Below are 57,671 nucleotides of genomic sequence, written 5' to 3'. Positions count from 1 at the left end.
TGTACGGTAGTACGACTATCCATGAGCGTCATCGTCACCGTTATGAAGTGAACAACGTGATTCGTCCAAAACTAGAGAAAGCTGGCCTGAAAGTGTCTGGTTTGTCTGCGGACAAGAAGTTAGTTGAGATGATCGAAAACCCAGAACATCCTTGGTTTGTAGCCGCTCAATTCCACCCAGAGTTTACGTCGACGCCACGTGATGGCCATCCGTTATTCTCCGGCTTTGTGAAAGCCGCTGGTGAAAATTCTCGCGGTGAATTGAAGTAAAAAATATTGGCAGTAGCAAGATTTCTTGCTGCTGCCTTTTTAGTTTTAACCTTTGTATTTTGTATTTTGAACGAGAGGAAAGCTCAATGTCTAAGATCGTTAAAGTATTAGCTCGTGAAATCATCGATTCACGCGGTAACCCAACAGTAGAATCAGAAGTACACCTAGAAGGTGGTTTTGTTGGTATGGCTGCAGCTCCATCAGGTGCATCAACAGGTTCTCGTGAAGCACTAGAGCTACGTGATGGCGACAAAACTCGTTTCCTAGGTAAAGGTGTTCTTAAAGCAATCGAAGCTGTAAATGGCCCAATTGCAGAAGCGCTAATCGGCAAGAATGCAAAAGATCAAACTGCTATCGATGCAGTGATGATCGACCTTGACGGTACTGAAAACAAATCAAACTTCGGTGCAAACGCGATTCTGGCAGTTTCTCTAGCGAACGCAAAAGCAGCGGCAGCGTCAAAAGGCATGCCTTTGTTCGAGCACATTGCTGAACTAAACGGTACTGCTGGTCAGTTCTCTATGCCTCTACCAATGATGAACATCATCAACGGCGGTGAGCACGCAGACAACAACGTTGATATCCAAGAGTTCATGATCCAACCAGTTGGTGCTAAGACTCTTAAAGAAGGTCTACGTATTGGTGCTGAAGTATTCCACAACCTAGCTAAAGTTCTTAAGTCTAAAGGCTACAGCACTGCCGTTGGTGATGAAGGTGGTTTCGCTCCTAACCTTAAGTCTAACGCTGAAGCTCTAGAAGTTATCGCAGAAGCTGTTGCAGCTGCTGGTTACGAACTAGGTAAAGACGTTACTCTTGCTATGGACTGTGCTGCATCTGAGTTCTTCGACAAAGAAGCTGGCATCTACAACATGAAGGGCGAAGGTAAAACTTTCACTTCTGAAGAGTTCAACCACTACCTAGCTGAACTAGCGAACAACTTCCCAATCGTTTCTATCGAAGACGGTCTTGACGAGTCAGATTGGGATGGCTTCAAGCACCAAACTGAACTTCTAGGCGACAAGCTTCAAATCGTTGGTGACGATCTATTCGTTACAAACACTAAGATTCTTGCTGAAGGTATCGAGAAAGGCGTAGCTAACTCTATCCTTATCAAGTTCAACCAAATCGGTTCTCTAACTGAGACTCTAGCTGCTATCAAGATGGCTAAAGATGCAGGTTACACTGCAGTCATCTCTCACCGTTCTGGCGAAACTGAAGATGCAACTATCGCTGATCTAGCGGTAGGTACTGCTGCAGGTCAAATCAAAACGGGTTCTATGAGCCGTTCTGACCGTGTCGCTAAGTACAACCAACTTATCCGTATCGAAGAAGCACTAGGTGAGCGTGCTCCTTACAACGGTCTTAAAGAAGTAAAAGGTCAATAATTCACTCTGAATTATTAACTTAGCTTTGATGAACGCCTCGCTTTGCGAGGCGTTTTTTTATCCGGGAAATCTATAATTCTCGTAGCTGGTCGGAAAATATGAAGAATTGGTCGGTTAAAGCTGATTGGTGAAGACCGATCGGTTAAAACAGATCGGTTAAACGAATCGGTTAAACGAATCGGTATATTAAAAAAGCGCCCGAGGGAATCAGGGCGCTTTAAATCCGCTAAGGGCAACTTGTTGATTAGGTTATGTTGACTAGAGCATCTAGTTGATGCCCAACCTTTCTAAGGCTCGATGACCACGTCACATATCGGCTTTTTTACCATCTAGATTTTCCATGCAGTAATCGAGAACTTTACGTGCCATCGGAGCGGCGGTTTTTGCGCCATAGCCTCCGTGTTCAATGATGATTGTAACGACGAATTTAGGGTCTTTAAACGGTGCAAAGCCCGTATAGAGTGAGTGGTCGTGCAGGTGAACTGAAAGCTTCTCGGCATTATAGTTGCTGTTATTTAGGTTGAATACCTGAGAGGTACCGGTCTTACCACCACTGGAATATGGCGCATGTCGAAACGAGTATCGGCCAGTTCCTAATGGTCCCATATTTACAAGGTGCATGCCTTCCAATGCAATATCCCAGTCTTTCTTTGGTACCTTAGGCATTAGCTGTTTAGTTGTGTAATGTTCCATGACTAAGTTTTTAAACTGGGTTCCATGCTCGATAGTTGCTCTTAGAAAATGTGGCGGCTCAATCTTACCGTGGTTAATTAGAATACTGGTTGCTTTCGCGATCTGCATATTAGTCGCTGTCCAGTAACCCTGCCCAATCCCGACAGGGATGGTATCACCTTGATACCAAGGTTGATGGTGGCGAGCTTGTTTCCATGCGCGGGTTGGCATATTCGCGCTACTTTCCTCATTGATATCGAGCCCAGAGTCTTGACCAAAACCAAACTTGTCCATCCAAGTTGAGAGGCGGTCTATCCCCATATCGAATGCAATTTGATAGAAAAATGAGTCAACGGATCGTTCTAGCGCTGTATAGATATTTACTTCACCATAGCCCCATCGATCAGCATCACGCCAGACTTGCTTTGATCGGGAGTGAGGGAGATGCCAGCGGCCGTGGTCATCACGAGTCGTGGTTGGCGTCACGACTCCTTCATCTAAAGCGGCAACAGTGATAAAAGGTTTCACAGTGGAGCCGGGTGGGTAGATACCTAATGTGGCTCGGTTCAAAAGCGGATGCTTGGGATCATCAAGTAGCTTACGGTAGGCTTTGCTGGAAATCCCATCGACAAACGGGTTTGGGTCATAACTTGGGCTTGAGACCATCGCTAACACGCTGTCATCGTTAGGGTCTAGTACAACGATGCTACCGGGCTTTGGCTGTGCGTGAATCAAGTCGAACACATGTTGCTGTAAGTCGACATCGATATTGAGCACAATATCTTTTCCTGGAACGGGGGGTACGTATTGCAGGATGCGGATCACGCGACCATGGCTGTTCACTTCAACTTTTTCGTAGCCTTTGGTTCCATGCAATAGGCGCTCATAGTGTTTCTCTATACCTATTTTACCAATGTATTTGGTGCCGTCGTAGTTGTCGTCTTCGCCGTCTGCTTTAAGTTTCGTTTCTTCTCGATCGTTGATTCGGCCTACATAGCCTAAAACATGAGTCAAGACTTGACCGTAAGGATAATAGCGCTTTAGTCCTGCAGAGACTGACAATCCCGGGAATTCATATTCATGTACGGAGAACGCCGCGACTTGTTCATCGGTTAAGTCCGTTAAGAAGTCTTTGGCTTGAAAGCGGCGGCGCCAGCTATGACATAAGGTTAAAAATTGCTGCACCTGCTCATCAGTGAGTGAGATATATTTCTGCAATTCTTTCACTGTTTTTTCTGGATTAATGACTTTATCAGGGGTGACGTCGAGGTTGTATACTGTGATATTCCGTGCGAGCACTTTGCCAGTACGATCATAGATCAATCCGCGAGGCGGTGGCACCGGTAACACCTGAATGCTGTTGTCATTCGATTGCGTGGTATAGCTTTTGTAGTCGGTAATTTGTAGCTTGTACAAATTGGTGATCAAAGCAATGACGAGTAAGATTAGGACGGTGAATGCAATAAATGCACGCCGACGGAATAAATTGACCTCTTGCGCATGATCGCGAAGTCTATCTCGACCTAGGTTCATTGTTTGATCTCTATAACAGGTTTATTGAAAATAGCCGACGAAGTATACATTGAATTTGTATTTGAGTGAGCGAGGATTTTGGGATTCTTTGTTATTTATTCGTCACAATAAACGAGGGTGTCTGTATATCGTTGCCAAGGTTTGTCGGGTCAACGCTTTCCCTCGTTCGGTCTCACTCTGAGGGAAGAAACCGTTTTCTGGAATGAAACGTCCGCCTACGTTTTCTCTGCTAAGCGAATAGCATCTAAGCGGCGCTTTTCTAACTGTGGTTTTATATCGGAACCTGTGAAGCCATCGCGAATGATGGATTGCACGTCTACGTTTAATGCCACTTGATAGGCTTGCTCAAATCGATGGCGCTGAGGGTACGGCATCTCTTCTAGCCCTTTTCGGCCAGCGTGATCAGCTTGGCAGCATAGTAAAACCTGCTCTAGACGTTCAGGCTTTCGCCAAGCATCCACTTTATTTAGCACCTTTAACACGGTCGCTTCTCGCAGTTCATTGGCACGGTGGACGTTGGTATGTTGCTCGCAAACGAGTAACGCCAGCTGGCGATAATCTTTCGGTACTCGCAGGCGGTCACACACTTGCTCAATAATTGATAGGCCGCGGTGCTCATGCAGTTTGTGGCTTGGCCACTCTTCTTTTGGGGTTACCCCTTTACCAAGGTCATGCAGTTGGGCTGCAAAGCGAACGAGGGGCGAATTGGACAGAGCAGCAGCTTGCTCTGCTACCATCAACACGTGTAGACCGGTATCGATTTCAGGGTGCCACTTTTCTGGCTGCGGAATGCCAAATAAGCAATCTAGTTCGGGCAAAATACAGTTAAGAGCGCCACATTCGTGTAGCACTGATAGGAACATATGTGGGCTATGGGTTTGTAGTGATTTATGCCACTCCTGCCATACTCGTTCAGCGGTTAAGTGTGCTAGCTCGCCAGCATTGGAAATTCGCTTCATCAGCGCCATAGTTTCTGGGGCAACGGTAAAGCCTAAGTGATGCAACTTAGCCGCAAAACGTGCCACTCTCAGTACTCTTAGTGGGTCTTCCGTGAATGCTTCGGAGACGTGGCGCAGAATACGTTTATCCAGATCAGCTTGTCCGCCATAGGGATCAATTAGATGGCCGCTGCTGTCTTGTGCCATGGCGTTAATCGTGAGATCTCGGCGCATTAAATCTTGCTCTAGGGTGACATCTGGCGCGAAGTAGCACTCAAACCCAGTATAGCCGTGGCCGCTTTTTCTCTCAGTGCGAGCAAGTGCATGCTCTTGCTTGGTTTTAGGGTGTAAGAATACAGGGAAGTCTTTGCCCACGGCTTGATAGCCTTGCATCAGCATGTCTTCAGGGGTGGAGCCGACAACCAGCCAATCTTGGTCTGTGACCTCAATCTCGAGCAATTGATCTCGAACTGCTCCGCCGACTAAATAAATCTGCATGGGATCTTCCTAAAACTTGGCAATGAAAGAGAAAACAACGAGCCCAGTACCACTTTTATCAGTGTATGCTAAAGCTCATTAAAACGAGAAATGGCCACTGTTTTGTGGCCATTTATTTACTTAGATATATTGTGCATTTAGTCGTGGCGAGTTATGCCCACTCAGCATGCTTTTTTTTGCGACGTGGAATAAGGTGCGGCAATAATAAGCCAAAGATGAGTCCACCACCGGCTACGCCTCCTCCATACATAAACCACTTCTGCAAGAGGTCGTCTTTTTGGGTGTCTATACGGGCGCGAAGTTGGCGAATTTCAGCTTGAGATTTAGTCAGCTTGTCACTGATGTTACTGTACTTTTGCTCTAAATCTGATATCTGTTGGTTGCGAGCGTCGAGTGACTCGGCCAATCCAGCTTTCTCGCTATCTGCATTAGACTCAGCATTAGCCAGCTTCGCTTTAACATCTTTGAGTTCCTTCGCGAGCTTAGGCAGGCGATCAGCGATGCTTTCTTGATTAGTGATAAAGCGGCTTTCAACCCATCCAGTGCGCCCTCGCTGGTCAACGACTTCAGTATAGCCAGTGTCCTTGTCAGCCTTGAGTAGTTTGACCTTTTCACCCGCATCGACACTACCGATAATTCGGTATTGGTTACTTGGGCCCGAGTGCATGTAAGTAAATAATTTGTCTGCGATATATCTGTCTTGGGCCAGTGCCAGAGGGGCGGTTAGCATAGAGACTAAAAACACGCAAATCAGCTTGTTCACGGCAAATCCTTCAACTTTTCTTTAAATTTTACATTCAAGTTAGGCAACTTTCTGCGTTACATCGCTAGAAAATACTACTTGAGCGGCATGATACCTAAATAGTTTGATGGTATAGGTATTAGGTGGTGAGGAAATAGTAAGTAGTTTCTGAGGCTTGTGCAACAAAGAAGGGAGGTAAAACCTCCCTTTCTGTTCGTTTAAGTCAATAATGACAATGTGTTTACATTAGTTTGACTTAAGAAAATGTCGCTCGAATGGCGTAGAAGAAGATCACTGACAGTAGTGCACCTGCTGGCAGGGTGATGATCCAAGAAGCGACGATGTTACGTACGACACCTAGGTTTAGAGCAGCGATACCACGAGCAAAACCCACACCTAATACGGCGCCCACTAGAGTTTGAGTCGTTGAAATCGGTAAGCCAGTGCCTGAAGCGATGACAACCGTTGTTGCTGTTGCAAGCTGAGCGGCGAAGCCACGGCTTGGAGTCAACTCGGTAATACCAGTACCCACGGTCGCCATAACCTTATGGCCCATTGTCGCAAGGCCGACAACAATACCCACCCCGCCAAGAGGAAGAATCCACCAAGCGATAGCACTCTTACCAGCAACAGCACCTAATTGAGAGACGGTTGAAACGACGGCGGCTAGTGGGCCAATCGCGTTGGCTACGTCGTTGGAGCCATGAGCAAATGCCATTGCACAAGCGGTGATAACCATGAGTACGCTGAATATGCTTTCTACACCTGCGAAGTTATGATCTTCTTCACGGTTGGCAAATTTTTTGCCGATGTAAATATAGCCACCAATCATGACAAGCGCTGACACAAGCGTTGAACATGCCCATGCTTCACCGTTGCTCAAGTTAAGGCCGACGTGGGTCAATCCTTTCTTGATCGTTACTAAGGCAATAACCATAGTGGTGATGAACATGTATACAGGAACAAAGCGTTTCGCATTCATCAAGGGTTTTTCGGTATCGAATATTAGCCGCTGAGCACTGACAAAAATTAAATACGCGAAGAATCCGGCGATGATTGGGGTTACGATCCAGCTGCCGACGATACTTTTCATTGAATCCCAGTTCACCGCTTCAGGGCCAACAGAGACACAAGCGAAGCCAATGATTGCACCAATGATTGAGTGAGTCGTGGATACAGGCCAACCCATATAAGAAGCAAGCAATAGCCAAGTACCTGCGGCAAGCAGCGCGGCCATCATGCCGTACACCAAAATTTCTGGTTGGTGGGCAAATAGAGATGGTTCAATCACCCCTTTGCGAATTGTGTCAGTTACAGAACCACCAGCCAAGTAAGCACCAGCAAATTCAAAGATCATCGCAATAAAGATTGCTTGTTTTACGGTTAGTGCTTTTGAGCCTACAGAAGTGCCCATAGCGTTAGCTACATCATTTGCACCAATACCAATGGCCATTAAAAAGCCAAAAATTGCTGCTGTCGAAATCAGGACCGTGCCGTAATGCGCAAGGATATCCATCGTAATACCTAGTTATTTAGTAACGAATTCAGTAACACTGAGGCGCATCAGATCAGGACGACTTGTTTTGAGTAAGCGCCCTAGAAATTATTGAGATGCGGAATAGTGTACCGTGTTGGTGTTAAGAACGAGAGAGCATAACTTCCAGACGTGCACCAACGCGCTCCGCCTGATCCGCTATACCGCCGACCCATTCTAAGATTTTGTATAAGAACATGACATCAACCGGACTATAGTCAGATTCGATCTCCATCAACTGTTGGCGGAGTTGGATCTGCATAGCGTCGGTATCGTCTTCGATCATATCAAGCTGGTGGATCATCTCGGCAACAAGTGTAACCTCGCGGCCTTTAAATCCAGTTTCCAGTAACTCGTCAAGCTCGTTGATTACTTTTTGTGCTTGCTTTGCCGCATCGAGGCAACGCTTTACATAAGCAATGAAGTTCTCTTGAAGAGGTGCTGGAATCACCAATTGACGGCCATAAACACGGCCAGCAATATCTTTTGCTAGATTAGCAAGTTTATCTTGTTGAGTGAGAAGCTCTAACATGTCACTACGATCAACAGGCATAAATAGCCCGCGAGGTAGCTTCAAGCGAATTTCACGCTTTAGTACATCAGCTTCTTTCTCAAGATGAGAGATTTGAGCGCGGATTTCTCCGGCTTTTTCCCAGTCACCTTTTGAACTTACTTCAAAAAAGTTGACTAGATGTGAAGCACATTCGTTTACACAAACGATGTGGCGTTGCAAAGGCTTTATAGGGGACTTTGCAAATAACCCCATAATGGTATTCACTGGCATGGTCATTCAACCTAATAAATATAACCTTAAAAAAACATACACCATGTTATGGCGAAATGTTGAGCGATGGCTATAAAGGCGCGCATGTTAACCCATAAAATTCCACTTTAAAACAGTTTTAGAGCATCTTATGTGAGATATTTCTTTCTTGCTCCGTAAGAAAATTGGCAATATCCTGTGACTATCTGCTTTGAAAGGTATCACTATGGAAACTGAGATAGAACTGAAGTTTTTTGTATCCCCTGATTTTTCTACACATTTACAGCAAATCATTACTGGGCAAAAGGTCCTTCAGCACAGTCGAAAAACCCTAGAGAATACCTATTTCGACACGCCAGATCATTGGTTGCGACAACATGATATTGGTTTACGTATCCGCCGCTTTGACGATGTGTTTGTGCAAACGACGAAAACTTCTGGCCGAGTGGTCGCAGGTTTGCATCAGCGCCCAGAATACAACGCTGAACATACGAACAATGTGCCAGATCTTAGCCTTCACCCTGAAGATATTTGGCCGCCGGGGCAAGCACTGCCTAAGCTTCAAGCCTTGCTAGCTCCTTTGTTCTCCACTAATTTCGTCCGTGAGCAGTGGCTCATCGGCATGGATGATGGCAGCCAAATCGAACTGGCGTTTGATCAAGGTTGTGTGATAGCAGGGGAAAAGGACACCCCAATTTGCGAAGTGGAGTTGGAGCTGCGTTCTGGGCAAACGGATGCGTTATTTTCGCTCGCGAGGGTATTGTGTGAAGCGGGAGGCGCGCGCTTAGGTAACGTAAGTAAAGCGGCCCAAGGCTATCGTTTGGCGTTAGGGATGTCGAGCGGTGAAGCGAAAGAGCTGCCATTGGTCCAAACGCTAGATAGTGACAACATAGAAACCTGCTTTATTAAGTCGATAGAACATGGATTGAAGCATTGGCAATATCATGAGCAGTTGTATACCGAAGTTCAGCCAGCTGACGCTTTGATGCAATTACGCCATGGTGTGATTTTTATTCGTCAGCTATTGGTCACATTTGCAAGCGTGGTACCACGTAAAGCCAGTGCAGTATTGCGCCAAGAACTGAAGTGGTTGCAGCAAGAGCTTGAATGGTTGGGCAAGCGAGCTTGTATTGATGATTTATCAGCGGAAAAAGGCCATGCGCTCCGCAAACTGGATGCCCGTAAATATTTGCTTTCAGAACTGAAATCTCAATCTTGTGCTTTACCAAGCCAAGAGGATATGTTGACGTTGTTAACCTCTGCTCGATATACCCGTTTGTTGCTCGACTTGAGTCGTTGGGTTCTGATGCGGGGCTGGCGACCCTTTCTTGATGAAGCATCGAGTGCAGCGATTGCAAAACCGGTACGTGACTTTTCTGTTGTTCAGCTTGATCGAGCTTGGAATGAGTTATCAGAAAAGTTTGCTCCGGAATTATCGTTATCGAAGGTGGACTATATAGAGCAGCAGCGCTTGCTTAATCGTAACCTTTATACGGGGATCTCATTTGCGGATCTGTATGATCTTGAGGAGCGTAATCAATATCGATTGCCTTGGGGCGATTTATTGCAAGGTATTGAAGATTTGCTGGCACTAGATCCGCTGGAACGACTCGTTGCTCAACTAGAAGAGGAAGACGCCAGTCAGTTGAGTAAATGGTTGGCTCGCCAAGAAGCTTCTATCTTGCATGCGATGGAGCAAACCAGAAACATTTGCCTAGAAGCTCGGCCTTATTGGCAGGAGTAACATGTTTTAACGGGAGCCTTTGCTCCCGTTTTCAATTCTTGGCCTACGGTCCTCCTCATTTTCCTCCCCGTCCCTTGACCTTCTTCTCCCACTTTAATTTATGAAATGCGAGTTAGCTCAACATATTGCGTCGATTGTGATAATTAGATGTTTAGCTTTATCTCTGTGCGTCGATACACCTATAGACGAGGTTGGCTGGTTTGCATTGTGCGACTAATCGGAGTGTTTTCTACCGGAACCAGATCAATAAACGGAACTCAGTTTGTATTTATAGTGCTGTGTAAATACCAGCAAGTTTGACCTTATTTGTTGGGCATTGCAGTGCAAATCCTGCTAACGATAGAGCGATTAAAGTGGAGAATAACAATGACAGCTATGGTCTTTAAACCATGGGAGCGAGTGGTAACGGACGTTCGGCTTGTGTCCAAAATGATAATCTTAATGATATTTAGTACCGTACTTATCATAGCCAAGCAATTGTGGGACGCTAGCACCTTTTACCACGCCCTCTTCGGCGCCACAAAAAATGCAGAGGTTGCACAGAAACACTATGAAGCATACTTGGTTCATGCCGCTTGGCAGACCGTGATATTGATTGCCGTTTTCGCTGTGATTTTGTTAGCAGCCGCGCGCATCATGCTCAAGCAAATCCAATATTTGAGTGAAGCGATTAAGAGAATGGCGGCGAAAGATCTTTCTATGCCGATCCAAATGGAGTGCCGTGATGAATACGGTTATATTTCACGCGAATTAGAGAAAACCCGTTTGCACCTTCAAGATGTAATCAGAACTCAGGTGAGTTCTTCTAACGAGCTGTCGACATTAACGGAAAGCATGACCATCAGCATGTCGGAGACTAAGCAATCCGCTCAAGAAGAGTTTAGTGAAATAGATATGCTCGCGACGGCAATGAGCGAAATGAGTTCAACGGTTCAGACGGTAGCAGGTCATGCGCAAAATGCCTCATCACTGACTGAAAATGCGTCTCAGCAAGCGCAGACTGGGCAACAGTTTGTGCAAGGTACCGTCGCTAAAATTAGTGAGCTGTCGGATGACATTTCATCTTCGGCTCAGGCGGTTAATCAAGTAGAGCAAAGTGTTGAATCGATCGGTAGCGTGGTTGGCACCATCCAAGGTATTTCTGAGCAAACTAACCTACTTGCATTGAATGCAGCGATTGAAGCGGCGCGTGCAGGTGAAGCGGGGCGTGGCTTTGCTGTTGTTGCCGATGAGGTAAGGAACTTGGCGCAGCGCACTCAGCAAGCAACCGTTGAGATTCAAGAGATGATTAGCCTGCTACAAAATAGCGCAAAATCCGCCGTCTCTTTGATGGAAAAGAGTGTCGAAGAAGCGGCTGAAGGGGTGAGCTTGGTAACGAACGCCGGCAGCGAGCTTGATGGTATTGTTGAACAAGTGAACCAAATTAACGATATGAATTTCCAAATCGCAACGGCAGCTGGCCAGCAAAGTAGTGTTGCCGAGGAAATGAACCAAAACCTCACGAACGTGCGTGGCTTGGTAGAAGCCTCGGTGGTGGTGGTCGGCGAACTGCTCGATACGTCTCACATCATGCAGTCAAATGCCCAAGAGTTGGACGGTAAAATTACGTCTTTCCAAGTGTAATTAAGCTCGTCAACTTCTGTGCTAGCGCCCACTTTTTAGTGGGCGTTTTTTATGGCGATGATCTTTGCCGCGTTCTTGGTGTAACGGCTACCTCTGTTCTTGCCAATGATGGATAAAATTCTTACTCTGGGGAGCCCGTTAGGCTCCACGTTTGCGTTTGATAAGGAAAGACTATGCAGTTGCCGCCAGATTTACTCCCTACTTCTGAAGCCGTGAGAAATCAACTCACCGAACATTCCCCGCAGGCGCTAGTCGATTGGCCGGAAAAATTACGTGAGCAGCTGGGTTATGTTGCAACACTAAGTCATTTTGTCCAGCAAACCTTATTGCGCGACTCTGAGCTCCTAGAGCTGTTACCGCAGATGCTTACAGAAGGGTCTCGGGTTGAAAACTACCGAGAGCGGCTGAAGGAAAGCTTGCAACTGGTTACCGACGAACAACAGGGTTATCAGTTACTTCGCCGTTTCCGTAATCGGGAAATGGTCTATATTGCTTGGCGGGATTTTTGCCAAACTTGGTCTCCTGAACAAAGTATGCAGCATTTGTCTGAATTAGCAGAAGCCCTCATTGTAGAAACCTATCAGTGGCAATATCAGCTTTGCTGCCAAAGTTGGGGAACGCCGTGCAATCAAGACAACGTCCCTCAGCCTATGTTGATCATTGGTATGGGAAAACTCGGTGGTGGTGAGCTGAACTTTTCTTCTGATATCGATTTGATTTTCACTTACCCAGAAAATGGTTCAACTCAAGGTGCGCGCACGTCGATTGATAACGCGCAATTCTTTACTCGCTTGGGCCAGAGGATAATCAAAGCTCTTGCCCAGCCAACGGTGGATGGTTTTTGCTATCGAGTAGACATGCGCCTACGGCCATTTGGTGAAAGTGGTCCCTTAGTAATGAGTTACTCAGCGTTAGAGGATTATTACCAAGAGCAAGGGCGTGATTGGGAAAGGTACGCCATGATCAAAGCTCGTGTGATGGGGCGTGAAATGTATCCTCAATACCAAGAGTTGCGCCAGCTGCTGCGGCCATTTGTCTTTCGTCGTTATATTGATTTTAGTGCCATTGAATCACTGCGACGGATGAAGTCGATGATTCGTAGTGAAGTCCGCCGTTGTGGTTGGCAGCACAATATCAAGTTGGGGGCGGGTGGAATTCGCGAAATCGAATTTATTGCTCAGGTGTTTCAGCTAATACGCGGCGGTCGAGAGCCAAGTTTACGCTTGAGGGGGTTATTGGAAACCTTACTGTCGATAGAGTCGCTGGCTTTATTAGACAGCACGGAGACAAAGACACTTGCCCAAGCGTATGTCTTCTTACGCCGATTAGAAAACTTGCTGCAAGCATTAGATGACAAACAAACACAAACGTTGCCCGAAACCCATGACGAGCAAGTCAAATTGGCGACTGCTATGGGTTATCGAGATTGGCCCACGTTAATACAACAAGTGTCGCAGCATATGCTGAGCGTGCATCAGATTTTTGAGTTGTTGATAGGGGAAGAAGACGAGCAGCAAACTAGCGCGAATGAACAGTTTCATGAATTGTGGAACTTGTCGGACAACCCCGTCATGGTGCAGCAAATCTTAACCGAGGATATTGGCGTTAGCGAACCGGAATCATTGACGAAAACCATCGCCGAGTTCAATCAGGATCTGGCGAAAAAAACACTGGGCCCTCGTGGTCGAGAAGTGCTTAATCAGCTAATGCCAAAGTTGTTTTCCGCTGTCTTCGATCAGCCCGACGCTCAGTTTGGCTTATCGAGAGTTCTGCATTTGTTGAATAAAATTGTTACTCGCACCACTTATTTAGAGCTGCTTGATAGACACCCTGCAGCATTGGCGCAGCTAGTGCACCTTTGTACGGCCAGCCCAATGATTTCCCAGCAATTGGGTCGCTACCCCATTTTACTTGATGAGTTGATAGACCCGCAGCATCTTTCCAATCCGATGCAAGTGACCAGTTATAAGTCAGAGTTGAGTGATTATCTTGCCCGCATTCCAGCCGATGATATGGAACAGCAAATGGAAGCGCTGAGGCAATTTAAGCAAATATGCATGTTGCGTATTGCAGCAGGAGATATTGCTGGTGCACTACCCATCATGAAAGTGAGTGATCACTTAACCTATTTAGCAGAAGCTATAATTGGTGAAGTCGTGCAGCAAGCATGGGCGCAGCTGACCGAGAAGTATGGTGAACCCAGTCATTTATCTGCGCGGTCTGGGAAAGGGTTTGCGGTGGTGGGCTATGGCAAAGTCGGCGGTTGGGAGTTGGGTTACAACTCGGATCTTGATTTGGTGTTTATGCACGACTGCCCTGCGAATGTCGACACGGATGGTCGTAAACAAATTGACGGTAAGCAATTTTATTTGCGCCTCGCTCAGCGTATCGTGCATATTTTTTCCGCGCGCACTCCGTCAGGCACCTTGTATGAAGTTGATACTCGGCTGAGGCCGTCGGGCAGCGCTGGATTACTAGTGAGCTCGGCCGAAGCATTCGATGATTATCAGCGCGACGACGCGTGGACTTGGGAGCACCAAGCATTAATACGTGCCCGGGTCGTGCATGGTGACGATGAGTTAACACTATCTTTTAACAAAACGCGGCATGATATTTTAACCCAAGCGCGAGACGGCGATGAGCTGAAACGGCAAGTCACCGAGATGAGGGAGAAAATGTACCAACATCTGGCATCTCGCAAGGAAGGGCGTTTTCAGCTCAAGCAAGACAGCGGCGGCATTACTGATATCGAGTTTTTAGCGCAATACTTGGTGTTGAGATTTAGTCATCAGCATCAAAAATTGACTCGATGGTCGGATAACGTGCGGATTTTTGAAAGTATGGTGCAGCAAGGCGTTCTGTCGGCGGAAGAGGCCGACACAATCATTCAAGCTTACACTCGCATGCGAGATCAAATTCACCGCAGAAACTTGCTCAATCTTGATGCTGATGTCGCTATGGATAAATATACCGCCGAGCGGAAAAGCGTTCAGCAAGCGTGGCATGCTTGGCTTGGCTAAGCGGCTGCAATTGTGTAGCGTGAGTATTCTGGTACACTTTGCGCAACGAGAAAAGTTGGAGAACGACAATGAAACCAATCCTACCTGATTACAGCGACTCTGGAGTGCTGATCGTCGGTGACATTATGCTCGACAGATACTGGCATGGCCCAACAGGGCGTATCTCACCTGAAGCGCCAGTGCCTGTGGTTAAAGTAGAGAGCAACGAAGAACGCCCTGGCGGCGCTGCTAACGTTGCTATGAATATCGCCTCACTGGGTGGCCATGCTCATCTTATTGGTTTTACTGGCATTGATGAACCAGCGAAAAAGCTCAACGAAATTCTCACTTCATTAAAAGTGACCTGTGATTTTGTGTCTTTGCCGAACTACCCAACCATCACCAAATTGAGAATATTGAGCCGTGGTCAGCAGCTAATTCGCCTCGACTTTGAAGATAAATTTGAAGATACCGATGCGGAGTTGGTGTTGTCTCGCATGGAGCAGGCTTTACCTAAGGTAAAGTCTGTTGTGTTATCGGATTACGCCAAAGGGGCGTTAGAGCATGTACGCCGTTTGATTGAAAAAGCGCGTCAGGCCAATGTGCCAGTGTTTATCGACCCGAAAGGAAGCGATTTCGACCGATACCGTGGTGCGACTTTACTTACGCCAAACATGGCTGAATTTGAAGATGTAGTTGGCCCAGTAAAATCAGTGGAAGAGCTGGTAGAAAAAGGTCGCGCACTGATTGAAGAGTTCGATTTTGAAGCCTTGCTCGTGACTCGCAGTGAGCACGGTATGACCTTGCTGCGCCGTGGCCAAGAGCCATTACACTTGCCAACGCAAGCCAAAGAAGTGTATGACGTGACGGGCGCGGGTGACACTGTGATCTCTGTGCTGGCGGCTTCGGTTGCGGCGGGTAAGCCTTTAGATGAAGCTTGCGCATTAGCGAATGCAGGCGCAGGCGTTGTTGTCGGTAAAGTGGGGACTTCAACTGTTTCTACGATTGAACTTGCAGAAGCTGTGCACGGCAGCCAAGACAGTGACTTTGGTGTTATCGGTGAAACTGACTTAATCGCGGCGGTAAAACGTGCACAGGCGAAAGGTGAGAAGGTGGTGATGACCAATGGTTGTTTCGATATCTTGCACGCAGGCCACGTTTCTTATTTAAATCACGCTGCTGAGCTTGGCGATCGTTTGATTGTCGCCGTCAATACTGATGAATCAGTAAAAATACTGAAAGGTCCGGGCCGTCCGGTTAACCCGACGGATCGCCGCATGGCAGTATTGTCAGGTCTTGGCGCAGTAGATTGGGTGGTGCCATTTGCCGAAGAAACGCCACAGCGTTTGATTGGCGACGTATTGCCTGATCTGTTAGTGAAAGGCGGTGATTACAAGCCAGAAGAGATTGCGGGTGGTAAAGAAGTGATTGCAGCAGGTGGAGACGTTAAAGTATTGAACTTTGAAGACGGCTGCTCAACCAGCGAAATTATTAATGCCATCAAAGGTGGCAAGGGCTAATCTTTCGTTTAGGCCGAACCTATAAAAAAGCGCTCGTCAATGACGAGCGCTTTTTCGTTGGCTAAAAGCAATGTTGCTAATGTTTATTTAGCGGAAGTTTTTGCCAATGTGTGGTGATGAGGTTTTTTGCTGTGCTTGTCAGCTGCGGCTTTTTGCGCGGCTGCTTTGCTAGCAGACTCTAGACCTGCGTTGATATCGCGAATGTCTGCTTCACTCAAGTTACCGACTGCTTCACGCAGTTGCAGTACATTGAGGATGTAAGTGTAACGAGCGTCAGACAAGTTCTCATTCGCTTGGTACAAGCTACGAGTTGCGTTCAATACATCAACAATGGTACGTGTACCCACTTCAAAGCCAGCTTCTGTTGCTTCAAGGGACGATTTTGCTGATACAACCGCTTGTTTATAAGCGTTAATCGAGCCAATCGAGGCATTGATGTTGTTGTAGTAAGCGCGCACGTTTTTCACCATGGTGCGGTAAGTTGACTCAAGGCTTTGGCTAGCGGCAACGTAGTCGTACTCAGCTTGTTTGGAAGCTGAATTGGTGGAACCGCCAGAGTAGATCGGCACATCAAGTGTTAGACCTGCTGTAAATTGGCCTGTTGTGCTGTTAGTAGCTGGTGCATCACTATCAAATTGTTCTCCTTTGGTATATCCAGAGTCCAAAGATAGTGTAGGCAAATACCCTGAATTCGCGCTTGAGATGTTGTCTCTAGCGATATCCTGGCTAATACGTGCTGCTAATAGATCTAGGTTTTTGTTTTTCGCTTCATCCAGTAATTGAGTAATAGTCATACTCGGTTTGCTGGCAGAGAAACGTTTAGTATCGAGCACTGCAAGATGTGATGGCTCTTGGCCAGTGATTTCACGCAAGCCTTCGTAACTGTTAACTAAGTTATTTTGCGCGGTGACTTCGTCAGCGAGTACGCTATCGTAGTCGGCTTGGGCATTTTGTACATCGGTAATCGCAGATAAACCGACATCAAAGCGCTGCTTGGTTTGTTCAAGTTGGCGGCCTACTGAGGCTTTCTCTGCTTGGACGAACGCTAAGTTGTCTTTGGCTTTCAATACATCAAAGTACGCAGTAGCGGTACGTATCATCAGGTCTTGCTGCGCTGCTGCATAAGTAGCATCGGCTTTACGAGCGTTTTTTTCAGCTATCGACAAGCTAACCCAACTGGAGCGGTCATAGATTTTTTGTTTCAAAGTTAAACTGGAAGTCCAACTATTGAAGTCAGTATCACTACCTGCCGCATCTCCGCGAGTTGCCTTCAAATTATTTGAGAGATCTATAGTCGGAAGAAGGTCACTGCGCGAAGAGTTGACGGCTTCAACAGTTGAATCACGGGTAGCCGCTGCATTCAACACAGTTGGGTCATTTGTCTTTGCTAAGCTGTAGATTTCATTTAGATTATCGGCCCAAGCGTGAGTGCTGAGCGTGCCAATTGCTGCACTGATAAGTAGTGGAAGCAGTTTCTTCATTGGTCCTATTCCTGCCTATTTAGTAGGGGGCTGCAGTTACCTGAGAGTGTAACTGAAATTGTTGTTAATTTATCCGCATTTTTGGCCATTTTTACAAATAAATGTCGTTGATGGCAACCCATAACCGTTCACCTTTAACTAACTTTACAATATTTATAACAAAAGTTGAGTGTTGCCCTTTGTTGTCATGCGGCGATATCAGTACACTATAGCGAGGTAACAAGAGTTAGGACGACTGGGATCTGGGAAAAAGCGCTATTCGCGACACAAACCCAATTTTAGTCGCACAATTGCAAACAAGGGCAGGGCAACTATGAAGGATTGCACGAAGGATATTGAAATTATTTCGCAGCAGACGCTTTATCAAGGCTTTTTTAAAATGGTGAAGTATCAATTTCGCCATACCTTGTTTAATGGCGGTTGGAGCGAAGTGATAGACAGAGAATTGTTTGTGCGCGGTAACGCCGTTGCTTTGCTCCCTTACGACCCTGCCACTGATCAAGTGGTGATCATCGAACAAATCCGAGTGGGTGCTTTGCAAGATAGCCGCCCTTGGCAATTAGAAATTGTCGCGGGTGTGATAGATACTGATGAATCTTCTGAACAAGTCGCGAGACGCGAAACGGTAGAAGAAGCAGGGATTGAAGTTGGGCAGCTAAAAAAGATAAGCTCATTCTATCCGTCATCGGGCGGCTGCTCGGAAAAACTAGACGTATTTGTTGGGCAAGTGGATGCGAGCAAGGCACAAGGTGTGCATGGCTTAGCCTATGAAGGCGAAGACATTAAAGTCCATGTTATGAGCCGAATGCAAGCCTATCAGGCCATCCAAGATGGTAGGATAGAAAATGGCGCGTCAATCATTGCGCTACAATGGTTAGAGATGAACTACAAAATACTTCAGGAACAATGGCAGTAGAAATAAAGAAAAATTACCACGTCGACCTTTCCGAGCTAATGCGTATTTATGAAACCAATTACGCTAAGCTCAACGCTTTGCTGCCTGCAAAAGCGAGTGTCGGCCACGTGTGTCGTTATCATGCTGCGGGGATGAACTATCAGCTGCAAGTGGCCGAAATCACAAAGTACACAACTGTTGTCGATATTTGTCAAAGTGATGACGTTCCCGTATTTCCATTACCGAAAATGTCTGTCAGGCTTTACCACGACGCTCGCGTAGCTGAGGTCTGCAGCAGCGAGCACATTCACCGTGTGCAGCCTATTTACCACTACCCAAATGAAAAGATGCTGCAAAGAGATGAGAAAGCTCAGCTCAACCGATTTCTTGGCGAATGGCTGACCTTCTGCCTGAAGCATGGGATCAGCCAAGCACCAATCGTATAGTCGTTTATCATCAGATTTTAGGTTTCTAAGTTATGAAATTGCCGTTAAGGTCAGCGCAACAAAGTCACGTCAAATTATTACAGATAACGGATACGCACCTTTTTTCTGCTCAGGATGGCACATTACTCAGTATCAATACCGGAGACAGCTTTCAGGCAGTGGTCGATACGATTGTTGAGCAAGGGGAAATGTTTGACGCTCTTGTCTCATCGGGAGATATCTCACAAGATCACAGCGAAGCCTCATATCGAAAGTTTTCCCAAGGTATTGAACCTTTAGAGCTGCCTTGCTTTTGGCTGCCAGGAAATCATGATTATCAACCGAACATGCAGTCGGCGTTAGAGGATGGACAAATTCTGGCTGAGACTCATGTATTGCTTGGCGATAAGTGGCAAATGATCTTGCTGGACTCACAAGTGGCGAAAGTGCCGCATGGTAAGCTCTCTGCTGTGCAATTGACTCTGCTGGATGAAAAACTCGCTCAGCACCCTGAACGTCATACTTTAGTCTGGTTACACCACAATTCTTTGCCTGTGGGAAGTGCTTGGTTAGATCAACATATTCTTAAAAATCGCGATGAATTTTGGCAAGTTATCCAGCGCCATAGCAATGTAAAAACGGTTGTTTGTGGTCATGTTCATCAGGAAGTGGATGTGATGCACCAAGGCGTTCGAGTGTTAGCAACACCATCGACTTGTGTGCAATTCAAACCTGATAGCCAAGAGTTCGCTCTCGATGCAAAAGCGCCGGGTTGGCGAGAAATTGAATTGTTGCCAGACGGCAGTATAGAAACACAAGTAAAACGTTTACCCGCAGGGCAATTTCAGCCTGACTTTTCTGCAGCCGGATACTAAATATCATGACCAATAACCTCCTTCAGGGTAAAAAGCCTCTGCTGCTGTATATCCATGGTTTTAATAGCTCCCCACTTTCACACAAAGCCAACGTGATGGTCGAACACTGCTTGCAGCATAGGCCAGACATCAAAGTGTTGGTGCCACAACTGCCGTCATTTCCTACCGAAGCGGCTGCTTTGCTAAAAGAGTTAGTGGAAAAACATCAGCCTGATTATCAAATTGGTTTGATTGGAAGCTCGCTAGGGGGATATTTATCGGTATGGCTTAACCACACTTACGGTTTGCCAGCTGTTGTCGTCAACCCAGCCGTGAAACCCTATGAACTGCTGTTAGATTATCTTGGCGAGCAGTGCAATCCTTATACAAACGAACGCTACCAACTTGAAGCGCATCATGTGGAAGAGCTTAAAGCTTTGGATGTGAAAAAAATTGAGCGACCAAGGGATTTTTGGTTGTTACAACAAACCGATGATGAAGTGCTCGATTATCGCCAAGCCGTGTCGCGCTTTGCGGGCGCGAAGCAAACGGTGGAACAAGGCGGAGATCATAGCTTTGTTGGTTTTGAACGTTTCACACCGTCGATCATCGACTTCTTAGCGCTGTGAATTGACGCCTATTGGGCGGTGAAGAAGAAAGCAAGCGCACGGGCTGCGCTATACATTGCAGTTTAAATCTGTGATGATAATCCTCAATGCAACAAATTCAGCGACGCTTTGCTCGATTGTTACCTATACATAATCAAGCAAGGCGTATTTACCTGCAAATAAACTACATTTTCTAGAAAAGCATTCCGTATTATGACAGAACAATATAATGCTGGAGCCATTGAAGTTCTTAATGGCCTAGAGCCAGTACGTCGCCGACCTGGGATGTATACGGATACAACGCGCCCCAATCACCTCGGGCAAGAAGTGATCGACAACAGTGTCGATGAAGCGTTGGCCGGACACGCCTCCAAGGTTCAAGTGATTCTCCATCCAGATCAGTCGTTAGAAGTGATTGATAACGGGCGCGGTATGCCTGTGGATATTCACCCAGAAGAAAAAGTTTCTGGCGTGGAGCTGATTTTATGCCGCCTACATGCAGGCGGTAAATTCTCCAATAAAAACTACCAGTTCTCTGGTGGTTTACACGGTGTTGGCATCTCGGTTGTAAACGCATTATCCAAGCGGGTTGAAGTCACCGTTCGTCGCGATGGACAAGTGTATGAGATTGCATTTGAACACGGTAATAAAGTTTCGGAACTTGCCGTCACTGGTACTTGTGGCCGCCGCAATAAAGGCACCAGTGTGCATTTTTGGCCTGATGTGCAGTACTTCGATTTTCCCAACTTCTCTGTCACACGACTGCTGAATAATCTACGCGCCAAAGCCGTGCTATGTCCGGGCTTGGAAATCACCTTTAGCGATAAAGTGAATGGTGATGAGCATCGTTGGTATTATGAAGACGGTCTCAAAGACTACTTAGCCGAAGGCGTAAAGGGTTATACCTTATTGCCAGAGCAACCGTTTACCGGCGAGTTTGTCGCGGAGACGGAAGCGGCCAACTGGGCTCTGATTTGGCAGCCAGAAGGCGGTGAGATGATCACCGAAAGCTATGTTAACTTGATCCCGACCGCGCAAGGCGGCACGCACGTTAACGGTTTACGCCAAGGCTTGTTGGATGCGATGCGTGAATTTTGCGAATTTCGTAATTTATTGCCACGTGGCGTCAAGCTCACGGGCGAGGATGTATTCGATCGCTGTTCTTACGTGTTATCCGTCAAGATGCAAGACCCTCAATTTGCAGGGCAAACTAAAGAGCGTTTGTCTTCTCGTCAAACCTCCGCGTTTGTCTCTGGTGTCGTCAAAGATGCCTTTAGCTTATGGCTGAACGAAAAGCCGCAATTAGCTGAGCAATTGGCTGAAGTGTGCATTGCCAATGCGCATCGACGTATGCGCGCCAGCAAAAAAGTGGTGCGTAAGAAAGTGGCCTCTGGCCCTGCGTTACCCGGTAAATTGACCGATTGTTCAGTGCAAGATCTTAGCCGTACGGAACTTTTCTTAGTGGAAGGGGACTCGGCGGGAGGCAGTGCCAAGCAAGCAAGAGATCGTGAGTTTCAGGCGGTAATGCCATTGCGCGGTAAAATCCTCAATACGTGGGAAGTCTCTGCTGATCAGGTGCTGGCTTCGCAAGAAGTACATGATATTTCTGTTGCATTGGGTATTGACCCTGATAGCCCTGACTTGAGCGCACTTCGTTACGGCAAAGTGTGTATCTTGGCCGATGCCGATTCCGATGGGTTGCATATTGCCACCTTACTGTGCGCATTGTTTACTCGCCATTTCCGTGCTTTGGTTGAAGCCGGACATGTCTACGTGGCCATGCCACCTCTATTCCGAGTCGATTGTGGTAAAGAAGTGTATTACGCTCTCGATGAAGAAGAGAAAGAAGGCGTGCTGGAACGACTCAGTAAGAAAAAAGCCAAAATCAATGTGCAACGATTCAAAGGGTTGGGTGAGATGAACCCACTTCAACTTCGTGAAACCACGATGGACCCTAACACGCGACGCCTCGTTCAGCTCACGATTGATGATGATGAAGCGACGATGGAAATGATGGACATGCTGTTGGGTAAGAAACGCGCCGATGATCGACGCACTTGGCTGCAAAGTAACGGCGATTTGGCCGAGGTATAATATATGTCGATGGAAATGTCTTTTGACGGTGTGGAGCAGATGCCTCTGCGCAAGTTCACCGAGGACGCCTATTTAAACTACTCCATGTACGTCATCATGGATCGCGCGTTACCCTATATCGGAGACGGGTTGAAACCGGTACAGCGGAGGATTATCTTTGCGATGTCTGAGCTGGGTTTATCAGCCTCAGCAAAATATAAAAAGTCCGCTCGTACGGTCGGTGACGTGTTGGGTAAATATCACCCTCACGGTGATTCTGCGTGTTATGAAGCTATGGTGCTAATGGCTCAGCCGTTTTCTTACCGTTACCCTTTGGTTGACGGACAAGGTAACTGGGGCGCACCAGATGACCCGAAATCGTTCGCAGCGATGCGTTATACCGAAGCCAAACTCTCTAAGTTTGCCGAGGTGTTGCTTGGCGAATTAGGCCAAGGTACGGTCGAGTGGCAACCTAACTTTGATGGCACGATGAAAGAGCCACAAATGTTGCCATCTCGTTTGCCGCATATCTTACTCAATGGCATTACTGGTATTGCAGTGGGGATGGCGACCGATATCCCGCCACACAATGTACGTGAAGTCACCGACGCGACCATGCACCTGATTGATAACCCAAAAGCAGGTTTGACAGAGGTGATGGAGCACGTGAAAGGGCCAGATTACCCGACTGAAGCGGAAATCATTTCGCCTAAAGCCGATATTGAGAAAATTTATCGCACCGGTAAAGGCAGTATTAAGATGCGTGCGGTTTGGCACCAAGAAGGCAGTGAAATCGTGATTTCATCTTTGCCTCATCAGGTGTCTGGCGCGAAATTACTTGAGCAAATCGCGGCTCAGATGCGTGCTAAGAAATTGCCTATGGTCGACGATCTACGCGATGAATCTGATCATGAAAACCCGACTCGTATTGTGGTGGTGCCACGCTCGAATCGTATTGACTGCGAGCAGTTGATGAATCACTTGTTTGCCTCGACGGATCTTGAGAGAAACTACCGAGTGAACCTCAACATGATCGGCCTCGACAATCGCCCTCAAGTGAAGGGATTGGTACAGATTCTGTCTGAGTGGATCGAGTTTCGCCGTTCAACGGTAAGAAAGCGCTTGCAGTACCGTTTGGATAAAGTGCTTGCTCGGTTGCACATTCTCGAAGGTTTGTTGATTGCCTATCTCAATCTTGATGAAGTGATTGATATCATTCGCAGCGAAGATGAACCGAAAGCCGTGTTGATCTCTCGCTTCGGTATTACTGGTATTCAAGCGGATGCAATTCTCGACATCAAGTTACGCCAATTAGCCAAATTGGAAGAGATGAAAATTCGCGGTGAGCAAGATGAACTGGAAAAAGAGCGGCAGAAACTGGAGCAAATATTAGGCTCTGAGCGCCGCCTAAATACTCTCTTGAAGAAAGAGCTTGCCGCCGATGCAGAAAAGTATGGTGATGATCGTCGTTCTCCACTGGTTGAACGCGCTGAAGCCAAAGCTTTGTCTGAACGAGATTTAGTACCGAGTGAACTAATTACGGTGGTCTTGTCAGAAAAAGGCTGGATTCGTCACGCGAAAGGCCATGAAGTTGATCCGTCAAGTTTGAACTATAAATCGGGTGATGGCTATCTAGCTCACGCCCGAGGTAAGAGTAATCAGCAAGCTATTTTCCTAGGTAGCGACGGGCGAAGTTATTCGTTGGAATCACATACTTTGCCGTCTGCACGTAGCCAAGGTGAGCCGATTACTGGGCGGCTGAATGTTTCTGCTGGCACCAATATGCGCCAGGTGGTGATGGGCGAGGAAGACCAATTATGGCTAATTGGCTCTGATGCGGGTTATGGGTTTGTGTGTAAAGGCACGGATTTGTTATCGAAGAATAAGAGCGGTAAAGCTCTGGTCAACTTGCCACAAAACTCGCAAGTAATGATGCCTCACCCCGTCGGAGATCTCGATCAAGACGAGATATTGGCGATTACAAACCTTGGCCGAATGCTACTCTTCCCATTGCGTGATTTGCCTCAGCTAAGCAAAGGAAAGGGCAATAAGATCATTAATATTCCGGCGGCGAAAGCGAAAGAACGAGAAGAGTTTGTCTCACATCTGATCGCATTTGCTCAGGGAAGCACGTTGACTTTATACGCAGGTAAACGAAAACTTGGTTTGAAGGATTCAGATCTTGATAGCTTTAGGGGTGAACGAGGCCGCAGAGGTGGCTTGTTGCCGAGAGGGCTGCAAAAAGTCACACGGGTAGACGTTGACTCACCAATAACGGATGAGCCGGAGTAATTGACTTAGCTTGTCCGCTTAAGCTCAGTTTCTATTGGAAGTTGAGATTAAAAAATAGACGTTGAGAATGAAAAAAACCTGCTCTGAGAGCAGGTTTTTTTATGTCACTTTTTTATCGTGAAGAGTTTTATCGTTGAGAGTGGTTAAGGTCGAGAATTAATCTCTCGGGTCTTCCGCCACATCAACCGGTAGCATGAGTTTCTTGCCGTGGCGTATTAAGCCAACGTTAACTGTTGTACCTGGGCGCAAGTTAGTGACGATATCCATCACACTTTGCCGTCCCGTTACTTTATGGCCACCAATGCTTACAATGACGTCTTGCGGTTTGAACCCAGCGTTAGCCGCTGGGCTGCTTGGCGTGATGCCCATGACGATAATACCGCCTAAGTGCTCCGTACCTGCAAGTTTTGAAGCAAGCGAGCTGACGTCTTGTGCATCTATGCCAATGTAGCCACGGATCACTCGCCCATCGGCGATGATTTTGTGCATGATCTTACTGGCTAATGGATACGGAATCGCAAATGAAATGCCATAGGTTTCGACCTCTGCGCCTGACTCTTGTTGGAATGAGGCGGTATTGATACCCACTAGCTCACCACGGGTATTAACCAGTGCGCCGCCAGAGTTACCTTTATTGATTGCCGCATCCGTTTGGATAAAGTCTTGGCGACTTCCCGCATTAATCGATGACCGACCAACGGCTGAGATAATGCCAAATGTGGTGGTCTGCCCTAAGTTGTAAGGGTTACCGATGGCTAATACAACATCGCCAACTTTGGCGCTGTATTTTGGGTTTAACGGGATGACTGGTAGGTCATTCATTTGTATGCGTAATACTGCGATATCTGTGCGGCGATCTTTACCCACTAGCTGAGCGGCAGCGACGCGACCATCTTGCAACGCCACGACGATTTGATCGGCATTGGCGATAACGTGATAGTTGGTAATGATATAGCCTTTTGCACTAACGATGACGCCGGAACCTAACCCTTGTGTCGATAGCTTAGTGCGATCGTTTTTGGTGTATTGGCGACTATAGATATTGACCACAGCCGGTGCGGCGCGTCTCACGGCATCGTTAAATGACAACTGTGCAACGGTAGCAGGCTCTGCTTCAGTCGTTGGCGGGATGATTTTGGAGCGTAGGGAAGGAACCGCTAATAATAAAATGAGGGCGGCCACCAAACCAAGGCCCATTGAGCGGAGTAACGTTTTTAGCATGCCTTCCTATCACTTTGCTTTATCGACCAAAAGCAAAAGAATAGCATTAGTTGAACGAATAACAAAAGAGCCAGCTGAAAAAGCGTGGCTCTTTTTATGTAGATGTTGGGCGCGGTATGCTATTTCACGATCAAATAGATAGTGCGATGCCCTCGCTGAACATTAAGCGCCAAAACGTTCGGTTTAGTTTTCAGCACTGCTCGTAGGTCTTTTAAGTTTTTCACTCGTTTGCGGTTAATGCTGACAATAATATCCCCTTTGTGCAGTTGATAAGCTTCTGCTGGAGAGCCTTCCTCAACGGCAGTAACTTTCACCCCTTCGATACCATCGTGGCCCGTCGTATCAGCGAGTTTTGCCCCGGTCAGTCCTTGGTGAAGTTTATCGGCGGCAGTATGGGGTTTGCTTTGTTCCCCTAATTTAACCGAATAAGTTTTGTGCTTGCCATCGCGCACGACCTCAATCTTAACGGTTTTTCCTGCTCCTAAAGTGGCGACTTTGGCCCGTAGTTCGCCAAAGGTTTTGATACTCTTATTGTTGACTGCGATGATAATATCGCCCGCTTTAATACCAGCTTTATCTGCGGCGCTATCTGGGATCACTTGGCTGACAAATGCACCTGTACTGGATTCGTAGCCTAACGCTTCTGCTAGCTCAGACGTGATTTCTCCGCCTTGAACGCCAAGCATGCCTCGTTTTACGGTGCCGTACTCTAGGATTTGGTCAGTGAGGTTTTTCATCATATTCGATGGAATAGCAAAGCCAATCCCCACATTGCCACCGTTCGGGCCTAGAATCGCGGTGTTGATTCCAATTAGCTCACCACGCAGATTGACCAATGCGCCCCCCGAATTACCGCTATTGATTGCTGCGTCGGTTTGAATGAAGTTCTCGAAGTTTTCGATATTGAGCCCACTGCGGCCTAGCGCAGAGACAATACCTGAGGTGACGGTTTGTCCTAGCCCAAATGGATTTCCGATGGCAACAGCAAAATCGCCCACCCGCAGTTTATCGGAATCGGCTATTTTTACTTGGGTTAAGTTTTTGGCGTTATCTAATTGCAATAGAGCAATGTCCGACATTTCATCACCGCCAACAAGCTTCGCGTCGTACTCTCTTCCATCATGCAGTTTCACGCGTATTTTCTTCGCGCCATTAATTACATGGTAGTTGGTGACCACATAGCGTTTCTTGGCGTTGATGATGACCCCTGATCCTAAGCCGCGAAATGGGCGTGCTTGTTCTTGTGCGTTAGGGCCAAAAAAGAAGCGAAATCGTTCAGGGATTGGTTGTTTTGATATTTGGGTGCCTTCGACGGCGATGCTGACGACAGCAGGTGTTACCTTCTCGAGCATCGGCGCTAAACTCGGTAACGGTTCGCCTTGAACCGAAGTTGGTAGCGCTGCGGCGACAGGCAGAGAGGTGAGCAATGCACTAATAGAAAGAATGGCAACTGAGAGCAAAGGCTTTTTCATCGAATCGTTCCTTGTTGTGAAAAACCTAGTTAACTCCCCAGTAGAACTGGTTAACTCTATGGGGCGATGGTTGTTTCGAATATCAATTCAATAGGCGCTGTGATTATTGTGAGCGGCAATCGTTGGCAAAGTTCCCCAATCGATAAGATTGGGGAATAAATGTCAACGTAGTGTCACAACTTCAGCAGATTGCACAAAAGGTTTCTCTGGCTCGGTAAGTAAACCAGTCGCACCGTTCGCATAATCTTTGGGAGCTTGATCGCCTGAGCTGCGTTTTTTATTTGTGGTCGTTGACTTGGTTTTGTGTTCGGTGGTTTTTTTAAAAAATGGGTTGTCTTGATCGGGTAGGTGAGACAAGAGATCAGAGGACGTCAGTTCCATGTGTTGATATAGACGGGTGTAATCTTTACCCAAAATATCGAGTAGCTCCGCTGTTTCTGAGAAGTGGGCTGCGACTTCTTGGCGTTTTTGTTCTAGTTCAAATTTAGCGGCATCTAGGTTCTTTTGCATCACCTTATGCTTTTTGTAATCTGGCGTTTTGAGGCGTGAAATAACCAGACCTATGATAATGCCGGCCACTAGGCCGACGAGTGCGAAAATCCAAGGCATAATAATTCCTTTTTTGATCAGATATGACCCCGCTAATACGGCGCTGTATTAGACATGTACCTTTGTCATGGTACTATGTCCGCCCTCAGCAATAAAGCGAAATACCGTTAGGGTCTGCTTATCCTGAAAGGCCAACAGATTCTCGTGTATTTGCTATTTCAAATATATCGTTAGCGAGCAGTGTGGTCATGACACCGAAACGAAAATATCAAAGCGACATTGAGCAGCTTGGCTTTCAAGAAGACGATGCTCAGCGTCGAGCGGTTGATGCTTTAGATAAGTTATACATTGAACTGATTGATTTTCTTAATGCGCCGATTGAGAAAAAGCGGCCTCTGCGTAAATGGTTTAAAAAAGGTACTATCGCGCCACAACCACCGAAAGGTCTGTACTTTTGGGGAGGAGTAGGACGAGGGAAAACCTATTTAATGGACTCGTTTTATGAGTCTTTACCGACCAGAAAAAAAATGCGGATGCACTTTCACCGCTTTATGTTGCGCGTTCACGACGAATTGCAACAATTGGGAGACATCTCCGATCCGCTTGAATCTGTAGCAGACAAGTTTAAAGAGGAAGCGGAAGTCATCTGCTTTGATGAGTTTTTTGTATCCGACATTACAGACGCGATGATCTTGGGGACTCTGTTCCAAGCTTTGTTTAAACGTGGCGTGGTGTTAGTGGCGACATCGAATATTCCGCCTAACGAGCTTTATCGCAATGGTTTACAGCGTGCCCGTTTTCTACCAGCCATTGAGCTTATCGAGAATAATTGCACAGTCTTGAATGTAGACAGTGGTGTCGACTATCGCCTACGAACTTTGACTCAAGCTGAGATTTACCACTTTCCGGCCGATGATGCTGCAGAAGAAAATTTTGAACGCTATTTCGAGCAGCTATCTGGTGAAGATAAGCACGTTGAGAACCAAATAGAAATTAACCATCGTCAGCTAGAAGTCATTAAAGAGAGTGATGGCATTTTGCATGCGTCTTTCGCCCAACTATGCCAAACAGCTCGTAGTCAGAACGATTATATTGAGCTATCTCGTTTGTATCATACAGTGCTGCTGAGTAATGTCGCGCAGATGGATGGGAACAGCGATGATGCGGCGAGACGTTTTATTGCGTTAGTGGATGAGTTTTATGAGCGACATGTAACTTTGATTATCTCTGCAGATGTGCCAATGGAGCAATTGTATAGCCGCGGCTTATTGGAATTTGAGTTTAGACGCTGCTTGTCGCGCTTAACCGAAATGCAAAGCTGTGATTATTTGGCGAAAGAGCACTTGTCATAGCCGAATTTAAGCTAGTTGGCCAATTGAAAAAATTCACTAAAAAAAGGTGATTTTTTCGTCTTACTTCTTTATAATCCTGCGACCCACCGTTACTGCAGGCGATTTTCTTCGGAATTTATTGCCAAGAGTGCCACCCACTCGAAGGGGTGATGACTGGGCTCTTAGACAGTGGGAGCATTTTGTATGCTCCTTTGAGTTTAAAATTAATTTAACGGGTTATTATTAGCATGAAAACTTTCGTTGCTAAACCAGAAACTGTAAAACGTGACTGGTATGTTGTAGACGCTGAAGGTAAAACTCTTGGCCGTCTAGCAAGTGAAATTGCATCTCGCCTACGTGGCAAACATAAAGCTGAATACACTCCTCACGTTGACACTGGTGATTACATCATCGTTATCAACGCTGAGAAAGTTGCTGTAACTGGCAACAAAGCTAAAGGTAAAGTTTACTACCGTCACTCTGAGTTCCCTGGTGGACTTAAATCAATCACTTTTGAAAAGCTGATTGATCGTAAACCAGAAATGGTTATGGAGCTAGCGGTAAAAGGTATGCTTCCACGTGGTCCTCTTGGCCGTGCTATGTACCGTAAGCTTAAAGTTTACGCTGGCGCTGAGCACAACCATACAGCTCAACAACCAAAAGTACTAGACATCTAATTGGGGATTTCGAAAATGGCAGAGAATCAATACTACGGCACTGGCCGTCGCAAAAGCTCAGCTGCACGCGTTTTTATTAAACCAGGCAGCGGCAACATCGTAATTAACAAGCGTAGCCTTGAAACTTACTTCGGTCGTGAAACTTCTTGCATGGTTGTTCGTCAGCCACTTGAGCTAGTTGAACTGACTGAGAAACTAGACCTATACATCACTGTAAGTGGTGGTGGTATTTCAGGCCAAGCAGGTGCAATCCGTCACGGTATCACTCGCGCGCTAATGGAATACGATGAGTCTCTACGTCCTGCTCTACGCTCAGCTGGCTACGTTACGCGTGACGCTCGTTGCGTTGAACGTAAGAAAGTTGGTCTACGTAAAGCACGTCGTAAACCTCAATTCTCTAAGCGTTAATTTCTTCTATCAAGAAATTGCGTTCAGTTTATACTGGATTGTGTTCAAAAAGCTTGGCATTTATGCCAAGCTTTTTTGTTTTTATGGCTGGGGAAATTGCAACAGCATCACGAATTCTCATTCCGTTCTATAATTTGTCATTTTTGCGACATCACGCCTGACTCTTCTCACAACTGCTACAAACCTCTTGCCTTACCTTGTCAAAAAGTAGGGGTTTAATTATGCTTTTCAGTCTAATAGACGCAAATAAACTCGTATTTTACTAGCCATACTCTTTAATTGGACATAGGGATGAATATCTATCCATAGGGAGTAATTTGGAGAATGTTGGATGAGCAATGTGCCTTTAAATAATGGACGCAGGCGCTTTTTGACGGCGACCACCGCTGTTGTGGGTGGTTTAGGAGCCGTAGCCGTGGCCGTGCCTTTTATTAAATCATGGAACCCTAGTGCCAAAGCTCGAGCGGCGGGTGCACCTGTGGAAGTCGATATCGGCAAATTGGAAGATGGCCAAATGGTGCGCGTGGAGTGGCGCGGAAAGCCTGTATGGGTGGTTCGTCGCCCGCAATCTGTTTTAGATAATCTGCCAAACATTGACGGACAACTACGCGACCCAGAATCTGAAGAGCCGCAACAGCCCGAATATGCGAAGAACGAACATCGCTCAATCAAACCTGAATACTTTGTTGCAGTCGGAATTTGTACCCATTTAGGCTGCTCCCCAACTTATTTGCCCGATACTTTTAGCGAGCAAGTACAAGGTGTTAAGTCTGGTTTTTTCTGTCCATGTCATGGTTCTAAATTTGATATGGCAGGGCGTGTTTTTCAAGGTGTACCGGCACCATTAAACTTAGTTGTACCCAAACATATGTATGTCACTGAGACGAAAATTATGGTTGGTTTAGATGAAACGGGAGAGGCGTGATGCAAGCACTGGTTGATTGGATCGAAAAGCGTTTACCTGTTGTTAATGCTTATAAGAAGCACTTGTCTGAGTACCCAATGCCAAAGAACTTCAATTTTTGGTATTTATTTGGCTCCTTAGCCATGCTGGTGCTCGTCAATCAGATCCTTACAGGGATTTGGTTGACAATGAATTACGAACCTTCTGGGGAAGGTGCGTTTGCTTCTGTGGAATACATTATGCGCGATGTCGATTACGGTTGGCTTCTGCGTTATATGCATTCGACTGGCGCCTCGGCCTTTTTTGTCGTGATATACCTGCATATGTTTCGCGGCCTGATTTATGGCTCATACCAAAAACCCAGAGAGTTGCTGTGGCTGTTTGGGATGCTGATCTTTCTTGTGTTGATGGCCGAAGCCTTTATGGGTTATTTGCTACCTTGGGGGCAAATGTCTTATTGGGGCGCTCAGGTGATCATCTCCTTATTTGGGGCTATACCCGTTATTGGTGATGATTTGACTCTCTGGATTCGAGGCGATTATGTGATCTCTGGAGCCACGTTGAATCGCTTTTTTGCCCTACATGTTATAGCACTACCAATCGTACTGTTACTCTTGGTTGTTCTGCACATATTGGCGTTGCATGAAGTTGGCTCGAATAACCCTGATGGTATTGATACCAAATTGCCAAAAGGAAGTATGGGCGAAGACTATAAAACTTCATTTCCATTCCACGAATACTATTCGAAGAAGTACGACATTATCGACTCAGTTCCGTTTCATCCGTATGGCACGGTGAAAGATTTCGTCGGTATTGCAGGCTTCTTGATACTGTTCTGCTACGTGCTGTTTTTTAATCCAGAAATGGGGGGGTATTTCTTAGAGCCACCTAACTTTGAAGCCGCTAACCCGTTGAAGACGCCCGAACACATTGCACCTGTGTGGTATTTCACACCTTTCTACGCCATTTTACGTGCGGTTCCTGACAAACTGTTAGGCGTGATTGCGATGGGGGCCTCTATTGCTGTGTTGTTTGTTTTGCCATGGTTAGATCGCTGCAAAGTGCGATCGTATCGATATCGTAGCAAATTGCATTTATTGAATATCACTCAGTTCATTATCTGTTTTGTCGCGCTAGGTGTGTTAGGGGCACTACCAGTCACACCCACGTTTACCTTACTCGCGCAGATATTCAGCTTAGGTTATTTCATGTTTTTCGTCTTGCTCTATTTTTACAGTAAAAATGAACGAACCAAGCCGCTACCAGAGAGGGTGAAATTCAAATGAAGATATGGATGTTAGTCATACTGGCAAGTTTCTCTTCTTTTGTCATGGCAGCGGGTTCGAATGTTCATTTGGATCATGCGAATAATGACTTATCGGATAAAGCATCACTGCAAAATGGTGCCAAGCTGTTCATGAATTACTGTTTTGGTTGCCACTCTACCCAATATCAGCGATACGAAAGGGTGGCCAATGATTTGAGTATCCCGCTCGATCTGATGAAGAAAAACTTGGTGTTCGATTCTGAAGCTAAGATTGGTCAGTTGATGAAGAATGCGATTCCACAAAAGTCGGCGGAAAAGTGGTTTGGTGCGCCTCCCCCAGATTTAACGTTGGTTGCGAGAGTGCGCGGGGTGGACTGGCTATACACCTACCTCCGAACTTTTTATGCTGATCCATCTCGCCCATTTGGTGTGAACAATATTGTTTTTCCGAGTGTTGGTATGCCGCACGTTTTGGAAGAGCTACAAGGTGTTCCACTACCAGTGTACGAAACTCATGAGGTAAATGGTAAGCAAGTAAAAGCAGTGGTAGCTGTACGCTCGGATGGTTCGGGAGAACTCAATCAAGAAGAGTACGACAGTGCTGTGCGAGACTTGGTCAATTTCCTTGAGTACTCTGGCGACCCGGTTAAATTGGAGCGCCATACATTAGGTTGGTGGGTGATGGGATTCTTGGCAATATTGACTTTACTCGTGGTATTATTGAAGAAAGAGTATTGGCGCGATGTTCACTAAATATGCTATAATGCCGTGCTAATAACCATATTCTATGTATGCAATGGAGGCCTAGCCTCCATTGCTTTTTATACCTGTAAGTGCTGGAGGGCTCCATGGCTGTAGCTGCCAATAAACGTTCTGTGATGACTCTATTTTCAAGTACATCTGATATGTGTAGCCATCAGGTTCGCATTGTTTTAGCCGAAAAAGGCGTAAGTGTTGAAGTTGAATTAGTGGACGAAGCAAACTTACCGGCTGAATTGATCGAACTGAATCCGTATAAATCAGTACCTACTCTAGTTGATCGCGAGCTTGCTTTATATGACTCGAAAATCATTATGGAGTATTTGGACGAGCGTTTCCCTCACCCGCCATTAATGCCAGTATACCCAGTGGCTCGCGGTAATAGCCGTCTGATGATTTACCGCATCGAGAAAAACTGGTACTCATTGGCAGAAAAAATTGTTCATGGCAATGCCGAAGAGTCAAACGCGGCGCGTAATAAATTAAGAAATGATTTACTGACTCTTGCTCCAGTTTTTGCTGAATACGAATACTTCATGAGTGAAGAGTTCAGCTTGATTGACTGCTACTTAGCACCATTGTTGTGGCGTTTGCCGCAGTTAGGTATTGAGTTGGTTGGCCCTGGTTCTAAAGAGCTTAAAATCTATATGAACCGTGTATTTGAACGTGATTCTTTCCTAGCTTCATTAACAGAAGCAGAACGCGAAATGCGCCTTTCTCGCTAATGGTTAGTTAATGGATATATCAAAAATGACACCGCGTAGACCTTATCTATTGCGTGCTTTCTATGAGTGGCTAGTCGATAACGAATTGACGCCTCATTTGGTGGTAGATGCAACTTTGCCCGGCGTTCGTGTTCCTGAAGAGTTTGTCCAAGATGGCCAAATTATTTTGAACATCATACCGAGAGCTGTTGGGAACTTAGAGTTGGGTAACGAAGCGATCACTTTCAACGCGCGTTTTAGTGGCCGCCCTCACTCTGTTATCGTTCCTATGTATGCTGTGCAAGCAATCTATGCTCGCGAAAACGGGGCTGGAACGATGTTTGAGCCTGAGGATGCGTATCAAATCGATATGGACTCAGATGAAGTATTACCAAGCCAGGTAACAGGTCTTTCTGTGGCAGAATTTGATGCTGAAGATGAGCCTGAGGCTGTCACTGCTGAAGAAATGTCGGACAGTGAGCCCTCTCGACCAAAAGGAAAGCCGAGCTTGAGAGTGGTTAAGTAAGGCGATATAGAGACGAAGATATAGATAAAAAAAAGCAGCGCTACGCGCTGCTTTTTTTATATGTGTCATTTAAGTCAATGTCACGAATTCGTTCGATAATACTTCTTGTTAAGAAGCTTTATCGTTGTATTGGAAGGCTTGAACTACACGCTTCACCCCAGAAATATTGCGGGTGATGTTAGTTGCAACATTGGCTTGCTGCGGGGTGACATAGCCAAATAAGAAGGTCTCTTTGTCTTCCGTAATAACTTTAATGTCTAGGCCATTAAGCTTGTGACTGGTCAGCAGCGCCGATTTTACTTTGGTGGTTATCCAAGTATCGTTACTGATTTTGCCTACGTCGAGAGGTGGCATGATACGAATCTCATTGTGCACAGCCTTAACCCCTTTCAGTTTACGTACCTTCTCGTCAAAGGCGTGGCTGATTTGCTCAGTATTGGCTTGGCCGATCAGAACCACGATACCGTTATAGCTGGTCGCCGTGATGCGAGCTTGACCTGAGTAGGGGGCTTTGTTGTTGATCCCGGCGACTTCTAGCTCAATATTTTTATCCGCCCAAATTTGGTCCGCGCTGCGTGGGTCGGTGACGACGACTGCGGTGGTTGCGGCTCCAGCTGCAAGCAGCCCAACGCAACCTGAAGTGGTCAAGATCATCAATGAGATGAATGCAGCGTATAGGTATTTCATCGTGTTACTCGTAGTGTGCTGGGAACAAAACTTGATCGATAAGATCGCACAAACAGTGCAGGGTTACCATGTGTACTTCGTGAATTCTTGCCGTCCGGTGAGATGGGATACGAATTTCGACATCATGCTCTCCCAGCAACCCAGCCATTTCGCCGCCATCTTTTCCCGTTAAGGCAATAATTGTCATATCACGAGTTACAGCTGCCTCCATGGCTTTGATAATATTTTTGCTATTACCGCTGGTAGAGATCGCCAGCAGAATGTCGCCCGCTTGACCAAATGCGCGTACCTGCTTGGAGAAAATTTCTTGATAATGGTAATCGTTGGCAACCGCTGTCAGTGTCGTGATGTCTGCGGTGAGCGCCATAGCTGGTAGGCTCGGGCGTTCGGTCTCGAAGCGATTGAGTAAGCACGAAACAAATTGCTGAGCATTGGAGGATGAGCCTCCGTTGCCGCAGCACAGCACTTTATTGCCATTAAGCAGGCTAGTGACCATAGCTTGGGCGGCATGAGTAATCACATCCGGTAACGCTTCGGCGGCAGCGATTTGAATCTGTATGCTTTCTTTAAAACTGTCTTTAATGCTGTCGAGCATTGTTTATCCTTCGGTTATTGCGTTTTGTATCCACTCAATATGCTCACCTTGTTGGTGGAGGGCGACCACATCGAATCGGAAGTCGGTAGTATGCACGGAAAGTCGCTGTCTCTGCAGCCAAAATTTTGCGGTAGCGACCAATTTTTTCATCTTATTTGGCGTTACGGTTTCTGCAGCATGGCCATAGCGTTGGCTTTTACGGTAGCGAACTTCGACAAAAACGACGGTCTGCTGATCTTTCATAATTAGGTCAATTTCACCACATTTGGCTAAAAAATTCCCTTCTATAAAGGTGAGCCCTTGCGAGAGCAAGTATTGCTTCGCGAGGGACTCATATTTAGAACCGATCTGCTTACGGTTTGTTAGAACCATATTCTGCCCAGCTTAATTGCCTTTGCACCACACATTGCTTGTTGATGCTGAGTACGCCTGTTTGACCGTTGATGGTATAACCGTCGATAACTTTCATTTGTGGCAGTTTTTCCATCAGTTGGTACGCGTCCATCCCTAGTGCTTCAAGTCGTTTCTCTGAGTTGGTGTTTTTTGGCCACAGTTGATGTATTTCGCTGGCTAACTCAGGAGTCGGGTGAATAATCATTGGGATGTCACTGTAGTTGATGCCGAAGAGATCTTCATACTCAGTATTACCGCTGTTGCTGGTGGAGTTGGCAAATAGTTTTGGCGGCGTTGCATCTGGGTTTACGGCGACTTCAATAAAAGGTTTTATCAGAGTTAGCTGGGCGCTGTCAGCGACGATATAGACAGAATCAACATCACGACGGCTTCTCGGCTGAGTCTCCAACGGTATTTTTATCAGGTTATCTATTTGAGCGATACGTTGCTGACTGGCTTGCAGGCCAAATGCGCTATTGATGTTTTTTTGCAATAAACGTTTGTCACCAAACTGGCTTACTGCCACCTCATCGGTGCTGTATTGACTCCACGCCGCTTTAAAGGCTTTGACGACTCGATCACCAAAGCTGCCTTGTGGGGCAAGAATCATAGGGTATTTGTAGCCTTGTTCAAATAGGTGTTTTGCGCCTTGGGCGGCTTCTTGCTCCGGAGAAAGTGCAAGATAACAAGTGTCGATACCTGGTTCTACCTGCGATGGAATGTTAAGCGCTAATGTCGGGATTGGCGTTGCCAATTGTGATTGTGCTTGTTGCAACTTTTTGACGTTGTTTTTTAGTAGCGGTCCAACAATAAAGTCAATGTGTTTGTTTTTCAACGTATCTTCAATGGCATTGCCATCGACACTGTTTGTATCAACAATGGTGAGGGTTGCATGTGGGTTACGCTCTTTATCATTGAGCATTTGCAGAATGAAACCGTCACGCACCAATTGCGCTGGTTTGGAGAACTTGCCCGTTAGTGGCAATAGCAATGCCGTGTGGACTGGCTTAACAAATTTCAGTGCCAATACATCTTGAATGTCTTTTGGCGTGTACTTGGCCGCAGGGTGTTCGTTGTTCTCCGCTAGCCAATGTTTCAGTGTGTTTTGCAGCTGAGGGATATTATTTGCCATCGTTTTCATATAGATCGCAAGTTGAAGCCAACCGTCTAAGATGTCTTCGTTTGGCTTAGGTTTTAACTCAGTAATCGCTTCAGGTGAGTACTGGTTGAGATTGTGCCAAACCTCGGCTGCGACCTTAGGTTGGTCGTCCTCTGGCAAGAAATCAGACAGCAATATAAGCTCTCGACTGGCTTGGAAATAATCATTAAGCCCCGTAAATGATTTGGCTCGTAGTTCGTGGTACTCCTTCCACTGAGAGTCATCTAAACGCCACCACAGCTCAAAATGTAACTGGTCAAGCGCTGGTTGGAATTGCTGAGTCTGGATCATCTGCTGTGCGAGGATCAGATCCAGCTCGGCTTTTTGCACGTGATTTAAGTTCTGCTGTGAGAGACGGTTAATGATCAACTTAGCTTGATCTTGATTATCTGCCTTAATGGATGCTTTTAATGCCATCACTAGCCAATCATTTTGCAGTGTTCCTACACTGCTATCGGCGCGCATAATATAGGTTTGCGCAGACTCAGTGGCAGGAGGCGTGATGTCGATAGTGCCAGTGCCAGTCGGAACAGAGGAACAAGCGGCCAACGTCATTGCCGCTACAATTGGAGTCAGTAAGCGTGTTACACTGATTTTCTTATGGTTCTTTCTTGCCATGAGTTCTTATATGATTCCATGTAAAATTGGTACTATATTAATCGTTCAAGTGATAGTTAACAAATGACAGATAGCAAAATAGCCTCGAATCACATCTCAACTCTCTACATTGTCCCTACGCCAATCGGTAATTTGGGCGATATTACGCACCGAGCGGTAGACATCTTGTCTAGCGTAGACGTTATCGCGGCAGAAGATACGCGCCATACCGGAAAATTACTATCTCACCTTAATATACACACTAAAACATTTGCATTACATGATCATAATGAACAGCAAAAAGCTCATGTGTTAGTTGAAAGGTTACTTTCGGGTCAATCCATCGCGCTTGTATCCGATGCCGGAACTCCGTTAATCAGCGATCCAGGGTATCACTTGGTCAGCCAATGTCGTCAAGCAGGAGTTAAAGTTGTGCCTCTTCCTGGCGCATGTGCGGTGATTACCGCTCTGAGTGCCTCAGGTCTGCCATCAGATAGTTTTAGTTTTGAGGGGTTCTTACCTGCTAAGAGTAAAGGAAGAAAAGATAAATTCCTCGAAATTGCAAAAGCGCATCGCACTTGTATTTTTTATGAATCGCCACATCGCATTCTTGAATCCTTGAACGATATGTTGTCTGTTCTTGGTGCGGAGCGAGAAGTTGTCTTGGCGCGAGAGATTACCAAAACCTTTGAAACCATCCAAGGCATGCCTCTGGGTGAATTGGTCGAATGGGTGAAACAAGATAGTAACCAGCAGCGCGGCGAAATGGTGTTATTGGTTCACGGCCATCGTGAAGACCGTCAAAGCGAACTGCCTGATGAGGCAACACGAACTTTGGCTATCTTGACCAAAGAGTTGCCGCTGAAAAAGGCGGCGGCATTGGCCGCAGAGATCTACAATTTGAAAAAAAATGCCCTGTATAAGTGGGGACTTGAGCACTTGGATTAATGTGAGTCGCTGAGAGTAAGCTCACATTGTACGATGTTTAAGCATAAAAACATCGCAAAGTGTGATCGTACTAGACAGGGGGTGCCCTTATCTATACAATTCGCCCCTGGAGTTGACTGGGTAGTCGCTGCTTCATCGCTGTCCTTCGGGAGACTGGTGGAGGGGAGGAAAGTCCGGGCTCCATAGAGCAGGGTGCCAGGTAACGCCTGGGGGGCGCAAGCCCACGACAAGTGCAGCAGAGAGAAAACCGCCGATGGCCCCGACTTTCGAGTTGTGGTGCACAGGTAAGGGTGAAAGGGTGCGGTAAGAGCGCACCGTGCGGTTGGTAACAGTCCGTAGCAAGGTAAACTCCACCCGGAGCAAGACCAAATAGGCTTCCACATTGCGTTGCTTCGCGTAAGGAAGCGGGTAGGTTGCTTGAGCCAGTGAGCGATTGCTGGCCTAGACGAATGGCTACTGCCGTGCAAACGGTACAAAACCCGGCTTACAAGTCGACTCCTCCCTATTATACCCATCATAGTGTTCGCACTATGATGGGTTTTTTACTTGTCGCTGACGAAAACTATTATCCAAATACTAGAATAAGCTCAATATCATAGGATGCCTGTTCTAGCGGTGATATAGTGTTATCTATGCTGATTAACAATCGCTGCAGACTCTAATTCATCCCTGTTTTACGAGAAAAGAATGACTGAACCTTTCCAACACATATCTGTATTGTTAAATGAGTCAATCGATGGTTTAGCAATCAAACCTGATGGCGTGTATATCGACGGTACGTTCGGTCGCGGCGGTCATAGCCGAGTTATTCTCTCTAAATTGAATGAAAACGGACGCTTGTACTCGATTGATAGAGACCCACAAGCGATCGCTGAAGCCGCGAAAATTAACGACCCACGCTTTACTATCATCCATGGTCCATTTTCTGGTGTTGCACAATACGCCGAGCAACATGACTTGGTGGGTAAAGTAGATGGTGTACTGTTTGATTTAGGTGTGTCTTCGCCGCAGCTTGATGACGCTGAACGCGGTTTTAGTTTCATGAAAGATGGCCCATTGGATATGCGCATGGATCCGACGTCAGGTATGCCAGTATCCCAATGGCTACTTGAAGCCGATCTTGATGACATTACTTGGGTGATTCGTGAGTTCGGTGAAGATAAGCACGCTCGCCGCATCGCAAAGGCCATCGTTGCTCACCGTGATGATGAAGAGAAAGAGCCACTAACACGTACTAGCCACTTAGCTAAATTGATCTCTGAAGCTGCGCCGAAAAACTTCAAAGAGAAAAAGCACCCAGCGACTCGAGCTTTTCAGGCGTTTCGTATTTATATCAATAGTGAACTTGAAGAAATCGATATCGCTTTGAAAGGGGCTTTGAGTGTCTTGGCGGTTGGCGGTCGACTGTCTGTGATCAGTTTCCACTCGTTAGAAGACCGAATGGTTAAGCGTTTTATCCGCAAAGAGAGTCAGGGCCCACAGGTGCCACATGGACTACCGCTCACTGAAGCTGAAATTCGCAAACTAGGCAGTGCCAGCATGAAGGGGATTGGCAAAGCCACTAAACCTTCAGAGCAAGAAGTCGATATTAATGTGCGTTCTCGCAGTTCTATGCTGCGCGTGGCCGAAAAACTATAGTGTTATAGCAATGGGGAACTCAGCGCCAAATCTAGCGAAACTGGTTGCCAAAGATCTGGTGACAGTCGGCCGAGTTCCTTTCATTTTGCTAATGTTGATTTTAGCGACGGCACTTGGGGTGGTATTAACAACCAATATGTCTCGTCTGGCTATTAGCGAAAAAGATCATACTTTGAACACCCGCCAGAAGCTGGATAATGAATGGCGCAACTTACTGCTGGAAGAAACGTCACTGTCTGATAGCAGCCGAGTGGAAAACATAGCAAAAACGGATTTGCATATGCAAAGGCCGAACTCAAGTAAGGAAGTGGCGTTTTCAGAGTAATGATGAAACGAGAATCCCCCCAACCGAACCCCGAGCAACACCCTAACCCTGAGAAAAAACCGACATTATTGATTCAATGGCGTTTTTATCTCGTTCTGTTTTTTGTTTTTTGTGCATTTGCGGTTTTAGTCGGCCGAATTGCTTATATACAAGTTGTTGACCCTGGCAACTTGATTCATCAAGGTAACATTCGCTCAATACGAGCTAAAGCTCTCCCTTCTGCACGCGGCATTATTTACGATCGTAACCAAGAACCTTTGGCTGTGAGTGTCCCTGTTGATGCAGTATGGGCCGATCCTGCGACGATTATCAAAGAAGATGGCTTGAAAAATGTTAACCGTTGGTATGCATTGGCCGATGTATTGGGTTTAGATAGACACGCCTTAGTTAAAAAAATTAGAGATAACAAAACTCGTCGATTTATTTACCTGCAGCGTCAGGTTGGGTCCGCGATGGCTAATTATGTTCGAGAGTTAAAACTCAAAGGTGTTGGCCTTAAATCAGAGTCACGCCGTTATTACCCCGCAGGGGAAGTGAGCGCGCATATTGTGGGGGTGACCGGTATTGATGGGCATGGCCTTGAAGGGGTTGAGCGTAGTTACGACAATTGGCTAACTGGAGAAGCGGGTAAACGCGTGATTCGTAAAGACCGCTATGGCCGAGTTGTCGAAAATATCTCGCTGGAGAAGCGTGAAGAGGGTAAGCCTTTAACCCTGACTATTGACCAACGAATTCAGTCTATTGCGTATCGAGCTGTCAAACAAGTGGTCGCGGATTACCGAGCGACCTCAGCCTCAGCGGTATTAATAGACGTCAAAACTGGCGCGATTTTAGCGATGGTCAATGCGCCATCCTACAATCCTAATAACCGTGCCGATCTTAAGAGTTATACCATGCGTAACCGGGTGATCACCGATTCTTTTGAGCCAGGCTCGACGGTGAAACCATTTGTGATTCTAGCGGCGTTAGATAATGGCGTCATTACCCCAGATACAGTGATAGACACCGGCAACGGTGTGATGCGTGTCGGTGGAAGTTTAGTCACCGATACGGAAAAAGTGGGTAAAGCTGATCTAACGACCATTTTGAAAAAGTCGAGTAACGTCGGGATGGCGACTATCGCACTGCGCATGCCAATTGATGCCATTTTACATATGTATCGGGCTGTGGGGTTTGGCCAACTATCGGGTCTGAACTTGATCGGTGAAACGACGGGTATTTTCCCCGATCGACGTCGCTGGTCAAAAATAGAAATCGCTACCTTGGCTTTTGGTTACGGTTTGAGTATCACTCCACTACAGTTAGCGCATGCTTACGCTACACTTGGCAATTATGGCGACTACTTACCACTGCATATCGTGAAAAATAACGGAAATGTTAAGGGCAAACAGGTGTTTGGCCATGAAAATGTCAAACGGGTTCTAAAAATGCTCGAGGCTGTTGCTCAGCCCGGCGGTTCAGCGGTAAGAGCGGCTGTTCCTGGATATCGCGTCGGTGCGAAAACGGGGACATCACGTAAAGCGGCCAACGGTTCTTATAGTAATGAGTATTTTGCTTATACGGCAGGTATTGCCCCGATCAGCAACCCAAGATTTGCGCTGGCGGTGATGGTTAACGAGCCACAAGGTGATAACTATTACGGCGGTACAGTTGCGAGCCCTGTTTTTTCCAAAATTATGAAAGGGGCGCTGCAAATATTCAATGTTCCGCCCGATGCTAAATAATTAAGAAGCAATCTTTATGAAGTCAGTAATCACATTGGCAAAATTACTTTCGCCATGGTTCGATATGCAAGGTACGCCTCACGCGGAGCTTGAAATTAATCAACTTGTTTTAGACAGTCGTAAGCTAAAAGTGGGCGACACCTTTGTCGCGATTGATGGTCACGCTATTGATGGACGTCGTTTTATCGACTCAGTAGCACAAAGTGGCGCTAATTGTACAATTGCACAAGCCTCCGATGCGCACCCACATGGCAGTTGGCAGAGTGTCGGTGCGATGCCAGTCATTTATATCGAAGATTTACCCAATACTCTTTCCGCTATGGCCCAGCGTTTATATCCGGTTGAGCATTCGCGTTTAATCGGGGTGACAGGTACGAATGGTAAAACGACAATTACTCAATTGATTGCCCAATGGTTAGAATTGCTTGGCAATACAACGGCCGTTATGGGAACAACTGGCAATGGTTTTTTAAGCGATTTACGCCCGGCTGAAAATACCACCGGGAGCGCCATTGATATCCAGCGTGAACTGAGCCAGCTTGATCAAGCGGGAGCACAAATCACAGCGCTGGAAGTGTCGTCACATGGTTTAGTTCAGGGGCGAGTCAAAGCTTTGCCTTTTGCTGTTGGGGTTTTTTCTAATCTGAGCCGAGACCACCTAGATTATCACCATACAATGGCAGAATACGCCAATGCCAAATTGACCCTGTTTACGGAGCACGATTGCCAGCACGCGGTGATCAATGTCGATGACGAAGTTGGTTATGCGTGGATGGATCATTTACAAGAGGCCTTGGCGGTCTCCCTTAAACCAGTCGCCGGATTTGAACGTGCTATTTGGGCAAATAATGTCGCGTACTCAGAGCAAGGCATAACGATTGATTTTGATGGTCTATATGGGCAAGGTCAGCTCAATGTTCCTTTGATCGGTGAGTTCAATGCTTCTAATACTATGCTTGCTTTTGGCGCTTTATTGATCCTAGGCTTCGATAAACAAAGCTTGATAGAACAAGCAAATCAGTTGTGCTCTGTGATTGGTCGAATGGAGCTTTTTCAAGCGGATTGTAAGGCCAAAGTGGTCGTTGATTACGCCCATACACCGGATGCGTTGGAAAAAGCGTTACGCGCTCTACAAGTTCACTGCCAAGGCAAACTGTGGGTGATCTTTGGTTGTGGCGGCGATCGCGATACCGGTAAGCGCCCTTTGATGGGAGCAATCGCAGAAAAATTGGCCGATACAGTGCTCATTGCAGACGATAACCCTCGAAGTGAAGATCCCGACACAATTGTGACAGATATTTTGCGTGGTGTTAATAATCCCCAACGTGTTTTGATAGAGCATAGCCGATTCGCCGCACTTGAGCAGGCCATACAGAGCGCTCGAGTCGATGACATCATTTTGTTAGCGGGTAAAGGGCATGAAGACTATCAAGTGATGAGCGAGGGGACAATCCATTATTCCGATCGTGAATCGGCCGCTTCTCTACTAGGAATCGAATTATGATCGCAGTGTCACTCAGCCAGTTATCTAACGTGTTGGATGCCAAGCTTATTGGCGAAGACCTCAACATTGATTCTGTTTCAACCGACTCTCGACATATCGACGGGCAAGGCTTATTTATCGCTTTAGTTGGCGACCGATTTGACGGACATCAGTTTGCTCAGCAAGCTATCACGCAAGGGGCGGTTGCTTTGCTCGTGTCTACACCATTGGACGTATCTGTTCCCCAGTTGGTGGTTTCTGATAGCAAATGGGCACTTGGTCAGATTGGCGCTTGGGTACATCGTCAATGCCAAGCGAAAACCGCAGCGATTACAGGTAGCTGTGGTAAAACGACAGTGAAAGAAATGCTAAGCAGTATTTTGTCTCGTAAAGGGCAGCTGCTCGCCACGCTGGGTAATTTCAATAATGACATCGGTGTACCTCTAACCTTATTACGCGAAACTAAAGGCGATGAGTTTGCGGTATTGGAGTTAGGGGCCAATCATATTGGTGAAATTGCTTATACGACGAAGCTAGTTCAACCAGACGTGGCGCTAGTTAACAATGTTGCTGCGGCGCATTTAGAAGGTTTCGGTTCTTTAGATGGCGTTAAGCAAGCGAAAGGCGAAATTTATCAGGGTCTGCAGCCCGGTGCGGATGCGATTGTTAATTTGGATAGTCATGGTGGAGCGAGTTGGGACGCAGTTTTGCAAGATAAAGTAGTGCGCACTTTCTCTATGAAAGATAACCAAGCGGACTTTTTTGCTTCTGCGATTGAATTGACATCTGCAGGCGAAGCTCAATTTTTGCTCCATACTCCCGAAGGACAGTGCCCGATTCAGCTTGGTCTTGTTGGCGAACACAATGTCGGCAACGCATTAGCGGCCTCGGCTCTCGCATTTTCACTAGGCGCTAGCCTTGTTGATGTCCAGCAGGGATTAGCTGAACTTTCCGGTGTAAAAGGCCGTGTAGAGCGGATAATATTACGTCATAACATAGATTTGATTGATGATAGCTATAATGCCAGTGTTCCCGCAATGGAAGCGGCCGTTGATTTGCTACATCGCCTCGAAGGTAAAAAATGGCTTATTCTCGGCAATATGGCGGAACTCGGGGAACAAAGCGCTACGTTACATCGTCAAGTCGGAGAGCGCGCTGCACAGTATGATTTTGAACATGTCCTGACTTATGGCTATGATGCGGCTGTGATTAGCGCGTTATGTCAAGGTGAGCACTTTTCTACTCATTCAGATTTGCTGGCCTACATTGAGCAGCATTTACCACTAGACCCACCCCATAAACACACTTTATTAGTTAAGGGAGCCAATAGCGCTGGTATGTTCCAGATAGCAGCTTCTTTGCAGGAGATTTATTCATGATTATTTGGCTAGCGCACTTATTACAGCCATATTTCTCTTTTTTTCGCTTGTTTGAATATCTGTCTTTTCGAGCCATTTTTAGTATTTTGACCGCATTGATTCTGTCTCTTTGGATGGGACCAATCTTGATAAAACGCTTGCAGTTATTGCAAATTGGTCAAGTTGTACGTAATGACGGCCCTGAGTCGCATTTTAGTAAACGCGGGACGCCAACCATGGGCGGGCTCATGATTCTTGCCGCCATCGTGATCACCGTATTGCTCTGGACAGACCTTTCCAATCCTTATGTTTGGGCTGTATTGGCGGTGCTGGTGGGTTATGGCGCTGTCGGTTTTGTCGATGACTATCGTAAAGTCGTGCACAAGAATACTGATGGTCTCATTGCGCGTTGGAAGTATTTCTGGCAATCGGCGATTGCTTTAGTGGTTGCGTTTGTTTTGTATGTGCATGGCAAAGACACCACGGCAACCCAGTTGGTGGTGCCATTTTTCAAAGATATCATGCCGCAACTTGGCCTGTTTTATATTCTGTTAACCTATTTTGTGATTGTGGGCACCAGTAATGCGGTTAACCTCACTGATGGTCTTGATGGGCTAGCTATTATGCCGACAGTTTTGGTGTCTGCGGGAATGGCAGCCATTGCATGGGCGACCAGTAACTTCAATTTTGCTAACTACTTACACATCCCTTATGTGCCATTGACGTCGGAGTTGGTGGTGGTGTGTACGGCGATGGTCGGAGCCGGTCTTGGTTTTCTTTGGTTCAATACCTACCCAGCGCAAGTCTTTATGGGCGATGTCGGCTCATTGGCTTTAGGTGGCGCATTAGGGACGATTGCTGTATTGGTTCGCCAAGAGTTTGTGCTAGTGATTATGGGCGGGGTTTTTGTTATTGAAACCTTGTCAGTTATTTTGCAGGTCGGTTCTTACAAATTGCGTGGGCAGCGCATTTTCCGTATGGCCCCGATTCATCATCATTATGAGTTGAAAGGTTGGCCAGAGCCGCGCGTGATTGTGCGATTTTGGATTATCTCTATTGTCTTGGTATTAGTTGGCTTAGCTACGTTGAAAGTCCGCTGATCGAGAGTGGCTGAATAAACATGTCAGCCACTTGTTTTTGCGTTCAAGCTGTACAAATAAGGACCCTACCACATGAATTCTTGGCAAAGTATTCACAACGTCGTCGTCGCTGGGCTCGGGATCACTGGTCTCTCGGTGGTGAACTACCTTAGCCAACACTCGCAACCATTATCAATCAAGGTTATTGATACTCGCTCACAAGCGCCTGGTGCTGAGTCTCTAGCCGAACACATCCCTTTACACCAAGGCAGTTGGCAAACTGATTGGTTGCTGGCCGCTGACTTGATTGTTTTGAGCCCAGGTATTGCGCTATCTACCCCAGAAGTTCAAGAAGCGATCGCGCATGGCGTGCGAGTGGTCGGAGATATTGAGCTGTTTGCATGGCAGGTAGAGAAACCTGTTATTGCTATTACGGGTTCAAACGGTAAAAGTACGGTGACTGATTTAGCGGGTAAAGTGGCGAGTGCATGCGGGGTTAAAGTGGGCGTTGGGGGTAACATCGGTGTGCCAGCTTTGGACTTGCTGGCGCAAGAGTGTGATGTGTATGTGTTGGAGCTGTCTAGTTTCCAATTGGAGACCACCTCCAGTTTAGGTTTGTCTGCGGCTGCTTTTCTAAATTTGTCGGAAGACCACATGGATCGCTACGATTCTATGGCGGATTATCAGCAGGCGAAACAACGTATTTTTAGTCATGCCGAAGCCTGTATCGTTAATCAACAAGACTCTGCAACCTATCCAAAAAATGCGGATAGTAATCGTCTAGTGGAGTTCAGTCTTACTGAGAATACACGTTATGGCCTAGGTCAATATCAAGGGCAAGAATGGTTGTTGGTGGATGGCGAACCTGTCATGGCGAGCGATGATGTCGCCTTGGTTGGGCGACACAATCTAGCTAACGTGTTGGTGGTGATGGCGCTGCTCAATGAAAGCGGGATAGATTTCAGGCTTGGGTTGGACTGTTTTAAGTCCTACGGCGGTTTAACCCACCGATGCCAAGTTGTCGAGCGCGGTCGAGGCGTAAAATGGGTTAACGATTCTAAAGCCACCAATGTGGCCAGCACCGTAGCGGCGTTGGCTGGATTAACGCTAAAAGGGCGACTGTATCTATTAGTGGGTGGTGATGGTAAAGGGGCTGATTTTAGTGAATTAGCGGAGCCGTTGTCATCCCTCAACGTACAGCTGTGCTGTTTTGGTCGTGACGGTGAACAGTTTATGTCATTGCATCCTAATAGTCAGCAATACACAAATATGGATGAAGCGATCTCTGATCTAGCCAAGCAGCTAAAAGAAGGCGACATGGTGATGCTCTCGCCAGCTTGTGCCAGCTTTGATCAATATAAGAATTTTATGGTGAGAGGCGATGCGTTTACTGCCTTAGCCCATCAATACGCCTAACTTAGGTATCTGCGGAAGGTTGTCACGACATGCAACTCAAGAGTTCTGTTTCAAGTGCCAAGCGCTGGTTATCCCAGTCGTCATCAGAAGCGCTTTTTGATCGTCAGCTCGTCTGGATTTCACTGGGCCTGATGGTGTTTGGTTTGGTGATGGTTGCATCGGCCTCATTTCCAGTGAGCACTCGGCTAACGGGCCAGCCCTTCTATTTCATGACTCGTCACGCACTGTTTTTATTGCTGTCGCTGTGTGCGGCGGCTGTGGTGTTACAAATACCGACTCAAAAATGGCTGCAATACAGCTCTTGGTTTTTATCTCTGTCCTTTATTATGCTCGTTGTTGTGTTAGTGGTTGGACGTTCGGTGAATGGGGCATCGCGCTGGATCCCATTAGGATTTTTTAACTTACAGCCAGCAGAAGTATCCAAGTTATCGCTATTTATCTTTATGTCGGGATATTTAGTACGAAAGCAAAGTGAAGTGCGAGCGACCTTTTTCGGCGGGTTTATGAAGCCGATTATGGTGTTTGGAGCCTTGGCGCTATTGCTGCTTGGCCAGCCAGATTTAGGCACAGTGATTGTAATGCTGGTGACCTTGTTTGGTATGCTGTTTATCGCAGGTGCCAAATTGTCGCAATTTTTGGCGCTGATGATGGCGGGAATTGTCGCGGTTATCGGCTTGATATTGGCCGAGCCCTATCGAGTCAGGCGGGTCACCTCTTTTCTTGACCCTTGGCAAGATCCTTTTGGTAGCGGCTATCAGCTGACTCAGTCCTTGATTGCGTTTGGTCGTGGCGGTTGGTTTGGTCAGGGGTTAGGCAACTCGATTCAAAAGCTAGAGTATTTGCCAGAAGCGCATACCGACTTTGTCTTTTCTGTGATTGCAGAAGAGCTTGGTATTGTTGGTGTGGTGTTGGTATTAATGCTGGTATTCAGCCTCGTGTTTAAAGCCATCATGATTGGTAAACGGGCTTTTGAACAAGAGCAAAATTTTGGAGGCTATTTGGCCTTTGCGATAGGAATATGGTTTGCCTTTCAAACTTTGGTCAATGTTGGCGCTGCGGCGGGGATGATGCCGACAAAAGGCCTGACTTTGCCCTTAATTAGCTACGGCGGCTCAAGTTTGTTAGTTATGTCAGTTGCGGTGGCAATTTTACTGAGAATTGACCACGAGACCCGCATAAAAAAGAATAATGAAGAATTAGTGGAACAGGTTCCAAATGAAGCACAATAAAAAACGATTAATGGTGATGGCTGGTGGAACAGGGGGGCATATCTTTCCTGGATTAGCTGTGGCTAAAAAACTCCAGCAGCAAGGCTGGGAGGTGCGGTGGTTAGGCACGCCAGACCGAATGGAAGCGGAGTTAGTACCTAAACATGATATCGAGATCGATTTCATTCGCGTAAAAGGGCTACGTGGCCAAGGTCTAGCCAAACTTTTGGTCGCGCCACTGCAGATCATGAAAGCCATTGTGCAGGCTCGTCGTCATATGCGGGCGTGGCAGCCTGACGCGGTACTTGGTATGGGCGGCTATGTGAGTGGTCCTGGTGGCGTTGCGGCTAGGTTGTTGGGTATTCCCGTTATATTACATGAGCAAAATGCGGTTGCTGGGCTGACTAATCGTTGGCTGGCGAAAATCGCGAGCAAGGTTTTTCAAGCTTTTCCTGGCGCGTTTCCTAAGGCGGAAGTAGTAGGCAATCCCGTTCGCGAAGACGTTATTGCGCTATCTGAACCCTCTCAACGCATGGCCGAGAGACAGGGGCCTATCAGGATTTTGGTGATGGGTGGCAGTCAAGGCGCGCAAATATTAAATCGCACCGTCCCTGAATCTCTAGCAACGCTAGGTCGTAATGTCGAAGTATGGCACCAAGCAGGAAAGAACAATCAGCAAACGGTGGAAAGCGCCTATCAAGCTCAGCAAATCGAACCGTTCTCAGTGACTGAATTTATAGATGATGTAGCCAAGGCCTACGATTGGGCAGACTTGCTGATCTGCCGCTCTGGCGCGTTAACTGTATCGGAAGTGTCTGCTGCGGGCGTTGGTGCGATTTTTGTTCCCTTTATGCATAAAGACCGCCAGCAAGCATTAAACGCTGATCACTTGGTGGAATGTGGGGCGGCAAAAATGATAGAACAGCCCAATCTTACGGCAGAAGGGCTACGCCACACTATTTTAGAGTTAGACAGAACCACGCTAATGGATATGGCGACTCACGCGCGCAACGCCGCGAAAACCCAAGCTGATACGATTGTGGCGGACGCAATCATCACGCTAGCTAGATAATGAGAAATGCAATGACAGTACAACATACGCAAAATTTGGCTCGCATCCGAGCTGTGGTTCCGGAAATGCGCCGCGTAAAATGCATTCACTTTGTTGGTATTGGTGGCGCGGGAATGAGTGGTATTGCCGAAGTTTTGCTTAACGAAGGCTACCAAATTACGGGTTCAGACATTGCACATAATGCAGTAACGAATAGGCTCACTGAAAAAGGTGCCACGATTTATATTGGTCATCAGGCAAGCAACGTGGAACAAGCCAGTGTCATCGTAGTTTCTACCGCGATTAGTGAAACCAACCCAGAGGTATCCGCCGCGCGTGAGCGCAGAATCCCAGTGGTTCGCCGAGCTGAAATGCTGGCTGAATTGATGAGGTTTCGACATGGTATCGCTGTTGCCGGTACCCATGGCAAGACAACGACTACAGCGTTGGTCACACAAATTTATTCGGAAGCCAACTTAGATCCTACGTTCGTCAACGGTGGTTTAGTGAAAAGTGCTGGCACTAACGCACGTTTGGGCTCAAGTCGAATCTTGATCGCAGAAGCTGATGAAAGCGATGCTTCTTTCTTGCATTTACAGCCGATGGTGAGCATTGTCACTAATATAGAAGCCGACCACATGGATACCTATGGTGGGGACTTCAATACGCTAAAGCAGACATTTATCGATTTTCTGCATAATTTGCCATTTTATGGCCAAGCGATTTTGTGTATTGATGATCCCGTGGTGCGTGAATTGATTCCACAAATCAGCCGCCAGGTGATTACTTATGGTTTTTCAGACGATGCGGATGTGAAGATTGAACAATATACTCAAGATCGTCAGCAAGGGAAGTTTACGGTGACACGTAAAGGGCGTGAAAATCTTATCATCACGCTCAATATGCCTGGTCAACATAATGCCCTGAATGCAGCCGCTGCCATTGCGGTGGCCACAGAAGATGATGTGGATGATGAGGCCATTTTAAAGGCGATGGCGAATACCCAAGGTACGGGGCGTCGATTCGAGCATTTAGGGGAATTTGAAACAGGTAATGGCAGTGCCATGTTAGTGGATGATTATGGTCACCATCCGACTGAAGTCGATGTGACTATCAAAGCCGCTCGTAATGGTTGGAAGGATAAGCGTTTAGTCATGGTGTTCCAGCCTCACCGCTATAGTCGTACTCGAGATTTGTATGATGATTTTGCTAGTGTGCTCGACCAAGTCGATGTGCTGATCATGCTCGATGTATACGCGGCAGGGGAGCAACCGATTTCTGGCGCAGATGGTCGCGCGTTATGCCGTACTATTCGTGGCCGAGGCCGATTAGACCCTATCTTTGTGCCTGATACGCAAGCGTTACCAGCAGTTTTAGCTAATGTTTTGCAAGATGGTGATTTGGTACTGACGCAAGGCGCTGGAGATGTGGGTAAAGTAGCCAAACAATTAGAATCACTGCAGCTCAATATTGACGCGATGAAGATAAATTCGTAAAGATGCATAGCTAACGCAGCTGAAAGTGAGCAAATAATAGCTAATGGCTTGAGTTTTATCACTTTCAACATTTGCTACTTTTGACTTCGTCAGTATAATTCCTAGGTTATAGTGCTTTTTTGACTCAATAGCCTTGAATTAAGAAGTAAAACGTCTAATGAGTACAGGGATAACGGATTTTGACTGATCGAGCTTTGAAAGAAAGCCCCCAAGTTTCTAAATATTCGTTTTTGAAAAAGCACGCAACAGGCATAGGATTTTTTGTGTCAGTGTTGTTATTGATCACAGTGTTACTGTATATGACCTTGTCCTGGATGTGGGACAACAATCGCTTACCTCTATCTAGAGTGGTGATTCAAGGTAGCTTGAATCACGTAAGTGCTCAGGATGTACAGCGGTCATTGAACAACATTGGCTATATTGGCACGTTTATGTCTCAAGACGTAAGCACCTTGCAGCAAGCTGTGTCGTCGATACCATGGGTAGAGCATGCTTCAGTACGCAAGCAGTGGCCAAATACCATTAAAGTATTTTTGACAGAGTACCACGCTGTGGCTGTCTGGAATGGACGGCAACTGCTCAATAGCAAGGGCAAAGTTTTTGACGGGGATGTTGCGCAGCTACATCACCCAAGAGTCAAACTATATGGTCCGAAAGGAACCAGTAGTGAAGTGTTAGCCGTTTGGCAAGACAATGAACCGAAGTTTCAGCGTTTAGGATTGAAGATAGCTTCTATCGTATTGAATCAGCGCAGAGCTTGGCAGATCATCTTGACCAACGGAGTGAGATTAGAACTAGGTGAAGATGCGCTGTTGCAACGTATTACTCGATTTATCTCGTTATACAAACAACTCGGGAATAAAGCTGACCAGGTCAGCTATGTTGACCTCAGGTATGATACGGGAGCAGCTGTTGGCTGGCTGCCTGATGAAGAATCAAAGCAAGAGAGTTAAAGATGACTAGGACCGCGGATGACAACATAATTGTGGGTCTTGATATCGGGACTGCAACAGTATCTGCTTTGGTCGGTGAGCTTTTACCAGACGGTCAAATCAATATTATTGGCGCTGGCAGCAGTCCATCGAGAGGCATGGATAAGGGTGGAGTGAACGATCTTGAATCGGTCGTGAAATCTGTGCAAAGGGCAATCGATCAAGCTGAACTGATGGCTGAATGTCAGATCAGCAGTGTATTTATTTCCCTTTCTGGACGGCATATTGCAAGCCGCATCGAGAAAGGGATGGGAACAATTTCTGACGAAGAAGTGTCTCAAGATGATATGGATCGAGCCATTCATACGGCGAAGTCGATTAAAATAGGTGATGAACAACGTATTCTCCATGTAATTCCACAGGAATTTACCATTGACTACCAAGAGGGTATCAAAAACCCGCTCGGTCTATCTGGGGTAAGAATGGAAGTCAGTGTTCACCTTATTTCTTGTCATAATGATATGGCGAGAAACATTATTAAAGCTGTTGAACGATGTGGATTAAAGGTTGAACAGCTAGTGTATTCCGGACTAGCAGCAAGTAACGCTGTGATTACGGAAGACGAACGAGAGCTTGGCGTTTGTGTGGTAGACATTGGTGCTGGCACCATGGATGTCTCCATATGGACGGGCGGTGCGCTACGTCATACGGAAGTCTTTTCGTATGCGGGCAATGCAGTGACAAGCGATATTGCGTTTGCATTTGGTACTCCGGTCAGTGATGCCGAAGAAATCAAAATGAAATATGGTTGTGCGCTGAGTGAATTGGTGAGTAAAGATGACGCAGTTAACGTTCCTAGCGTTGGCGGACGGCCATCACGTAGTTTACAACGGCAAACCCTGTCGGAAGTGATTGAACCTCGCTACACTGAATTAATGGGACTCGTTAACCAAACGATCGATACCGTTCAAGAAAAATTAAGAGAAGAAGGTGTGAAACATCACCTCGCCGCGGGTGTCGTGCTTACGGGCGGCGCTGCGCAAATTGAAGGATTGATTGAATGTGCGGAGCGTGTGTTCCGCAATCAAGTTCGGGTGGGTAAGCCACTGGAAGTTAGTGGCCTCACAGATTATGTAAAAGAGCCGTATCATTCTACGGCTGTTGGTTTGCTTCATTACGCCAAAGACGGGCAAGTGACCGATGATTCAGAATTCAGAGAGCTAAAAAGGCCTACTGGTTCCAATTTATTTGGTCGTCTGCGTAACTGGATACAAAAAGAGTTTTAACCTGAAATAAGCAGGAAAACGGAGATAACACATGTTTGAACCGATGATGGAAATGTCTGACGATGCGGTAATCAAAGTCGTTGGAGTTGGTGGTGGCGGCGGCAATGCCGTAGAACACATGGTGCGTGAGTCCATCGAAGGCGTGGAATTCATTAGTGTTAACACCGATGCGCAAGCGCTGCGAAAAACGAGCGTTAATAGCGTGATTCAAATCGGTGGTGACATCACCAAAGGTCTAGGAGCTGGTGCGAACCCGCAAGTGGGTCGTGATGCAGCACTAGAAGATAAAGATAGACTTAAAGATATACTGACTGGCGCCGATATGGTGTTTATAGCTGCTGGTATGGGCGGCGGAACCGGAACCGGTGCCGCACCTGTGATTGCCGAAGTGGCGAAGGAGTTAGGTATATTGACGGTTGCTGTTGTTACCAAGCCGTTTAGTTTTGAAGGGAAAAAGCGTTTGGCGTTTGCTGAGCAGGGTATCGAAGAGCTATCAAAGCAAGTTGATTCACTGATCACAATTCCAAATGAAAAATTGCTGAAAGTGCTTGGCCGTGGTGTGACTTTACTTGAAGCATTTGCCAGCGCTAATGACGTACTCAAGAATGCGGTACAAGGTATTGCAGAATTGATTACTCGTCCGGGCATGATTAACGTCGATTTCGCGGATGTTCGGACAGTAATGTCTGAAATGGGTCATGCGATGATGGGCAGCGGTATTTCGAAAGGTGAAGATAGAGCAGAAGAAGCGGCCGAAACCGCAATTTCTAGCCCTCTATTGGAAGATATCGATCTAGCAGGAGCTCGTGGCGTGCTGGTGAATATCACTGCAGGTTTAGACATGCGCCTTGATGAATTCGAGACGGTCGGCAATACTGTAAAAGCATTCGCTTCAGACAACGCAACTGTGGTTATTGGTACCTCCCTTGACCCTGATATGTCGGATGAAATCCGCGTGACAGTGGTAGCAACGGGGATCGGTACTGAAAGAAAACCGGATATTACTTTAGTGGCTGCGGGTAAAAATAAACCTGCACCAGCTCAGCAACCAGCTTCAACTTCTCAACCGGCAGTTCAAACGCCAGTAGAAGAAAAGCCGGCACAACAGTTGCAGAAAGGTAATAGCCAAGTTACGCCATCATCATCGGTACCTGTGACTTCTTCTACAGCAAGTGGTCAAAATACAGCGCCGAAGACAGAAAAAGAAAGTGGCTACTTAGATATACCGGCATTTTTACGTCGTCAGGCAGACTAGATAAGTGATTACAATTTGACAGTGTTCAAAATTGTGGTAGCATTCGCGCTCAACATTATAGTTGACCGTAATTTGAGCACTTGGTATTGGGGCAAGTAAATGATTAGACAACGCACGTTAAAAGAAATTGTAACGACAACTGGTGTGGGCTTACACTCTGGTCGTAAAGTCAATCTGACGCTCCGTCCTGCTGCCGCGAATACGGGCATTATCTATCGTAGAACTGATCTAGAACAGCCGGTGGATTTTCCTGCTGATCCAGTATCTGTACGTGACACCATGCTATGTACGGCGCTCGTCAATGATGAAGGCGTACGTATATCCACGGTAGAACATCTCACTGCTGCCTTATCAGGTATGGGCATCGATAACATTATTATTGAAGTCGATGCACCAGAAATTCCGATTATGGATGGCAGTGCGAATCCATTTGTTTATCTTATTCAGCAAGCGGGAATTGAAACTCTCAATACGCCGAAACGCTTTATTCGTATCAAGAAACCAGTTCGTTTCCAAGAAGACGACAAGTGGGCTGAGCTAGTCCCATACAACGGTTTCCGTATGGATTTTGAGATTGAGTTTAATCACCCAGCAATTGATTCTGAGCAGCAGCATTTATTGTTTGATTTCTCATCACAGAGTTTCATAAAAGAGATTTCTCGCGCTCGCACTTTTGGTTTCATGCGTGATATCGAGTATTTGCAATCTCAAAACCTAGCCCTAGGTGGCAGTTTTGATTGTGCTATCGTATTGGATGAATACCGAATCTTGAATGAAGAAGGCCTACGGTTCGACAACGAGTTTGTAACACACAAAGTACTGGATGCAATTGGTGATCTGTACATGTGTGGTCATGCGATTGTTGGCGAGTTCCGTGCGTTCAAATCTGGACATAAGCTAAACAACCAGCTACTTCGAACAGTGCTAGCTGATCAAGAAGCTTGGGAGTGGGCGACGTTTGAAGAAGAAGCTGGCTCACCAGTTGCCTTTGTTGAGCCAAATACAGTTCTTGCTTAAAAAGGTTCAGCTTCACTAGGCAATCTCCCTATATGAGTGTTGCTTAGATAATGTTGAATTAGACATTACCGTGAATATAAAGAAGCCAGATTTTATTCTGGCTTTTTGCTATCTGGGATTTAAGAAATCCATCCTCGATATACTCTTATCCTTGCTACATATATAGGCGGTTAAACCTATCCTTTCCTTAATATGAAGAGGCAAAGATCTGCCGTACCGTTCAGTTGATCCTAGTTCTTTGCGTTTGATCTAAACGATCTGCTGGGATCGTGGTGGGGTTCATTCTCTCAATACACTCGTTTGGCCTAAATATGCTATCAATGCTAACTTTAGGTTAAAAAAAGCCTCAAACACCCTTTTTACTATTAGATGTTGGCCAAAATATTGGTTGTTAGCCGAAAAATTCCTTACACTAAGCCTTTATATTGTTCCAGCGCCTTGAAATTCAGCGTCATCAACACAATCTATCAGACACATGATATATCTCAGTATCCTTAGTTCGGACCGAGTAGAGACTGAAGGCATGAAAACTAGACGGCAAAAAGTCTAAAAAAGAGAGATTCACAGCAAATGATCACTAAGCTACTGACAACGTTAGTAGGCAGCCGTAACGAAAGAACACTACGCAGCCTGAAGAAAATTGTAAAAGAAATTAATAATTACGAGCCAACATTCGAGGCTTTGTCGGACGATGAATTGAAAGCCAAGACGGCTGAATTCCGCACCCGAATAGAGCAAGGCGAAACGTTAGACCAGTTGTTGCCTGAAGCCTTCGCTACTGTGCGCGAGGCATCAAAGCGTGTTTTTGGTATGCGTCACTTCGATGTACAGCTTGTTGGTGGCATGGTGCTAAATTCAGGCAAGATTGCCGAAATGCGTACAGGCGAAGGTAAAACGCTTACGGCTACGCTTCCGGCTTATCTTAATGCTTTACCTAAAAAAGGCGTTCACGTAGTAACGGTGAATGATTACTTAGCAGCACGTGATGCGGAAACCAACCGAGCTCTGTTCGAATTTTTGGGCATGACAGTTGGGATCAATGTACCGAACATGGTCCCACAAGAGAAACAAGAAGCTTACAAAGCGGATATCTTGTACGGAACCAACAACGAATTTGGTTTTGATTATCTGCGTGACAATATGGCGTTTCGAGCTGAAGACCGCGTACAACGCGAGCGATTCTTTGCTGTGGTCGATGAGGTAGACTCCATTTTAATCGATGAAGCTCGTACTCCTTTGATTATTTCCGGCCCTGCTGAAGACAGTTCAGAGTTGTACACTCGCATCAACACCCTTATTCCTTACCTCAAGCGTCAAGACAAAGAAGACTCGGAAGATTACCGTGGTGATGGTCACTA

Annotated in this window: 48 protein-coding genes, 1 other RNA gene and 1 pseudogene (2 of these 50 cut by a window edge); 37 read left to right on the top strand and 13 right to left on the bottom strand. The window is 46.4% G+C overall.

What is annotated here, in order from left to right:
• On the top strand, window positions 1–269 hold the 3' end of the coding sequence (gene pyrG / locus L4C34_RS09495; RefSeq protein WP_428789108.1) for a CTP synthase. Its footprint begins 1,369 nt before the window's first position; the window shows 269 of its 1,638 coding nt (coding positions 1,370–1,638); the start codon falls outside the window, past its left edge; it ends in the stop codon at window positions 267–269.
• Between the two features lie 86 nt (window positions 270–355).
• The gene (gene eno, locus L4C34_RS09490) at window positions 356–1,654 is read left to right on the top strand and encodes a phosphopyruvate hydratase (protein WP_428789107.1); all 1,299 of its coding nucleotides are present in this window, start codon (window positions 356–358) and stop codon (window positions 1,652–1,654) included.
• A gap of 306 nt (window positions 1,655–1,960) precedes the next feature.
• Here eno and mrdA read toward each other — a convergent pair whose 3' ends face one another.
• From mrdA to L4C34_RS09465, 5 genes are all read right to left on the bottom strand, one after another.
• On the bottom strand, window positions 1,961–3,859 hold the full coding sequence (gene mrdA / locus L4C34_RS09485) for a penicillin-binding protein 2 (RefSeq protein ID WP_428789106.1): 1,899 nt from the start codon (window positions 3,857–3,859) through the stop codon (window positions 1,961–1,963).
• A 215-nt stretch (window positions 3,860–4,074) separates the two neighbouring features.
• On the bottom strand, window positions 4,075–5,295 hold the full coding sequence (locus tag L4C34_RS09480; RefSeq protein WP_428789105.1) for a multifunctional CCA addition/repair protein: 1,221 nt from the start codon (window positions 5,293–5,295) through the stop codon (window positions 4,075–4,077).
• Window positions 5,296–5,446: 151 nt separating this feature from the next.
• Window positions 5,447–6,058 (bottom strand): TIGR04211 family SH3 domain-containing protein, encoded by a 612-nt coding sequence (locus L4C34_RS09475; protein ID WP_428789104.1) that lies wholly within the window; start codon window positions 6,056–6,058, stop codon window positions 5,447–5,449.
• Between the two features lie 235 nt (window positions 6,059–6,293).
• On the bottom strand, window positions 6,294–7,553 hold the full coding sequence (locus L4C34_RS09470; protein WP_428789103.1) for an inorganic phosphate transporter: 1,260 nt from the start codon (window positions 7,551–7,553) through the stop codon (window positions 6,294–6,296).
• A 121-nt stretch (window positions 7,554–7,674) separates the two neighbouring features.
• A complete protein-coding gene (locus L4C34_RS09465; RefSeq protein WP_428789102.1) occupies window positions 7,675–8,355 on the bottom strand; it encodes a TIGR00153 family protein in 681 nt (226 codons plus the stop codon).
• Between the two features lie 205 nt (window positions 8,356–8,560).
• Between L4C34_RS09465 and L4C34_RS09460 the strand changes: the two genes are divergently transcribed.
• The 4 genes from L4C34_RS09460 (at window position 8,561) to hldE (ending at window position 16,220) form a co-directional block, all read left to right on the top strand.
• Complete coding sequence (locus L4C34_RS09460; protein WP_428789101.1) at window positions 8,561–10,078, top strand: CYTH and CHAD domain-containing protein; 1,518 nt, start codon at window positions 8,561–8,563, stop codon at window positions 10,076–10,078.
• A gap of 366 nt (window positions 10,079–10,444) precedes the next feature.
• Window positions 10,445–11,701 carry a methyl-accepting chemotaxis protein gene (locus L4C34_RS09455; protein WP_428789100.1) on the top strand — a complete coding sequence of 419 codons (1,257 nt, stop codon included), beginning with the start codon at window positions 10,445–10,447 and terminating at the stop codon, window positions 11,699–11,701.
• Window positions 11,702–11,874: 173 nt separating this feature from the next.
• Window positions 11,875–14,721, top strand: coding sequence for a bifunctional [glutamate--ammonia ligase]-adenylyl-L-tyrosine phosphorylase/[glutamate--ammonia-ligase] adenylyltransferase (gene glnE / locus L4C34_RS09450; RefSeq protein WP_428789099.1), 2,847 nt, complete (start codon window positions 11,875–11,877; stop codon window positions 14,719–14,721).
• A gap of 68 nt (window positions 14,722–14,789) precedes the next feature.
• The gene (gene hldE / locus L4C34_RS09445) at window positions 14,790–16,220 is read left to right on the top strand and encodes a bifunctional D-glycero-beta-D-manno-heptose-7-phosphate kinase/D-glycero-beta-D-manno-heptose 1-phosphate adenylyltransferase HldE (protein WP_428789098.1); all 1,431 of its coding nucleotides are present in this window, start codon (window positions 14,790–14,792) and stop codon (window positions 16,218–16,220) included.
• A 164-nt stretch (window positions 16,221–16,384) separates the two neighbouring features.
• Here hldE and tolC read toward each other — a convergent pair.
• Window positions 16,385–17,701 (bottom strand): annotated as a pseudogene (tolC, locus tag L4C34_RS09440) (outer membrane channel protein TolC); the annotation flags it as partial.
• A 313-nt stretch (window positions 17,702–18,014) separates the two neighbouring features.
• Here tolC and nudF point away from each other — a divergent pair.
• From nudF to parC, 6 genes are all read left to right on the top strand, one after another.
• Window positions 18,015–18,617 carry an ADP-ribose diphosphatase gene (nudF, locus tag L4C34_RS09435; protein WP_428789097.1) on the top strand — a complete coding sequence of 201 codons (603 nt, stop codon included), beginning with the start codon at window positions 18,015–18,017 and terminating at the stop codon, window positions 18,615–18,617.
• Window positions 18,608–19,042: a DUF1249 family protein gene (locus L4C34_RS09430; RefSeq protein ID WP_428789096.1), complete on the top strand. Its 435-nt coding sequence runs from the start codon at window positions 18,608–18,610 to the stop codon at window positions 19,040–19,042. The genes nudF and L4C34_RS09430 overlap by 10 nt, the downstream gene beginning before the upstream one ends.
• Before the next feature lie 32 nt (window positions 19,043–19,074).
• On the top strand, window positions 19,075–19,896 hold the full coding sequence (cpdA, locus tag L4C34_RS09425) for a 3',5'-cyclic-AMP phosphodiesterase (protein ID WP_428789095.1): 822 nt from the start codon (window positions 19,075–19,077) through the stop codon (window positions 19,894–19,896).
• A 5-nt stretch (window positions 19,897–19,901) separates the two neighbouring features.
• Complete coding sequence (gene yqiA / locus L4C34_RS09420) at window positions 19,902–20,504, top strand: esterase YqiA (protein WP_428789094.1); 603 nt, start codon at window positions 19,902–19,904, stop codon at window positions 20,502–20,504.
• A 192-nt stretch (window positions 20,505–20,696) separates the two neighbouring features.
• Window positions 20,697–22,577 carry a DNA topoisomerase IV subunit B gene (gene parE / locus L4C34_RS09415; RefSeq protein WP_428789093.1) on the top strand — a complete coding sequence of 627 codons (1,881 nt, stop codon included), beginning with the start codon at window positions 20,697–20,699 and terminating at the stop codon, window positions 22,575–22,577.
• Between the two features lie 3 nt (window positions 22,578–22,580).
• Window positions 22,581–24,848: a DNA topoisomerase IV subunit A gene (gene parC / locus L4C34_RS09410; RefSeq protein WP_428789092.1), complete on the top strand. Its 2,268-nt coding sequence runs from the start codon at window positions 22,581–22,583 to the stop codon at window positions 24,846–24,848.
• A 156-nt stretch (window positions 24,849–25,004) separates the two neighbouring features.
• Here the strand turns inward: parC and degS are convergent, their stop codons facing one another.
• The 3 genes from degS to zapG all read right to left on the bottom strand — a co-directional run bounded on the left by degS (window position 25,005) and on the right by zapG (window position 28,150).
• The gene (degS, locus tag L4C34_RS09405) at window positions 25,005–26,069 is read right to left on the bottom strand and encodes an outer membrane-stress sensor serine endopeptidase DegS (RefSeq protein WP_428789091.1); all 1,065 of its coding nucleotides are present in this window, start codon (window positions 26,067–26,069) and stop codon (window positions 25,005–25,007) included.
• Between the two features lie 119 nt (window positions 26,070–26,188).
• Complete coding sequence (locus L4C34_RS09400; protein WP_428789090.1) at window positions 26,189–27,541, bottom strand: DegQ family serine endoprotease; 1,353 nt, start codon at window positions 27,539–27,541, stop codon at window positions 26,189–26,191.
• Window positions 27,542–27,703: 162 nt separating this feature from the next.
• Complete coding sequence (zapG, locus tag L4C34_RS09395; protein WP_428789089.1) at window positions 27,704–28,150, bottom strand: Z-ring associated protein ZapG; 447 nt, start codon at window positions 28,148–28,150, stop codon at window positions 27,704–27,706.
• A gap of 188 nt (window positions 28,151–28,338) precedes the next feature.
• On the opposite strand from zapG, the gene zapE reads away from it, so the two are divergent.
• The 8 genes from zapE (at window position 28,339) to sspB (ending at window position 34,666) form a co-directional block, all read left to right on the top strand.
• A complete protein-coding gene (zapE, locus tag L4C34_RS09390) occupies window positions 28,339–29,442 on the top strand; it encodes a cell division protein ZapE (protein ID WP_428789088.1) in 1,104 nt (367 codons plus the stop codon).
• A gap of 227 nt (window positions 29,443–29,669) precedes the next feature.
• Window positions 29,670–30,098, top strand: coding sequence for a 50S ribosomal protein L13 (gene rplM, locus L4C34_RS09385; RefSeq protein WP_428789087.1), 429 nt, complete (start codon window positions 29,670–29,672; stop codon window positions 30,096–30,098).
• Between the two features lie 15 nt (window positions 30,099–30,113).
• The gene (gene rpsI / locus L4C34_RS09380) at window positions 30,114–30,506 is read left to right on the top strand and encodes a 30S ribosomal protein S9 (RefSeq protein WP_428789086.1); all 393 of its coding nucleotides are present in this window, start codon (window positions 30,114–30,116) and stop codon (window positions 30,504–30,506) included.
• A gap of 331 nt (window positions 30,507–30,837) precedes the next feature.
• The gene (petA, locus tag L4C34_RS09375) at window positions 30,838–31,431 is read left to right on the top strand and encodes a ubiquinol-cytochrome c reductase iron-sulfur subunit (protein WP_428789085.1); all 594 of its coding nucleotides are present in this window, start codon (window positions 30,838–30,840) and stop codon (window positions 31,429–31,431) included.
• Window positions 31,431–32,696 carry a cytochrome b gene (locus tag L4C34_RS09370; RefSeq protein WP_428789084.1) on the top strand — a complete coding sequence of 422 codons (1,266 nt, stop codon included), beginning with the start codon at window positions 31,431–31,433 and terminating at the stop codon, window positions 32,694–32,696. Before petA ends, L4C34_RS09370 begins: the two co-directional genes overlap by 1 nt.
• Entirely contained in the window at window positions 32,693–33,430 is a 738-nt protein-coding gene (locus tag L4C34_RS09365; RefSeq protein WP_428789083.1) for a cytochrome c1, read from the top strand. The genes L4C34_RS09370 and L4C34_RS09365 overlap by 4 nt, the downstream gene beginning before the upstream one ends.
• A gap of 95 nt (window positions 33,431–33,525) precedes the next feature.
• Window positions 33,526–34,161: a stringent starvation protein SspA gene (gene sspA / locus L4C34_RS09360; protein ID WP_428789082.1), complete on the top strand. Its 636-nt coding sequence runs from the start codon at window positions 33,526–33,528 to the stop codon at window positions 34,159–34,161.
• 10 nt (window positions 34,162–34,171) lie between these two features.
• On the top strand, window positions 34,172–34,666 hold the full coding sequence (sspB, locus tag L4C34_RS09355; protein ID WP_428789081.1) for a ClpXP protease specificity-enhancing factor: 495 nt from the start codon (window positions 34,172–34,174) through the stop codon (window positions 34,664–34,666).
• Between the two features lie 108 nt (window positions 34,667–34,774).
• Here sspB and L4C34_RS09350 read toward each other — a convergent pair whose 3' ends face one another.
• From L4C34_RS09350 to L4C34_RS09335, 4 genes are read right to left on the bottom strand one after another with little or no spacing between them, the layout of a single operon-like run.
• Window positions 34,775–35,353, bottom strand: a complete 579-nt coding sequence (locus L4C34_RS09350; RefSeq protein WP_428789080.1) for a BON domain-containing protein — start codon at window positions 35,351–35,353, stop codon at window positions 34,775–34,777.
• Between the two features lie 4 nt (window positions 35,354–35,357).
• The gene (locus L4C34_RS09345) at window positions 35,358–35,948 is read right to left on the bottom strand and encodes a phosphoheptose isomerase (protein ID WP_428789079.1); all 591 of its coding nucleotides are present in this window, start codon (window positions 35,946–35,948) and stop codon (window positions 35,358–35,360) included.
• 3 nt (window positions 35,949–35,951) lie between these two features.
• On the bottom strand, window positions 35,952–36,320 hold the full coding sequence (locus tag L4C34_RS09340; RefSeq protein WP_428789078.1) for a YraN family protein: 369 nt from the start codon (window positions 36,318–36,320) through the stop codon (window positions 35,952–35,954).
• The gene (locus L4C34_RS09335; RefSeq protein WP_428789077.1) at window positions 36,301–38,118 is read right to left on the bottom strand and encodes a penicillin-binding protein activator; all 1,818 of its coding nucleotides are present in this window, start codon (window positions 38,116–38,118) and stop codon (window positions 36,301–36,303) included. The genes L4C34_RS09340 and L4C34_RS09335 overlap by 20 nt, the downstream gene beginning before the upstream one ends.
• A gap of 63 nt (window positions 38,119–38,181) precedes the next feature.
• Here L4C34_RS09335 and rsmI point away from each other — a divergent pair, with 63 nt between their 5' ends.
• The 17 genes from rsmI to secA form a co-directional block, all read left to right on the top strand.
• Window positions 38,182–39,045, top strand: a complete 864-nt coding sequence (gene rsmI / locus L4C34_RS09330; RefSeq protein WP_428789076.1) for a 16S rRNA (cytidine(1402)-2'-O)-methyltransferase — start codon at window positions 38,182–38,184, stop codon at window positions 39,043–39,045.
• Between the two features lie 108 nt (window positions 39,046–39,153).
• Window positions 39,154–39,548: RNase P RNA component class A (gene rnpB / locus L4C34_RS09325), an RNA gene on the top strand.
• Between the two features lie 184 nt (window positions 39,549–39,732).
• Window positions 39,733–40,683 carry a 16S rRNA (cytosine(1402)-N(4))-methyltransferase RsmH gene (rsmH, locus tag L4C34_RS09320; RefSeq protein ID WP_428789075.1) on the top strand — a complete coding sequence of 317 codons (951 nt, stop codon included), beginning with the start codon at window positions 39,733–39,735 and terminating at the stop codon, window positions 40,681–40,683.
• 10 nt (window positions 40,684–40,693) lie between these two features.
• On the top strand, window positions 40,694–41,008 hold the full coding sequence (gene ftsL / locus L4C34_RS09315; RefSeq protein WP_428789074.1) for a cell division protein FtsL: 315 nt from the start codon (window positions 40,694–40,696) through the stop codon (window positions 41,006–41,008).
• Window positions 41,009–41,010: 2 nt separating this feature from the next.
• The gene (locus L4C34_RS09310; RefSeq protein WP_428789148.1) at window positions 41,011–42,732 is read left to right on the top strand and encodes a penicillin-binding transpeptidase domain-containing protein; all 1,722 of its coding nucleotides are present in this window, start codon (window positions 41,011–41,013) and stop codon (window positions 42,730–42,732) included.
• Window positions 42,733–42,748: 16 nt separating this feature from the next.
• Window positions 42,749–44,236, top strand: coding sequence for a UDP-N-acetylmuramoyl-L-alanyl-D-glutamate--2,6-diaminopimelate ligase (gene murE, locus L4C34_RS09305; protein WP_428789073.1), 1,488 nt, complete (start codon window positions 42,749–42,751; stop codon window positions 44,234–44,236).
• Window positions 44,233–45,594, top strand: coding sequence for a UDP-N-acetylmuramoyl-tripeptide--D-alanyl-D-alanine ligase (locus tag L4C34_RS09300; RefSeq protein WP_428789072.1), 1,362 nt, complete (start codon window positions 44,233–44,235; stop codon window positions 45,592–45,594). Before murE ends, L4C34_RS09300 begins: the two co-directional genes overlap by 4 nt.
• Window positions 45,591–46,673, top strand: a complete 1,083-nt coding sequence (gene mraY, locus L4C34_RS09295; RefSeq protein ID WP_428789071.1) for a phospho-N-acetylmuramoyl-pentapeptide-transferase — start codon at window positions 45,591–45,593, stop codon at window positions 46,671–46,673. Before L4C34_RS09300 ends, mraY begins: the two co-directional genes overlap by 4 nt.
• Window positions 46,674–46,745: 72 nt before the next feature.
• Window positions 46,746–48,068 carry a UDP-N-acetylmuramoyl-L-alanine--D-glutamate ligase gene (murD, locus tag L4C34_RS09290; RefSeq protein ID WP_428789070.1) on the top strand — a complete coding sequence of 441 codons (1,323 nt, stop codon included), beginning with the start codon at window positions 46,746–46,748 and terminating at the stop codon, window positions 48,066–48,068.
• Window positions 48,069–48,097: 29 nt separating this feature from the next.
• Window positions 48,098–49,297, top strand: coding sequence for a cell division protein FtsW (gene ftsW, locus L4C34_RS09285; protein ID WP_428789069.1), 1,200 nt, complete (start codon window positions 48,098–48,100; stop codon window positions 49,295–49,297).
• A complete protein-coding gene (murG, locus tag L4C34_RS09280) occupies window positions 49,284–50,348 on the top strand; it encodes an undecaprenyldiphospho-muramoylpentapeptide beta-N-acetylglucosaminyltransferase (protein ID WP_428789068.1) in 1,065 nt (354 codons plus the stop codon). Before ftsW ends, murG begins: the two co-directional genes overlap by 14 nt.
• Window positions 50,349–50,359: 11 nt before the next feature.
• Window positions 50,360–51,823: a UDP-N-acetylmuramate--L-alanine ligase gene (gene murC / locus L4C34_RS09275; protein ID WP_428789067.1), complete on the top strand. Its 1,464-nt coding sequence runs from the start codon at window positions 50,360–50,362 to the stop codon at window positions 51,821–51,823.
• A gap of 179 nt (window positions 51,824–52,002) precedes the next feature.
• Window positions 52,003–52,776 carry a cell division protein FtsQ/DivIB gene (locus tag L4C34_RS09270; protein WP_428789066.1) on the top strand — a complete coding sequence of 258 codons (774 nt, stop codon included), beginning with the start codon at window positions 52,003–52,005 and terminating at the stop codon, window positions 52,774–52,776.
• Window positions 52,777–52,778: 2 nt separating this feature from the next.
• A complete protein-coding gene (gene ftsA, locus L4C34_RS09265) occupies window positions 52,779–54,041 on the top strand; it encodes a cell division protein FtsA (RefSeq protein ID WP_428789065.1) in 1,263 nt (420 codons plus the stop codon).
• A 31-nt stretch (window positions 54,042–54,072) separates the two neighbouring features.
• Window positions 54,073–55,296 carry a cell division protein FtsZ gene (ftsZ, locus tag L4C34_RS09260; RefSeq protein ID WP_428789064.1) on the top strand — a complete coding sequence of 408 codons (1,224 nt, stop codon included), beginning with the start codon at window positions 54,073–54,075 and terminating at the stop codon, window positions 55,294–55,296.
• A 99-nt stretch (window positions 55,297–55,395) separates the two neighbouring features.
• Complete coding sequence (lpxC, locus tag L4C34_RS09255) at window positions 55,396–56,313, top strand: UDP-3-O-acyl-N-acetylglucosamine deacetylase (RefSeq protein WP_428789063.1); 918 nt, start codon at window positions 55,396–55,398, stop codon at window positions 56,311–56,313.
• A gap of 570 nt (window positions 56,314–56,883) precedes the next feature.
• On the top strand, window positions 56,884–57,671 hold the 5' portion of the coding sequence (gene secA, locus L4C34_RS09250) for a preprotein translocase subunit SecA (protein WP_428789062.1). The gene runs 1,930 nt beyond the window's last position; the window shows 788 of its 2,718 coding nt (coding positions 1–788); it begins with the start codon at window positions 56,884–56,886; its stop codon lies beyond the right edge, outside the window.

This window comes from Vibrio profundum, assembly GCF_050337555.1.
In the GTDB taxonomy this organism is placed as follows: Bacteria; Pseudomonadota; Gammaproteobacteria; order Enterobacterales; family Vibrionaceae; genus Vibrio; species Vibrio profundum.
This window is presented reverse-complemented; position numbering and strand designations above follow the sequence as displayed.

Bases quoted from the DNA above. Each gene is read 5' to 3' on its own strand.
- eno (WP_428789107.1), top strand. From the start codon at position 356: ATGTCTAAGATCGTTAAAGTATTAGCTCGTGAAATCATCGATTCACGC.
- mrdA (WP_428789106.1), bottom strand. From the start codon at position 3,859: ATGAACCTAGGTCGAGATAGACTTCGCGATCATGCGCAAGAGGTCAAT.
- L4C34_RS09480 (WP_428789105.1), bottom strand. From the start codon at position 5,295: ATGCAGATTTATTTAGTCGGCGGAGCAGTTCGAGATCAATTGCTCGAG.
- L4C34_RS09470 (WP_428789103.1), bottom strand. From the start codon at position 7,553: ATGGATATCCTTGCGCATTACGGCACGGTCCTGATTTCGACAGCAGCA.
- L4C34_RS09465 (WP_428789102.1), bottom strand. From the start codon at position 8,355: ATGCCAGTGAATACCATTATGGGGTTATTTGCAAAGTCCCCTATAAAG.
- L4C34_RS09460 (WP_428789101.1), top strand. From the start codon at position 8,561: ATGGAAACTGAGATAGAACTGAAGTTTTTTGTATCCCCTGATTTTTCT.
- L4C34_RS09455 (WP_428789100.1), top strand. From the start codon at position 10,445: ATGACAGCTATGGTCTTTAAACCATGGGAGCGAGTGGTAACGGACGTT.
- glnE (WP_428789099.1), top strand. From the start codon at position 11,875: ATGCAGTTGCCGCCAGATTTACTCCCTACTTCTGAAGCCGTGAGAAAT.
- hldE (WP_428789098.1), top strand. From the start codon at position 14,790: ATGAAACCAATCCTACCTGATTACAGCGACTCTGGAGTGCTGATCGTC.
- nudF (WP_428789097.1), top strand. From the start codon at position 18,015: ATGAAGGATTGCACGAAGGATATTGAAATTATTTCGCAGCAGACGCTT.
- L4C34_RS09430 (WP_428789096.1), top strand. From the start codon at position 18,608: ATGGCAGTAGAAATAAAGAAAAATTACCACGTCGACCTTTCCGAGCTA.
- cpdA (WP_428789095.1), top strand. From the start codon at position 19,075: ATGAAATTGCCGTTAAGGTCAGCGCAACAAAGTCACGTCAAATTATTA.
- yqiA (WP_428789094.1), top strand. From the start codon at position 19,902: ATGACCAATAACCTCCTTCAGGGTAAAAAGCCTCTGCTGCTGTATATC.
- parE (WP_428789093.1), top strand. From the start codon at position 20,697: ATGACAGAACAATATAATGCTGGAGCCATTGAAGTTCTTAATGGCCTA.
- parC (WP_428789092.1), top strand. From the start codon at position 22,581: ATGTCGATGGAAATGTCTTTTGACGGTGTGGAGCAGATGCCTCTGCGC.
- degS (WP_428789091.1), bottom strand. From the start codon at position 26,069: ATGCTAAAAACGTTACTCCGCTCAATGGGCCTTGGTTTGGTGGCCGCC.
- L4C34_RS09400 (WP_428789090.1), bottom strand. From the start codon at position 27,541: ATGAAAAAGCCTTTGCTCTCAGTTGCCATTCTTTCTATTAGTGCATTG.
- zapG (WP_428789089.1), bottom strand. From the start codon at position 28,150: ATGCCTTGGATTTTCGCACTCGTCGGCCTAGTGGCCGGCATTATCATA.
- zapE (WP_428789088.1), top strand. From the start codon at position 28,339: ATGACACCGAAACGAAAATATCAAAGCGACATTGAGCAGCTTGGCTTT.
- rplM (WP_428789087.1), top strand. From the start codon at position 29,670: ATGAAAACTTTCGTTGCTAAACCAGAAACTGTAAAACGTGACTGGTAT.
- rpsI (WP_428789086.1), top strand. From the start codon at position 30,114: ATGGCAGAGAATCAATACTACGGCACTGGCCGTCGCAAAAGCTCAGCT.
- petA (WP_428789085.1), top strand. From the start codon at position 30,838: ATGAGCAATGTGCCTTTAAATAATGGACGCAGGCGCTTTTTGACGGCG.
- L4C34_RS09370 (WP_428789084.1), top strand. From the start codon at position 31,431: ATGCAAGCACTGGTTGATTGGATCGAAAAGCGTTTACCTGTTGTTAAT.
- L4C34_RS09365 (WP_428789083.1), top strand. From the start codon at position 32,693: ATGAAGATATGGATGTTAGTCATACTGGCAAGTTTCTCTTCTTTTGTC.
- sspA (WP_428789082.1), top strand. From the start codon at position 33,526: ATGGCTGTAGCTGCCAATAAACGTTCTGTGATGACTCTATTTTCAAGT.
- sspB (WP_428789081.1), top strand. From the start codon at position 34,172: ATGGATATATCAAAAATGACACCGCGTAGACCTTATCTATTGCGTGCT.
- L4C34_RS09350 (WP_428789080.1), bottom strand. From the start codon at position 35,353: ATGAAATACCTATACGCTGCATTCATCTCATTGATGATCTTGACCACT.
- L4C34_RS09345 (WP_428789079.1), bottom strand. From the start codon at position 35,948: ATGCTCGACAGCATTAAAGACAGTTTTAAAGAAAGCATACAGATTCAA.
- L4C34_RS09340 (WP_428789078.1), bottom strand. From the start codon at position 36,320: ATGGTTCTAACAAACCGTAAGCAGATCGGTTCTAAATATGAGTCCCTC.
- L4C34_RS09335 (WP_428789077.1), bottom strand. From the start codon at position 38,118: ATGGCAAGAAAGAACCATAAGAAAATCAGTGTAACACGCTTACTGACT.
- rsmI (WP_428789076.1), top strand. From the start codon at position 38,182: ATGACAGATAGCAAAATAGCCTCGAATCACATCTCAACTCTCTACATT.
- rsmH (WP_428789075.1), top strand. From the start codon at position 39,733: ATGACTGAACCTTTCCAACACATATCTGTATTGTTAAATGAGTCAATC.
- ftsL (WP_428789074.1), top strand. From the start codon at position 40,694: ATGGGGAACTCAGCGCCAAATCTAGCGAAACTGGTTGCCAAAGATCTG.
- L4C34_RS09310 (WP_428789148.1), top strand. From the start codon at position 41,011: ATGAAACGAGAATCCCCCCAACCGAACCCCGAGCAACACCCTAACCCT.
- murE (WP_428789073.1), top strand. From the start codon at position 42,749: ATGAAGTCAGTAATCACATTGGCAAAATTACTTTCGCCATGGTTCGAT.
- L4C34_RS09300 (WP_428789072.1), top strand. From the start codon at position 44,233: ATGATCGCAGTGTCACTCAGCCAGTTATCTAACGTGTTGGATGCCAAG.
- mraY (WP_428789071.1), top strand. From the start codon at position 45,591: ATGATTATTTGGCTAGCGCACTTATTACAGCCATATTTCTCTTTTTTT.
- murD (WP_428789070.1), top strand. From the start codon at position 46,746: ATGAATTCTTGGCAAAGTATTCACAACGTCGTCGTCGCTGGGCTCGGG.
- ftsW (WP_428789069.1), top strand. From the start codon at position 48,098: ATGCAACTCAAGAGTTCTGTTTCAAGTGCCAAGCGCTGGTTATCCCAG.
- murG (WP_428789068.1), top strand. From the start codon at position 49,284: ATGAAGCACAATAAAAAACGATTAATGGTGATGGCTGGTGGAACAGGG.
- murC (WP_428789067.1), top strand. From the start codon at position 50,360: ATGACAGTACAACATACGCAAAATTTGGCTCGCATCCGAGCTGTGGTT.
- ftsA (WP_428789065.1), top strand. From the start codon at position 52,779: ATGACTAGGACCGCGGATGACAACATAATTGTGGGTCTTGATATCGGG.
- ftsZ (WP_428789064.1), top strand. From the start codon at position 54,073: ATGTTTGAACCGATGATGGAAATGTCTGACGATGCGGTAATCAAAGTC.
- lpxC (WP_428789063.1), top strand. From the start codon at position 55,396: ATGATTAGACAACGCACGTTAAAAGAAATTGTAACGACAACTGGTGTG.